Origin of the sequence: Pseudomonas wadenswilerensis (assembly GCF_900497695.1) — a bacterium.
GTDB classification, from domain to species: domain Bacteria; phylum Pseudomonadota; class Gammaproteobacteria; order Pseudomonadales; family Pseudomonadaceae; genus Aquipseudomonas; species Aquipseudomonas wadenswilerensis.
Map to the genome: position 1 here is coordinate 448,609 of NZ_UIDD01000001.1, position 56,816 is coordinate 505,424.

The 56,816-nt window shown below is 62.4% G+C and carries 52 protein-coding genes and 2 tRNA genes (1 of these 54 running past the window's edge); 22 read left to right on the forward strand and 32 right to left on the reverse strand.

Features of this window, described 5'->3' with window-relative positions; genetic code table 11:
- The 12 genes from CCOS864_RS02180 to tssA form a co-directional block, all read right to left on the reverse strand.
- On the reverse strand, positions 1-7 hold the 5' end (the start) of the coding sequence (locus CCOS864_RS02180; RefSeq protein ID WP_115084872.1) for a hypothetical protein. Its footprint begins 656 nt before the window's first position; only the first 7 of its 663 coding nucleotides appear in the window; its start codon is at positions 5-7; the stop codon falls past the left edge of the window.
- A gap of 2 nt (positions 8-9) precedes the next feature.
- A complete protein-coding gene (locus CCOS864_RS02185) occupies positions 10-4,380 on the reverse strand; it encodes an RHS repeat-associated core domain-containing protein (RefSeq protein WP_244211873.1) in 4,371 nt (1,456 codons plus the stop codon).
- 12 nt (positions 4,381-4,392) lie between these two features.
- Complete coding sequence (locus CCOS864_RS02190) at positions 4,393-4,827, reverse strand: DcrB-related protein (protein ID WP_115084873.1); 435 nt, start codon at positions 4,825-4,827, stop codon at positions 4,393-4,395.
- Between the two features lie 15 nt (positions 4,828-4,842).
- The gene (locus CCOS864_RS02195) at positions 4,843-6,786 is read right to left on the reverse strand and encodes a type VI secretion system Vgr family protein (protein WP_115084874.1); all 1,944 of its coding nucleotides are present in this window, start codon (positions 6,784-6,786) and stop codon (positions 4,843-4,845) included.
- A 23-nt stretch (positions 6,787-6,809) separates the two neighbouring features.
- On the reverse strand, positions 6,810-9,488 hold the full coding sequence (gene tssH / locus CCOS864_RS02200; protein ID WP_115084875.1) for a type VI secretion system ATPase TssH: 2,679 nt from the start codon (positions 9,486-9,488) through the stop codon (positions 6,810-6,812).
- Positions 9,481-10,533: a type VI secretion system baseplate subunit TssG gene (tssG, locus tag CCOS864_RS02205; RefSeq protein WP_115084876.1), complete on the reverse strand. Its 1,053-nt coding sequence runs from the start codon at positions 10,531-10,533 to the stop codon at positions 9,481-9,483. Before tssG ends, tssH begins: the two co-directional genes overlap by 8 nt.
- Positions 10,497-12,356 (reverse strand): type VI secretion system baseplate subunit TssF, encoded by a 1,860-nt coding sequence (gene tssF, locus CCOS864_RS02210; RefSeq protein ID WP_115084877.1) that lies wholly within the window; start codon positions 12,354-12,356, stop codon positions 10,497-10,499. Before tssF ends, tssG begins: the two co-directional genes overlap by 37 nt.
- The gene (gene tssE / locus CCOS864_RS02215) at positions 12,353-12,868 is read right to left on the reverse strand and encodes a type VI secretion system baseplate subunit TssE (RefSeq protein WP_115084878.1); all 516 of its coding nucleotides are present in this window, start codon (positions 12,866-12,868) and stop codon (positions 12,353-12,355) included. Before tssE ends, tssF begins: the two co-directional genes overlap by 4 nt.
- 106 nt (positions 12,869-12,974) lie before the next feature.
- A complete protein-coding gene (locus CCOS864_RS02220; protein ID WP_115084879.1) occupies positions 12,975-13,463 on the reverse strand; it encodes an Hcp family type VI secretion system effector in 489 nt (162 codons plus the stop codon).
- An 81-nt stretch (positions 13,464-13,544) separates the two neighbouring features.
- Positions 13,545-15,038 carry a type VI secretion system contractile sheath large subunit gene (tssC, locus tag CCOS864_RS02225; RefSeq protein ID WP_115084880.1) on the reverse strand — a complete coding sequence of 498 codons (1,494 nt, stop codon included), beginning with the start codon at positions 15,036-15,038 and terminating at the stop codon, positions 13,545-13,547.
- A 15-nt stretch (positions 15,039-15,053) separates the two neighbouring features.
- Positions 15,054-15,569 carry a type VI secretion system contractile sheath small subunit gene (gene tssB / locus CCOS864_RS02230; protein WP_115084881.1) on the reverse strand — a complete coding sequence of 172 codons (516 nt, stop codon included), beginning with the start codon at positions 15,567-15,569 and terminating at the stop codon, positions 15,054-15,056.
- A gap of 95 nt (positions 15,570-15,664) precedes the next feature.
- Positions 15,665-16,714 carry a type VI secretion system protein TssA gene (gene tssA, locus CCOS864_RS02235; RefSeq protein WP_115084882.1) on the reverse strand — a complete coding sequence of 350 codons (1,050 nt, stop codon included), beginning with the start codon at positions 16,712-16,714 and terminating at the stop codon, positions 15,665-15,667.
- Positions 16,715-17,105: 391 nt separating this feature from the next.
- On the opposite strand from tssA, the gene tagH reads away from it, so the two are divergent.
- From tagH to rfaD, 18 genes are all read left to right on the forward strand, one after another.
- Positions 17,106-18,467 (forward strand): type VI secretion system-associated FHA domain protein TagH, encoded by a 1,362-nt coding sequence (gene tagH, locus CCOS864_RS02240; RefSeq protein ID WP_115084883.1) that lies wholly within the window; start codon positions 17,106-17,108, stop codon positions 18,465-18,467.
- Positions 18,468-18,503: 36 nt separating this feature from the next.
- Entirely contained in the window at positions 18,504-19,001 is a 498-nt protein-coding gene (gene tssJ, locus CCOS864_RS02245) for a type VI secretion system lipoprotein TssJ (protein WP_115084884.1), read from the forward strand.
- A gap of 15 nt (positions 19,002-19,016) precedes the next feature.
- Entirely contained in the window at positions 19,017-20,351 is a 1,335-nt protein-coding gene (gene tssK / locus CCOS864_RS02250; protein WP_115084885.1) for a type VI secretion system baseplate subunit TssK, read from the forward strand.
- 6 nt (positions 20,352-20,357) lie between these two features.
- Positions 20,358-21,668: a DotU family type VI secretion system protein gene (locus tag CCOS864_RS02255; protein WP_115084886.1), complete on the forward strand. Its 1,311-nt coding sequence runs from the start codon at positions 20,358-20,360 to the stop codon at positions 21,666-21,668.
- On the forward strand, positions 21,665-25,168 hold the full coding sequence (tssM, locus tag CCOS864_RS02260; RefSeq protein WP_115084887.1) for a type VI secretion system membrane subunit TssM: 3,504 nt from the start codon (positions 21,665-21,667) through the stop codon (positions 25,166-25,168). Before CCOS864_RS02255 ends, tssM begins: the two co-directional genes overlap by 4 nt.
- Positions 25,168-25,818: a type VI secretion system-associated protein TagF gene (gene tagF / locus CCOS864_RS02265; protein WP_115084888.1), complete on the forward strand. Its 651-nt coding sequence runs from the start codon at positions 25,168-25,170 to the stop codon at positions 25,816-25,818. The genes tssM and tagF overlap by 1 nt, the downstream gene beginning before the upstream one ends.
- Entirely contained in the window at positions 25,819-26,538 is a 720-nt protein-coding gene (locus CCOS864_RS02270; RefSeq protein WP_115084889.1) for a PP2C family protein-serine/threonine phosphatase, read from the forward strand.
- A gap of 11 nt (positions 26,539-26,549) precedes the next feature.
- Positions 26,550-29,498: a serine/threonine-protein kinase gene (locus CCOS864_RS02275; protein WP_115084890.1), complete on the forward strand. Its 2,949-nt coding sequence runs from the start codon at positions 26,550-26,552 to the stop codon at positions 29,496-29,498.
- A complete protein-coding gene (locus tag CCOS864_RS02280; protein ID WP_115084891.1) occupies positions 29,498-30,214 on the forward strand; it encodes an ABC transporter ATP-binding protein in 717 nt (238 codons plus the stop codon). Before CCOS864_RS02275 ends, CCOS864_RS02280 begins: the two co-directional genes overlap by 1 nt.
- Complete coding sequence (locus tag CCOS864_RS02285) at positions 30,214-31,416, forward strand: FtsX-like permease family protein (RefSeq protein ID WP_115084892.1); 1,203 nt, start codon at positions 30,214-30,216, stop codon at positions 31,414-31,416. Before CCOS864_RS02280 ends, CCOS864_RS02285 begins: the two co-directional genes overlap by 1 nt.
- Complete coding sequence (locus CCOS864_RS02290) at positions 31,409-33,148, forward strand: formylglycine-generating enzyme family protein (RefSeq protein ID WP_115084893.1); 1,740 nt, start codon at positions 31,409-31,411, stop codon at positions 33,146-33,148. The genes CCOS864_RS02285 and CCOS864_RS02290 overlap by 8 nt, the downstream gene beginning before the upstream one ends.
- A gap of 81 nt (positions 33,149-33,229) precedes the next feature.
- Positions 33,230-34,183, forward strand: coding sequence for a type VI secretion system-associated lipoprotein TagQ (gene tagQ, locus CCOS864_RS02295; protein WP_115084894.1), 954 nt, complete (start codon positions 33,230-33,232; stop codon positions 34,181-34,183).
- 76 nt (positions 34,184-34,259) lie between these two features.
- On the forward strand, positions 34,260-35,165 hold the full coding sequence (locus tag CCOS864_RS02300; protein ID WP_115084895.1) for an Ssp4 family T6SS effector: 906 nt from the start codon (positions 34,260-34,262) through the stop codon (positions 35,163-35,165).
- Complete coding sequence (locus CCOS864_RS02305) at positions 35,162-35,617, forward strand: hypothetical protein (protein ID WP_115084896.1); 456 nt, start codon at positions 35,162-35,164, stop codon at positions 35,615-35,617. The genes CCOS864_RS02300 and CCOS864_RS02305 overlap by 4 nt, the downstream gene beginning before the upstream one ends.
- 16 nt (positions 35,618-35,633) lie before the next feature.
- A complete protein-coding gene (locus CCOS864_RS02310; protein WP_115084897.1) occupies positions 35,634-36,107 on the forward strand; it encodes a hypothetical protein in 474 nt (157 codons plus the stop codon).
- A gap of 164 nt (positions 36,108-36,271) precedes the next feature.
- A complete protein-coding gene (locus tag CCOS864_RS02315; RefSeq protein WP_115084898.1) occupies positions 36,272-37,180 on the forward strand; it encodes an Ssp4 family T6SS effector in 909 nt (302 codons plus the stop codon).
- Positions 37,177-37,611 carry a hypothetical protein gene (locus CCOS864_RS02320; RefSeq protein ID WP_115084899.1) on the forward strand — a complete coding sequence of 145 codons (435 nt, stop codon included), beginning with the start codon at positions 37,177-37,179 and terminating at the stop codon, positions 37,609-37,611. The genes CCOS864_RS02315 and CCOS864_RS02320 overlap by 4 nt, the downstream gene beginning before the upstream one ends.
- Positions 37,612-37,681: 70 nt before the next feature.
- Positions 37,682-38,674, forward strand: a complete 993-nt coding sequence (gene rfaD / locus CCOS864_RS02325) for an ADP-glyceromanno-heptose 6-epimerase (RefSeq protein ID WP_115084900.1) — start codon at positions 37,682-37,684, stop codon at positions 38,672-38,674.
- A 557-nt stretch (positions 38,675-39,231) separates the two neighbouring features.
- Here the strand turns inward: rfaD and CCOS864_RS02330 are convergent.
- The 7 genes from CCOS864_RS02330 to CCOS864_RS02360 all read right to left on the reverse strand — a co-directional run bounded on the left by CCOS864_RS02330 (position 39,232) and on the right by CCOS864_RS02360 (position 41,621).
- Positions 39,232-39,654, reverse strand: a complete 423-nt coding sequence (locus CCOS864_RS02330; RefSeq protein WP_244211874.1) for a hypothetical protein — start codon at positions 39,652-39,654, stop codon at positions 39,232-39,234.
- Between the two features lie 78 nt (positions 39,655-39,732).
- Positions 39,733-39,808 (reverse strand) — tRNA-Thr (locus tag CCOS864_RS02335).
- Between the two features lie 97 nt (positions 39,809-39,905).
- Entirely contained in the window at positions 39,906-40,172 is a 267-nt protein-coding gene (locus CCOS864_RS02340; RefSeq protein ID WP_115084901.1) for a hypothetical protein, read from the reverse strand.
- 24 nt (positions 40,173-40,196) lie between these two features.
- The gene (locus CCOS864_RS02345) at positions 40,197-40,403 is read right to left on the reverse strand and encodes a hypothetical protein (protein ID WP_115084902.1); all 207 of its coding nucleotides are present in this window, start codon (positions 40,401-40,403) and stop codon (positions 40,197-40,199) included.
- A gap of 24 nt (positions 40,404-40,427) precedes the next feature.
- On the reverse strand, positions 40,428-40,808 hold the full coding sequence (locus CCOS864_RS02350) for a hypothetical protein (RefSeq protein WP_115084903.1): 381 nt from the start codon (positions 40,806-40,808) through the stop codon (positions 40,428-40,430).
- 18 nt (positions 40,809-40,826) lie between these two features.
- The gene (locus CCOS864_RS02355; protein ID WP_010221299.1) at positions 40,827-41,033 is read right to left on the reverse strand and encodes a helix-turn-helix domain-containing protein; all 207 of its coding nucleotides are present in this window, start codon (positions 41,031-41,033) and stop codon (positions 40,827-40,829) included.
- Positions 41,034-41,042: 9 nt separating this feature from the next.
- Positions 41,043-41,621, reverse strand: coding sequence for a hypothetical protein (locus CCOS864_RS02360; protein ID WP_010221300.1), 579 nt, complete (start codon positions 41,619-41,621; stop codon positions 41,043-41,045).
- Between the two features lie 516 nt (positions 41,622-42,137).
- Here CCOS864_RS02360 and CCOS864_RS02365 point away from each other — a divergent pair.
- Together CCOS864_RS02365 and mdtI are read left to right on the forward strand one after the other, a co-directional pair.
- Positions 42,138-42,497 carry a multidrug/spermidine efflux SMR transporter subunit MdtJ gene (locus tag CCOS864_RS02365; protein WP_038998273.1) on the forward strand — a complete coding sequence of 120 codons (360 nt, stop codon included), beginning with the start codon at positions 42,138-42,140 and terminating at the stop codon, positions 42,495-42,497.
- Entirely contained in the window at positions 42,491-42,820 is a 330-nt protein-coding gene (mdtI, locus tag CCOS864_RS02370) for a multidrug/spermidine efflux SMR transporter subunit MdtI (protein WP_038998274.1), read from the forward strand. The genes CCOS864_RS02365 and mdtI overlap by 7 nt, the downstream gene beginning before the upstream one ends.
- A 230-nt stretch (positions 42,821-43,050) precedes the next feature.
- On the opposite strand, the gene CCOS864_RS02375 is transcribed toward mdtI, so the two are convergent.
- From CCOS864_RS02375 to CCOS864_RS02395, 5 genes are read right to left on the reverse strand one after another with little or no spacing between them, the layout of a single operon-like run.
- Positions 43,051-44,271 (reverse strand): methyltransferase, encoded by a 1,221-nt coding sequence (locus CCOS864_RS02375; RefSeq protein WP_115084904.1) that lies wholly within the window; start codon positions 44,269-44,271, stop codon positions 43,051-43,053.
- Between the two features lie 45 nt (positions 44,272-44,316).
- Positions 44,317-45,006, reverse strand: a complete 690-nt coding sequence (locus tag CCOS864_RS02380) for an ABC transporter permease (RefSeq protein WP_115084905.1) — start codon at positions 45,004-45,006, stop codon at positions 44,317-44,319.
- A complete protein-coding gene (locus tag CCOS864_RS02385) occupies positions 45,003-45,698 on the reverse strand; it encodes an ABC transporter permease (RefSeq protein ID WP_038998279.1) in 696 nt (231 codons plus the stop codon). Before CCOS864_RS02385 ends, CCOS864_RS02380 begins: the two co-directional genes overlap by 4 nt.
- Positions 45,699-45,755: 57 nt before the next feature.
- Positions 45,756-46,517 carry an ABC transporter substrate-binding protein gene (locus CCOS864_RS02390; RefSeq protein ID WP_038998280.1) on the reverse strand — a complete coding sequence of 254 codons (762 nt, stop codon included), beginning with the start codon at positions 46,515-46,517 and terminating at the stop codon, positions 45,756-45,758.
- Between the two features lie 13 nt (positions 46,518-46,530).
- The gene (locus CCOS864_RS02395; protein ID WP_038998282.1) at positions 46,531-47,304 is read right to left on the reverse strand and encodes an ABC transporter ATP-binding protein; all 774 of its coding nucleotides are present in this window, start codon (positions 47,302-47,304) and stop codon (positions 46,531-46,533) included.
- A gap of 609 nt (positions 47,305-47,913) precedes the next feature.
- Between CCOS864_RS02395 and gabP the strand changes: the two genes are divergently transcribed.
- A complete protein-coding gene (gabP, locus tag CCOS864_RS02400) occupies positions 47,914-49,308 on the forward strand; it encodes a GABA permease (protein WP_115084906.1) in 1,395 nt (464 codons plus the stop codon).
- A 211-nt stretch (positions 49,309-49,519) separates the two neighbouring features.
- Here the strand turns inward: gabP and CCOS864_RS02405 are convergent, their stop codons facing one another.
- From CCOS864_RS02405 to CCOS864_RS02415, 3 genes are all read right to left on the reverse strand, one after another.
- Positions 49,520-49,957 carry a hypothetical protein gene (locus CCOS864_RS02405; RefSeq protein WP_038998284.1) on the reverse strand — a complete coding sequence of 146 codons (438 nt, stop codon included), beginning with the start codon at positions 49,955-49,957 and terminating at the stop codon, positions 49,520-49,522.
- 91 nt (positions 49,958-50,048) lie between these two features.
- Positions 50,049-51,092 carry a polyphosphate kinase 2 gene (ppk2, locus tag CCOS864_RS02410; protein ID WP_038998286.1) on the reverse strand — a complete coding sequence of 348 codons (1,044 nt, stop codon included), beginning with the start codon at positions 51,090-51,092 and terminating at the stop codon, positions 50,049-50,051.
- Positions 51,093-51,190: 98 nt separating this feature from the next.
- A complete protein-coding gene (locus tag CCOS864_RS02415; RefSeq protein ID WP_038998287.1) occupies positions 51,191-51,679 on the reverse strand; it encodes an HPP family protein in 489 nt (162 codons plus the stop codon).
- A 108-nt stretch (positions 51,680-51,787) separates the two neighbouring features.
- On the opposite strand from CCOS864_RS02415, the gene CCOS864_RS02420 reads away from it, so the two are divergent.
- On the forward strand, positions 51,788-52,324 hold the full coding sequence (locus CCOS864_RS02420; protein WP_038998288.1) for a TetR/AcrR family transcriptional regulator: 537 nt from the start codon (positions 51,788-51,790) through the stop codon (positions 52,322-52,324).
- On the opposite strand, the gene CCOS864_RS02425 is transcribed toward CCOS864_RS02420, so the two are convergent.
- The 5 genes from CCOS864_RS02425 to CCOS864_RS02445 all read right to left on the reverse strand — a co-directional run bounded on the left by CCOS864_RS02425 (position 52,321) and on the right by CCOS864_RS02445 (position 56,590).
- Positions 52,321-52,725, reverse strand: coding sequence for a hypothetical protein (locus CCOS864_RS02425; protein ID WP_115084907.1), 405 nt, complete (start codon positions 52,723-52,725; stop codon positions 52,321-52,323). The two genes, CCOS864_RS02420 and CCOS864_RS02425, sit on opposite strands and share 4 nt — an antisense overlap.
- A gap of 118 nt (positions 52,726-52,843) precedes the next feature.
- Positions 52,844-52,919 (reverse strand) — tRNA-Phe (locus tag CCOS864_RS02430).
- A 91-nt stretch (positions 52,920-53,010) separates the two neighbouring features.
- Positions 53,011-53,283 (reverse strand): oxidative damage protection protein, encoded by a 273-nt coding sequence (locus CCOS864_RS02435; RefSeq protein ID WP_115084908.1) that lies wholly within the window; start codon positions 53,281-53,283, stop codon positions 53,011-53,013.
- Positions 53,280-54,347: an A/G-specific adenine glycosylase gene (mutY, locus tag CCOS864_RS02440; protein WP_115084909.1), complete on the reverse strand. Its 1,068-nt coding sequence runs from the start codon at positions 54,345-54,347 to the stop codon at positions 53,280-53,282. Before mutY ends, CCOS864_RS02435 begins: the two co-directional genes overlap by 4 nt.
- The gene (locus CCOS864_RS02445) at positions 54,344-56,590 is read right to left on the reverse strand and encodes an AsmA family protein (protein WP_115084910.1); all 2,247 of its coding nucleotides are present in this window, start codon (positions 56,588-56,590) and stop codon (positions 54,344-54,346) included. The genes mutY and CCOS864_RS02445 overlap by 4 nt, the downstream gene beginning before the upstream one ends.
- Positions 56,591-56,816 lie beyond the last annotated feature (226 nt).

Sequence of the window (56,816 nt, forward strand, 5' to 3'; positions counted from 1 at the left end):
AGTCCATGTTTAGTAACACCCCTTACGTTTGGCGAAGGATTCGGCATATCGCCGGGCGATGCGCAGTTGAGTCTGGGTGATTTTGCCTTTGCTGACCAACGAGTTGTGAATGGCTTGGGACATAAGGCGGATTTCCAGCTTGCCTCTTTTGAGCATCTGGTTGGGCTTGAGCCCCAATTGTCGCCGCAGGCGGTTTTCTTCAAGGTGAACGGCGTCGTGGTTCTTCGGCGAGAGCGCCATCGAAGGGTTGCCTTTGACCCGTTTGCCGGTGGCAATGCCCTTGTCTTCGAGGAACTTGTTGCGCATCAGTTCGTGGGCTTCGAGCTTGTCGCCGCGGTGTGCCTTGGCACCGTAGCCTGCGGTTTCACCCTCCTTGAGCAAGCCCCACGGGTCGATCCAGCCTAGTGGGTTTGGCGCGTACTGGTAGAGGTTGATTCCACCGGCCAGACCGATCGGGTCCGGCTGGGTGAAGCGGCCGATATCCGGGTCATAGAAACGGAACAGGTTGTAATGCAGGCCGGTTTCGCGGTCCAGGTACTGGCCCTGGAACCTGAGGTTCTGCTCCTCGATGAAATGCGCCTCACGCACTTCCTGCAGGGTATTGCCCCAGACCTGATAACGCGCCTGCCAGACAGTTTCGCCGCTGTCTTCGCTCAGTTGCCCAGGCATGCCGTTGAGATCGTTGTGGTAGTAGCGAACTTGCTGCTGCGCACCAGTGCCGTCAACCCGGGCCAGCGCTTCGTAGCTGTCCTCGACATACAGGTACAGGCTGGTCTGGCTGTGGCGGTGTTCCTGTAGCAGGCGCAGTCCGTCCCAGGCGAAGCAGGTCTGGTCGAGCAGGTTGCCCTGGTCATCGTACTCGCTCTTCTCGACACGCCGCCCCAGCGGGTCGTAGCGCATGTTCAGTACCCGCTCGCGACCGCCGTGCTGGCTGCGCACTTGCACCAGGCGGTGTTCGGCATCGTAGCTGAAGTGCTGGATGCCGCGCCGGCTGCTGCGTTTTTCAATCAGGCGGCCGAAGCCGTCGTAGCGGTAGCGTTTGTCCTGGTAGGTGAGCACGCGGTTGTGGCGCACCAGGCCCATGCCCGTCAGCGATCCGTCGAGCAGGTTGGCGGCGTCGTCGTAGGCGAAGGCTTCGCTCTGGCCCTGGCCGGCGTCCTGGCTGGCCATGATCCGCCCGCTGGCATCGTAATGCAGCAGTTGCTGGTGCTGGCTGCCGGGCTGCTGGTTGAAACGGCTGATTAGGTTGTCAGCCGGATCGAAGTCGAAGCGTTGCTGCACGGTGGCCGGCAGTTGCGGCGGCTGGAGGTTGGGGCGGCGCAGCCGTGAACGCAAACGACCGCTGCGGTCGTACTCGCTGCGGGTGTTGATACGTCCCTGGGTGCGCAGCACTTCGCGGTGCAGGCGGTCGCGCTCGAAATCGCTGATCACCTTGCCATCGAGGTTGAGCTGGTGCAGATGACCGCTGCCGTAGTACAGGCGGTTGAGCCAGCGGCCATCGGGCAGCTGGGTCTGGATCAGGTTGCCGAGTTCGTCGTAGTGATGCTGCAGCACTCCGCTGGCACTGTGTTCCTCCAGCAGTTGGCCAAGGGCGTCGTAAGCGAAGGCCAGTTGTTCGCTGTTGCCTGCCTTGTCGGTAAAACTGATTGCCGTCAGTTGATCGAGAGGATCGTAGCTGTACAGGGTTTCGCCGTCGTCGGTCTGCTTGCTGATCAAGCGTCCGACGGCATCCCGGCGTAACTGATGGATGATCGGTGCACTGCCGCCATGGGGAGCGGGGAGGTACTCCAGGCAACCGAGGTTATCCAGCGGGTCGTAGTGGTAGCGGCTGGCGCTGCCGTCCAGATCCTGCTGTTCAGTCAGGCGATCAAGCAGGTCCCAGCTGAACCTGTAGCTCTCGCCATTTTCGTTGCTCAGCGCTTGCAGGCGACCATAGGCATCGTAACTGAACTGTACCAGTCGACCATGCGGGTCGATACGCTGATGCACCTGGCCGCGACGGTTGTAGCGGTAGTGGGTGGAGTGCCCGGCGGGGTCGGTATAGCTGTTGAGCTGGCCGTTGCGATCAAGCTGATAGTGCTCACTGCGCCCATCGGGCAATTGCGAGCCGAGCAATCGGCCCTGGGCATCGTACTGGTACTCGGTACGTTCGCCGAGGGCATCGGTGACAGCCTGCAGATGCCCGCGCCGGTCATAGCTGAAGCGGGTCGGATACCCTGAGCAATCGACCTGCTCAATCAGCAGGCCCAATTCGTTCCAGCGCAGGTGCTTGTGCTTGCCCGCCGCATCGATGATCTCCACCACCTGGCCGCGTTCGTCATGGCGGTAGCGGGTGGTGTGGCCCAGCGGGTCGGTTTCGCTGCTGCAGTTGCCGCGTTGATCGTAGCGGTAGCTCCAGCGCTTGCCGGCCTTGTCGGTCTGTACCCGGGGCAGCGACCAGTGTTCCAGCCACAGGGTTGACTCGCTGCGGCCCAATGGGTCGATGCTTTCGCAGAGGTTGCCGGATTCATCGTACAGATACTGCCATTGCCCGCCCTGCGGGTCGGTGGCGGCCAGCAGCTGGCGTTCGTCGTTCCACTCGAAATGCCAGGTGTGGCCGAGGGCGTCGGTGTACTGGGTGATCTGGTACTGCGGGTTCCAGTGGCGGCTGCTGACCCGCTGCAGGCCGTCGGTGACCCGGGTGATGCCGGCTTCGAGGTCGTAGTCGAAGCGGTATTCGTCGCCGTCGTCGGTCCAGTGCCGGGCCACGCGCCAGTCGTCTGCAGCACGAGTCCATTCGTAGAAGCAGCGCAGGCCGCTGGGCAACTGGTGCTCGACCATGCGCCGGCCCTGGTCGTAGGCGAAGCGCCGTTGCAGCTGGCCAGCGGCATCGCGGACTTCGGCCAGGTCGCCGTTGCTGTCGTAGGCATAGCTGACCAGCAGCTCGCTTGAATTATCGCTGTACAGGCGCTCGATATGGCTGACCCGTGCCGGCCATTGCGCGCTGTAAACCAACTGCACCTGAACCACGTCGAAAGTGTCGCGCAGCCTGAGCAAGCGGCCACTGGCGTCATAGTCGAGGTAAAGGCGGTTGTCGTTGCGGTCACCCAGTTGCGCCAGGCGCAGGCGCTGCGGATTGTTCGGGGTCGGCTGGAACAAGCGATAGAGACCGTCGACGCTTTCGATCAGCAGCTCGCCATTGTGCGCGCGACGCACGCTGAGGCCTTCGCCGGCGCTGAACACGGCATCACCACGAGGGATATGGCCCATGTCGACGACCCGTGCCTGTTCGTCGGTGAACAGCAGGCGCTCGCCGCCTTCAGGATGCGCTTCGATGGCGACGAAGACTTCGTAGTCGACGCTCCAGCCAGCGCCAAACAGGCTGTCGCGGCGTTCATCCCGGCTGTTGTAGTAGCGCTGCCAGTCCAGCGGGATCAGTCCGGGCAGGCTGAAATCGAGTTCGGCTTCGCCGCTCAACAGTTTGGCGCCAGTGGGGCTGTGGACCGGGTTGGGTGAGCCGGCGATGGCGTTGGTGATCGCGCCGGTCACCTGGCTGGTGACGGCGCTGCTGATGCCGCCAATCGCCATGCAGCCGAACTTGCTGTAGAACTTGCCGCCGCGCCCGCGCAGCATCATCAAGGCGGTAATCGCCAGGCCGATGCCCGGGGTCTTGCCGCTGCGAATCTCGCGGACCACGATCGAGCCGCCGCCGATGCGCACGTTATCGGAGACCAGCCCGGCGTCGACGATCACCGCCTCGCAGGTGCTGCGATCGCCGCTGCGACAGGCCGGATGGCCGTTGATGGTGACCTTGCTCGAGCCTTCGGCCAGGTACTGCGGCGGCATCGGCGGATGCTTGCTGCAGAGGATCTTGTCGTCGTCGGCAGGCTCGGTGTTCGGCGCCGGGCTGGCGACCGTAGGCCGCCACATCAGCGAGAAAAAGCCCTTGGCCATGTCGAGGAAGCTTTCTTCCTCCTCCTCGGCCGGCGGCTGAGCCGCGTCGCTGCCGGCGGGCGCCGCGGCGGCAACGATGACACCTGCAGCGCGGGCGGCCGGTTTGCCATTGGTGTGGGTGTTCTTCGAGCCGGTGAGGATGTTGGCCTGCACCGAGGGCGGGAACAAAAAGTTGCCGATGCCCTCGCATAAACTGCTTAAGCCCTTGTCGGCCCCGGTCTTGCTCATGGCCACGCCGACCACAATGCCCACCACTGCGCCGAGCACGAAGCAGCCGAGGCCGCCGGTAGCCACGGTAAGGCCCAGCGCCGCGGTCACCGCCGCGGTGGCCAGCACGCCGATGGCGACGTTGGCGGCGACTTCCAGCACGCCGCTGACGATGTCGGCCATCATCGAGGTGTGCATCAGCGCGTCGCCCTGACGAGCGGCCCAAAGAGCGTCAGACATGCAGGGTGCTCATCAGGTCAGGGCGTCGAAGTTCAATGATTGCTTGATCGCCGCCCAGTGCGCCGCCTCGGCATCGCCCAGCGGTTGGGCCTTGACGTAGCTCAGGGCGAACATCTTGCGAGTGCCCGGTAGCACCAGGGCGAGCTGGTACTGATAGACCTTTTCGTTGCCCTTGCTGAACTGGCTGCGCAGCTCGATGCCGTCCACCGACTGCTCGGCGCCCAGGCGCACGGCCTGGCCAGGTTGAAAACGCAGGTCCTTGACCTGTTGTTGCAGACGTTCAAGCTGACCGTCGAAGTTGCTTTGCAGGGTTTCGCCGTCGGCCAGCAGGCTGCGGCTGACGATCAAAGATGTGCCGAGCTTGGCAAAGCGCAGGATATTGATGGTGGTGTCCTGCACCTCGACATCGGGCAGGGCAAACTGGAATTCGTTGAGACGATAAGTCATGACGCAGGAATCTCTTTATTGGCTGGCTTTGGGCTTGGGGAAGATCGCTTCCACGGCGCCATCGATGGTGCCTTTGACGCCTTGCCCGTCCGGAGTGGCGCCGGGGGCGCCGCCGATGTTCAGGTCCAGGGTGCCGCCGGTGTTGAACTGGGCATTGCCTTCGGCGTTGAGGTTGAACTGCACGCCGGTGAGGTTGATCTGGCCGCTGGCGTTGAGCTCGAGCACACTCTTGCCACACACCAGGCGCAGGTTCTCGCCGACCTCGATCAGGTAGCTGCGGCTGATGCTGTCGGTCTTGGTCGAGCCCACCAGCAGGATGTCGTCGCGCTTGACCGCGCGAATACGGTCTTCGCCGATGGTCGCCACTTCGCTGAAGTCCACCACCTTGTTACGGTTGTGGCCCACCCAGTGGCTCTCGTCGTTCTCGACCTCGATGTCCTGGTTGCGCTCGGCATGGATGTACAGCTGCTCGGCGCCCTTCTTGTCCTCCATGCGGATTTCGTTGAAGTTCGCTGGCGTGCCACCTTTGCTCGAACGGCTTTTCATCCCGCTCTGAGTGGCATTGGCCGGCAGGTCGTAGGGCACGGTCTGCTCGGCGTTGTACACCCGGCCAGTGATGATCGGCCGGTCCGGATCACCTTCAAGAAAGCTGACGATCACTTCCTGGCCGATCCGCGGGATCTGCATCGAGCCCCAGTTCTTGCCGGCCCAGGCCTGGGACACGCGGATCCAGCACGAGCTGTTCTCGTTGGACTGGTCATGGCGGTCCCAGTAGAAGTGCACCTTGACCCGGCCATACTGGTCGGTCCAGATCTCTTCACCGGCCGGACCGACCACGATGGCGGTCTGCGGTCCCTTGACCTGCGGGCGCAGGGTGCTGGCCAGGGGGCGGAAGCTCTGCTGCGCATCGATGCAGCTGAGGTTGCTTTCGAACTGTGCGTTGCCGCCACCGGCACCGGTTTCCAGGCGCTCCTGGACGACGTAGTAGCGGGCGCCGACGATCAGGTATTCGCGGTTCTGGTCCTGGCGGCTGAAGCCGCTCATGCTGAACAGGTTGCCGGCTGCCAGGCCCCGGGCGTTGCCGCGCAGCTCGATGCGCTCGTGCAGGCTTTGCAAGGCCTCGATGCGGGTACGGGCGTAATGCTCGCCGTCCTCGCTTTGCACGTAGGTGCCGGGGTAGTCGTATAGCGGGTAATCGCCAGCGGTGTGCGGACGCGGCATTTCCGAGCGCACGTCGATGCGTGCGCTGGGGCGCTGGAAGTCATAGTCGTTGAGCTCCAGCGAGCCGGATTGCACCTCCTGGGCCAGATGCCAGTCGTTGAGGTGGTCGCGCTCGCGATGCTGGCCATCAGGTGGAAAGTACGGCACCGATTCGTAGCCCGGCACTACCTGATGGGCGCCATAGGCATCGGCCAGCACCAGCACGTGACGGTCCTTTTCGTGGCGGAAGTAGTAGTAGATACCTTCCTGTTCCATCAACCGGCTGACAAAGTCGAAGCTGGTCTCACGGTACTGCACGCAGTATTCCCACTCACGGTAGGGGCGGCTGAGACTGTCTTCGAAGTCGGAAAAACCCAGGTCGCGAAACACCTGCTTGATGATCTGCGGGATGGTCTGGTTCTGGAAGATGCGGCAATCGGAGGTCTTGCTCAGCAGCCACAGCCACGGCCGCAGGGTCACCCGGTAACTGGCGAACTGGCCGCGGTCGATGCTCTGGCTGCAGCGCGACACGATGCCGTGAAAATACCGCGAGCGGCCCAGGTCCAGTTGCAGGCTCAAGCTCATGGGCTTGCCCAGCAACTGGTTGAGGTCGATGGACGAGTTGTCCGAGGTCAGCTGCAACTCGTAGTCGAACAGCCGCCCCAGCTCTTCGCCGCCACCCATTTCCGCCAGGATCAGGGCATCCGGGCCCAGCGGGCTGTTGATCTGCGCCAGTCGGGTGAATTGCTTGAATAGCATCGTTTATCTCGTCAAACGCGCCATCACGGCGCGTCGCTGAAGTGGTAGTGCAGCTCGTTGGCGTGGCAGCTGATGCGCACCCCGGCCAGGGCCTTGCCTTCGAGCATGCGCGTCAGGAACTCGCGGCTCATGTCCGGCAACAGGCTGTTGGTCAGGATCGCGTCGATCATCCGTCCGCCGCTTTCAGTCTCGCTGCAGCGCGAGACGATCAGGTCGACCACCTCGTCGTCGTAGTCGAAGGCGACCTTGTGGGTGCCTTGTACGCGCTTGCGGATGCGTTCGAGCTGCAGGCGGGTGATGGCCTTGAGCATCTCGTCGCTGAGCGGGTAGTAGGGGATGGTCACCAGACGCCCGAGCAGTGCTGGCGGGAAGATCTCCAGCAGCGGTTGGCGCAGTGCGGTGGCGATTGCTTCCGGTTCGGGGATGTTCTGCGGGTCCTTGCACACCTGGGAAATCAGCTCGGTACCGGCGTTGGTGGTGAGCAGGATCAGGGTGTTCTTGAAGTCGATCACCCGGCCTTCGCCGTCTTCCATCACGCCTTTGTCGAACACCTGGAAGAAGATCTCGTGCACGTCCGGGTGGGCCTTCTCCACCTCATCCAGCAATACCACGCTGTAGGGCTTGCGCCGCACCGCCTCGGTCAGCACACCACCTTCGCCGTAGCCGACATAGCCGGGCGGGGCGCCCTTGAGGGTCGAGACGGTATGGGCTTCCTGGAACTCGCTCATGTTGATGGTGATGACGTTCTGCTCACCGCCATACATGGCTTCGGCGAGGGCCAGGGCGGTTTCGGTCTTGCCCACCCCGGAGGTACCGGCGAGCATGAACACGCCAATCGGCTTGTTGGGGTTGTCGAGGCCGGCGCGGGAAGTCTGGATGCGCTTGGCGATCATCTGCAGGGCATGGTCCTGGCCGATGATGCGCTTGGCCAGGTGCTGATCGAGCTTGAGCACGGTTTCCAGCTCGTTGCGGGCCATGCGCCCGACCGGGATGCCGGTCCAGTCGGCAACCACCGAGGCCACGGCCTGGTAGTCGACGGTCGGTAGGATCAGCGGAGTTTCACCTTGCAGGTCGCTCAGGCGTTGTTGCAGGTCGATGAGTTTTTCGCGCAGCTCATGGCTCTGTTCGCTGCCCGTGTCGCGGTCGACCACGCCGACGTTTTCGCGCAGTTGCGCACGGGTGGCCAGCAGCTCGTCGACCAGGGTTTTCTCTTCGGCCCAGCGGCTTTCCAGTTCGGCCAGGCGCTCGCGCTCAGCAGCCAGCAAGGTTTCAGACTGTTGCTGGCGGTTGCCGATGGCGATACCGATCGCCTGTTCGCGGGCGATGATCTGCAGCTCGGTTTCCAGTGCCTCGATGCGCCGGCGGCTGTCATCCACTTCAGCCGGCACCGCGTGCAGGCTGATGGCGACGCGGGCGCAGGCGGTGTCGAGCAGGCTGACGGACTTGTCTGGCAACTGGCGCGCCGGGATGTAGCGGTGGGAGAGCTTGACCGAAGCTTCGAGGGCTTCATCGAGGATCTGCACCTGGTGGTGCTGCTCCATGGTCGAGGCCACGCCGCGCATCATCAGCAACGCCTTGTCTTCGCTCGGCTCGGCGACCTGCACCACCTGGAAGCGGCGGGTCAGGGCCGGGTCTTTCTCGATGTGCTTCTTGTACTCGGCCCAGGTGGTGGCGGCCACGGTGCGCAGGCTGCCGCGGGCCAGGGCTGGCTTGAGCAGGTTGGCGGCATCACCGGTACCGGCCGCGCCACCGGCACCGACCAGGGTGTGGGCTTCATCGATGAACAGAATGATCGGTTTCGGCGAGGCCTGAACATCCTCGATGACCTGGCGCAGGCGCTGCTCGAACTCGCCCTTCATGCTCGCCCCGGCCTGCAGCAGGCCGACATCCAGGCTGCGCAGTTCGACGTCTTTGAGCGAAGGCGGGACATCGCCGGCGACGATACGCAGGGCAAAGCCTTCGACCACTGCGGTCTTGCCCACACCGGCTTCACCGGTGAGGATCGGGTTGTTCTGCCGGCGACGCATGAGGATATCCACCAGTTGGCGGATCTCTTCATCACGGCCGACGATCGGGTCGAGCTTGCCGCTGCGCGCCTGCTCGGTGAGGTCAACGGTAAAGCGCTTGAGCGCTTCCTGTTTGCCCAGGGCGCTGGGGGCCATGGCACCGCTGGCTTCGCCCGGCACGGCGCCGGCATTGAAACCGTCGCTGGCGCTCAGGGCGTTTTCCGGCGAATCACCGACATACTCGTCAAAACGTTCGCTGAGGGCTTCGACCTTGATCTTGGCAAACTCCGACGACAGGCCGAGCAAGGCATTGCGCAGGCTCGGGGTCTTGAGGATACCGAGCACCAGGTAGCCGGTGCGCACCTGGCTTGCGCCGAACATCAGGCTGCCATACACCCAGCCACGCTCGACGGCTTCTTCGACGTGGGAAGACAGATCGGTGATCGAGGTCGAGCCGCGGGGCAAGCGGTCCAGGGCATCGGTCAGCTCACGGGCCAGGCGCGCGGGCTCAAGGTTGAACTGGCGGATGATGCGGTGCAGGTCCGAGTCCTGCAGTTGCAGCAGTTGATGAAACCAGTGGGCCAGTTCCACATAAGGGTTGCCCCGCAATTTGCAGAACACCGTGGCGGCCTCGATGGCCTTGTAAGCGACGCTGTTGAGTTTGCCGAACAGCGCGGCGCGGCTGATTTCACCCATGTTCCGGACTCCTTGTGGATTGCGATGCGGTCGCCTGCTCGGCGTAGTACCGAGCCAGTGTCAGATCCCTGGCATCGTGTTGCGGGCGGCCCAGCCAGGTATCGAAACCCAGGCGTCGACCGGTGTTGAGTTGCAGGGCGGGTATCTGCTCCTGCTGCAGGATCAGGTTCAGGTCCCAGTCCAGCTCGTGCCCCTGATGCTCGGCGACCCAGGCCACCAGCTCGCCAAAGGCACTGCCATCGGGCAACAGTGACAGGTACTGGTCCAGGCTCAGCGGCCCCAGGCAGATGCGAAACTTGTGCTGGCGGTCCCAGACGTGGCTGCCCAGGCACACATCCATGCCCAACTGGTTGGCGCTCGCACCCAGGCGGCTGCGCTCCGGCAGTTGTAGCCACTGACTGACATATTCCTCGATGCTCACCGGCACGCCGAAGTACGCCCCGAGAATGCCACGCAGGCCATCCGGGTAGCGGGTCTGGGCGGCGAGATGGCCGCTGTAGTGCAGCTTGGCGGTGTCCGGCAACGGGCCCTGGTCGCGCAGCGCCGGTGTGCCGCGGCCGCTCAGGGCGGCCAGGCGCGCGGCCCAGTAGTCGTCATCGGGGCGGTCATGGCTGACCGTCGGCCGCGCCTCGGCCCAGGCCCGGTAGAACAGGCTCAGCAGGCGGTGATGAAACACATCGAGAAAGCGCTTGCTGGTGCTGTCGGCGTTGTTGCGCTGGCGCTCGCGCATGTACTCGGTCAGGTGCAGGGGCAGGGGGCCGTTGGGGCCGCCGAGGCCAAAGAAGAACTGCTCCAGGCGCGCCGGGCCCTGCTCTGTGGCAGGCGTCAGCGATGCCAGGGTTGCCGGCGCAAAAGCGCAATCGAGCTGCTGGCCAAGGCGAACCGGCTCATCGGCCAGGCGCAGGGAATGGCCGAAGCGTGGCAACTGCGGCGACTCGCACTCAAGCCGGCGCAGGGCCTGGAAGAAATCGTAGTTCCAGGGTTCGGCCTGCATCTCGCTGAGGATATTCACAGGGTCGGACGGCGTCCGGGCTTGGCTTTCCATCGCATGATCTCGCCGCGTTCGGTGGTACGGAGCACCGTCTCGGTAAAGCTGTTGATCGACACGTAACGTGCCAGGAAACGCTCGAACACTGCACCGAGGAGGAACACCCCGGTGCCGCGGAAGGCGTTCTCATCGAACTCCAGGGTGATCTCCAGGCCACGGCCAAAGACGATCGGCCCGGGCATTGGCAGCCGTCGCGTGCAAGCCTTGCTGCTGACCTCACGCAGGCCGTCGATCTGCAGTTGCAGGGCGGCGTCATGGCTGTCGCCGTACAGGCGCAGCAGCTCGCGCAGAGCGGCTGCGCCCTGGCCCTGTTCGGTCAGCGACAGGTAGTTCAGCGACAGCTGGCTGATCAGGCGCCAGGCCTTGTTGTCATGGGCGTGGCTGGCACGCGGCCGGCTTGGCCCGACCAGGCAGCGAATGGCGGCCACTGGCGCGCTGTCGGCCAGCGTGAAATCGCTGCGGCCATCGCCAACGTTCATGAACAGCGGCAGATCGCGGTTGGTACACAGGGCGCTGACGCCCAGTTGGCGCAGGTCATGGCGGTAGGGCGCCTGCTGACCATCGACCAGGCTGATGAAGGTCTCGCTGCCCATGTAGGTCGAGCGGGTGCCGTTGCGCCGCTGTTCGCTGGAAAGCATGCGTGGTTCGCGGCGCACGATGTAGTACGCCTGGTCACGGCCATAGCGCGCTGGATCGCGCACGGCATAGAACGGCAGGAAACTCTGGTCGGGGCCGGTGCCGTGACCGGTCACACTGCTCAGCGAGTGGATCTCGAAATCCGTCGGCCGGGTGCGGTCAGCGATCACGTGGTGCTCGTTGACCCGGTCGCTCAGGTGGATCCGGTCGACACGGCGCGGGAACAGATTGATCGCCGGAGTACAGAAGGGCACGAACTGCTCGACGCCGACGCTGCCTTCCAGCGTCTGGTCGTAGCGCTCGAACAGCACGATCAGCTCCAGCTCCTGCCCGTCGCAACGTTTTACCGCGCGACTCAGCTCGGCGAACTCGACGAACAGGAAACGCTGCGGCAAAGCGAAGTATTCCTGCAGCAGGCGGTAACCCTGGAACGCCTGCGGGACCACCGGCAAGGCTGCCTCGCGGTCATCGAAGCCGCACGGGCGCAGGGCCGAGGCAGGAATGCGCTCGACCCAGTCGCTGCCGGGCTGGCGCGCGAACACCGCACAGGCGTTGCCCAGCAACTGCTCATAAAGGCGAAACGGCAGTTCATCGGCGCCGTTGAGGTACAGCGGCAGGCTGCTGAGGTCGAGCGCGTTGAACGGCAGCTCGGCGCCGGTACGCAAGGTAATGCGCAACCCGGCGCGGGCTTTCGGTTCACTGGCGGCAAGGCGCCCGAGGTTGGCTGCGGGATTGCCGAAGTATTCGGCCTGGGCCACCTGCAGCGGCCACAGCGTGACCGGGTGGGCACTGCGAAATTCACAGGGCGTCTGCGAATTGCGGCCAAGGGTGGCGCGCAGCACGCTGCCACGGGGCAGGGTGAAACCAGCACTGAGCGAACCTTCGTCAGGATCGGCCTGCATCTGCACCACGGCCATCGACGGCGTCGGTGCCAGGTAGTGCGGGTAGGCGATCTCCAGCAGGTTGTGGGTGAAGGTCGGGTACTCGGCATCGAGCTTGAGTTGTACCCGTGCGGTCAGGTAGGCAAAACCTTCGAGCAGACGCTCGACATAGGGGTCGGCGCAGTCAATGCCGGACAGGGTCAGACGCCCGGCGATCTTCGGGTATTCCCTGGCGAATTCTGCCGCGCTTTCACGGATGTGTTGCAGTTCCTGGTTGTACAGCTCGAGCAGGCGCGGGTTCATGGACGTCTCCGGCGCTCGGCGGGGGCAACCCGGACATGCCCGGATTCCAGGTCAAGGTCTGTGCGCAGCAGCAACGGCAGTGCCGCGGGCTGGGCCCACAGGTCGCCTTCGATCTCGAAACTCAGGGCGTTGTTGTTCATTTCCCCCGGTGCGACCTGGGCGCGAACCCGCAGGCTGCTGCGCAGGATGCGCGGTTCGAAGGTGGCGATGGCCTGGTAAATGATGCTCTCCAGAGCGCTGATATCAATGTTCGAGGCGCTGTTACCGGCCAGTGCCGGCAGGCCGTAGTTGACCACCGAGGTGCCGGCCGCAGTGTTGAGCGTGGCGCCAGCATCAAGCAGTGAGGTGGTATTGAGTAGCCAGGTGAGATCGCGCAGTACTGACGCCTTGAGCTGGTTCAGCGACAGCACGCGTTTGTCGTTGGCTTCTTGCAGGTTGCCGGGCTCGTCGTCGGTCAGACGATCGAGCAGCGAAGGCTGCAGGCGGTCACGTGCAGCGATTTCGGCTACCAAGGGGCGGCTCCGGTGGTGGGATTCAAGATTGCGTTGGCCTTATCGCGGGGCAAGCCCGCTCCTACCAGGTGGGAGCGGGCTTGCCCCGCGAAGAGGGCGAAACGCATCAGATCTTGACGTTCTGGCGCACGTTCCAGCCGTACTTGACCGGGCCGCCGTCTTTGGTGCCGTCAGCTTTCTGCGGCTGGTAATCGACCGTGACCTTGCCGAAGTTCAGGGTGACGTTTTCGGTCAGGCGGTCATCGCCGCCCGAGCCGCCGGTGCTCAGCGAGCTGATCAGCACTTCTTCGAGGTTGATGACCAGGTATTCAACCTGGCTTTCGCCACCGGCCTTGCGCACGGTCAGCTTGACCTTGTCGATGTGCTTGCCGCTGGAGCAATGCATCATCAGGTTAGGGCTGGACTTGTCGACGTACTTGGTCAGCGACAGGTCCTGGATGTTGACCTTGCCGGCGCCACCGCCACCGCCCATGTGCATGTTGCCGGACTGGGCCATGCCCCAGCTCCAGTTCAGCACATCGATCTCGTCCTTGTGGGCCTTGTCCATGGACTCGCCCTTGATGTCGCCGATCTTGATGAAAATATCAACTGCCATGTTGTCTCCAGAGTGTGGCTTCTACCACATTGTTTTTCAGTGCACGCCCCGCATTTGCGGGGCGCTTCAGCGAGCCAGGGCTCAGGCGCCCTTGGCCGATGGCAACTTCGATACCAGACGTAGCGACACGGTCAGCCCTTCGAGCTGGTAGTGCGGGCGCAGGTAGAAACGCGAGTTGTAGTAACCCGGGTTGCCTTCGACTTCTTCGACCACCACTTCGGCCGCCGCCAGCGGATGCTGGGCCTTGGTGGTTTCGGTGGAGTGGGCCGGGTCGCCATCGACGTAGTTGAGAATCCAGTCCTGCAGCCAGCGCTGCATCTCGTCCTTCTCTTTGAACGAGCCGATCTTGTCGCGCACGATGCACTTCAGGTAATGGGCGAAGCGACAGGTGGCGAACAGGTACGGCAGGCGCGCAGCCAGGTTGGCGTTGGCGGTAGCGTCCGGGTCGTCATACTCGGCAGGCTTTTGCAGCGACTGGGCGCCGATGAAAGCAGCGAAGTCGGTGTTCTTCTTGTGCAGCAGCGGCATGAAACCGTTCTTCGCCAGTTCCGCTTCACGGCGATCGGAGATGGCGATCTCGGTCGGGCACTTCATGTCCACGCCACCGTCATCGGTGGGGAAGGTGTGCGCGGGCAGGTTCTGCACTTCACCGCCGGACTCGACACCGCGAATCCGCGAGCACCAGCCGTAGTACTTGAACGAGCGGTTGATGTTCACCGCCATGGCGTAGGCGGCGTTGGCCCAGGTGTACTTGGTGCTGTCGGCACCGTCGGTGTCTTCTTCGAAGGCGAAGGCTTCCACCGGGTCGGTCTTGGCGCCATACGGCAGGCGCGCGAGGAAACGCGGCATGGTCAGGCCGATGTAGCGCGAGTCTTCCGATTCACGCAGCGAACGCCAGCCGGCGTACTCCGGGGTGGTGAAGATCTTGGTCAGGTCGCGCGGGTTCGACAGTTCCTGCCACGAGCCCATGCCCATCACGGTCGGCGAGGCCGCAGCAATGAACGGCGAGTGCATGGCGGCACAAACCTTGGACAGCTCGCCGAGCAGCTCGACGTCCGGTGGCGACTGGTCGAAGTAGTAATCGCCGACCAGGCAGCCATACGGCTCGCCGCCGAACTGGCCGTATTCCTCTTCGTACATCTTCTTGAACAGCGGGCTCTGGTCCCAGGCCGTGCCCTTGAATTTCTTCAGGGTCTTGTGCAGGTCGGGCTTGGAGATGTTGAGCACGCGGATTTTCAGCTGCTCGTCGCTCTCGGTGTTGTTGACCAGGTAGTGCAAGCCACGCCAGGCGCTTTCCAGCTTCTGGAACTCGGGGTGGTGGATGACCTGGTTGACCTGGGCAGTGAGCTTGGCGTCGATGGCGGCAATGATCGATTCGATCGACTTGATCGCGTCATTGGACACCAGGTCGGTTTGCGCCAGGGCCTGTTCGGCCAGGGTGCGTACCGCAGTTTCGACGGCTTCGCGAGCGCGCTCGGTCTTGGGTTTGAATTCTTGCAGCAACAGCGAGGCGAACTCGCTGGCTTGCTCGGTGGCCGCTGGCTGGGCCTGGGTATCACGCATCGGATCGGTCATGAGGCTATGTCCTGATTAAGCGTTCGGCTCGGGGTCCTGGGGCTTTGGCGCACTGGCCAAGGCCTGGAGCAGGGCCGGATCCTTGATGGCTTTCATGATGATTTCTTCGGCGCCGGTCTTGCCGTCCATGTAGGTCAGCAGGTTGGCCAGCTGGGTCCGCGCTTCGAGCAGCTGGTTCAGCGAATCGACCTTGCGCGCCACGGCGGCAGGGCTGAAGTCGTCCATGCTTTCGAAGGTGATATCCAGGCTCAGGTTGCCTTCGCCGGTCAGCTCGTTGGGTACATGGAAGGCTACCCGTGGTTGCATGGCCTTGAGGCGCGAGTCGAAGTTGTCGACGTCGACTTCCAGGAACTTGCGTTCGGCCACCGGCGCCAGCGGCTCGGCAGGCTTGCCCGCGAGGTCGGCCATGACGCCCATGACGAAAGGCAACTGGACCTTCTTTTCGGCGCCGTAGAGCTCGACGTCATACTCGATCTGCACCCGCGGCGCGCGATTGCGCGCAATGAATTTCTGAGAACTGGGGTTCGCCACGTTGTTCCTCCTGGTCGCAGGTGCGACGGTATTGGCGTCATCGATCGTTGCCGGTAACGGTGTTGCATATGTGCGTAGGGTCTGGCCCGCAGGCCTCAGTCGGTCTCAGGCCCGCGCAGGGTTTCGAATTGCGACAGCCCATCCGGGATCAGGTCGCGGACGATCGCGGCAAAATCGGCATTCACCAGATTTTTCGCGCGGTTCAACAGCACCGGCAGCGGGCTCGAGGGCTCGTGACGGGCGTAGTACTTGAGAATTCGGTCGAGGCTGCGCAGCACCTCGTCGCGGCTGGCGATATCGGCCGAGGCACGGGCAACGGGGGCTGCAGGAGTCGCGCTGGCAAGAGACGCCGGGCTGTCGGCTGCGGTGCTGACTTCGCTGACTTCGCTGACTTCGCTGGTGTCGTTGGCGGCTTGCTCGCTTGCTGGCGCATGTTCGGCGAGGATTTGCGCGGCCTGGCGCAGCGGCTGTTTCAGGGCGCTGAGATCAACCCCGCTGGCCGCCCCGACCTGCTCGTTGACGTACTGCTCGATTGCCTCGGTGGCTTCGCGGGCCTGCTGCAACGCCTCGTGGGTGGCCTGCAGTTGCTCGGCATCACTGTCGCGCAGGGCACCGCCGAGCTCGTCGGCATTGAGTGTCTCGCTGGCAAAGTGCTGCAGGCCGCTGGCGTGCAGGGCCGCGCGCAGGCTGACCGGGCCGAAAGCACGGGAGCGGGTCAGAAGGCTTTCGCGCAGCAGGGCGATGTTGGTCTCGCAGACCAGACCGGCGAGGGCGTTGATGCGCACCGTCGGGTCATTGTCGTCATCGGCGTCGAGTTGCGGGTGTACGTGCGGCCAATACTGGCGCAACAGGTCGTTGATCAGTTGCAGGGTGCTGGCAAGGCCGGCAATGCCATGCAAGGCCAGGGCACTTTGCAACAGGAAATGAGTGACGCGAAGGTCTTTGCTGCGTTGCAGCAGGGCGGTGCAGGACTGTTCGATCTGCCGCCATTGGGGCGGTTCGGCAGGCTGGATGGCATCGCCCATGACACGTTCGGGCTTGCCTTGGGCATCACGCTCCAATTGCAGGAAGTCCGGGTCGTATTCAAGGTCGTCGCCGCAAGGAAAGTTCTCCGAAACGGCAGCGAGCAAATGCGCTGAGTTCACCAGATATCGATCTCCGTATCGTCCCGTGGTGGGGGTAGCTAATGTGCGCTAATTGGATTTGTGACGTAGCGCACATATTTTGCTGAGTTGTCCTTAGTTGATATCAAAGTGATATCACGCTTGTTCAGCAAGTCGCGCATTTTTGGTTTATTTCCAATTGGCTGTCAAGGTAAGCTATCGGCCCACCGTAACCTGAGTTTTGGGCCAAACAGGTTTTCTGACCTATTGGTCAGGGTGCCGGTGGATGTCGTTTGAAACTGACAGAGTTCGGCTAAAGTTACCGAACATCGGACATTCAGTTGATTTTTCAGGGATTGGAAGCGAATCGCGTTATCTGCGCAAGGCCTGAAGCGGGTCCGCAGGCGATTCAGGATGTTGCTAAGGAGGCGTGATGTCGCTGAGTCTGACTATTACCAGTTATCACAAGATTACCCCTGGCCAATGTCCTGAAAAGTTCATCGAATCAGGTGCCATCAGCATTGGACGTGGCCCCGGTAATGATTGGGTATTGCCCGATCCGGAACGTCTGGTCTCTTCGCAACATTGTGTCATTCAATATAAAGATGGTCGCTACTACCTCACTGATAACAGTACGAATGGTGTCGAATTAATTCACGCCGGTATTCGTTTGCGTCGCGGTAACAGTGAGCCGCTGATGGATGGCGAAGTGATCCGCATTGGCGAGTACGAGATTCAGGCGCGCATCGATTCAAGCTTCAAAATGGAAGATGGCAATCCGTTAAGTCGCGATGCCTCCAACAGCTTCGAGGCGCTGATGGCCAATCAGGCTGGCGCCGCCCCTACTCCTTCAGTTCCTGCCGCGCCTGCGTTCATCCAGGGGGCCTCGAGCAACGATACCCTCCCTGACCTGTTCGATTTTCTTGCACCGGCAAGCATTGCACCGGTGACCCAGCCCGATCATGTGCCTGCCCAACAGCATGACTTTCGCCCACCAACGCCAGTGCCACCTGTTGTGCCAGCGCCGGCGAGCCCCGGGGTCATCCCCGAAGACTGGGACCTGTTCGCCGAACCTTCAGCTCCCACGCCCGCTCCTGTAGCCGCGCCGGCCGCGACCGCAATGCCCGCTCCGGCGCCCGTTGCCGAAGCCGTTGCGCAGCCCGCCCCGGCGCCCGTTGTCGAAGCCCTTGCGCAGCCTGCCGACTCAAGTGCGTTGGTCCAGGCATTCCTGCGCGGTGCAGGTCTTGAGCAGTTGCGAATCGACAGCGCCCAGGTAGAGGCGCAGATGGAAGCCCTCGGCCGTAGCTACCGGCTGATGGTCGAGGGTCTGATCGATGTACTGCGTGCGCGCAGCAGCCTCAAGGGTGAGTTCCGCATGCAGCAGACCATGATCCGCCCGGCGGAAAACAACCCGCTCAAGTTCGCTCCGAATGCCGACGAAGCGTTGTTGCTGCTGCTGCGGCACGGCAATCACGCGTTCATGGCGCCGGATCAGGCAGTACGCGACAGCTTCGACGACCTGCGCGCGCATCAGTTGGCTGTGATGGCGGGTGTTGAAGCGGCCATCAAGCACCTGCTCGCACGCTTCGAGCCGGCACAGCTGGAGTCGCGGTTAGGCGAGCCGGCCGGCCTGTCGAAACTGTTCGGCAGCTCGCGCCAGGCGCAGTACTGGCAGCAGTTCACCGAGCTGTACAGCAAGATCTCCGGGGAAGCCGAAGACGACTTCCAGGACCTGTTCGGGCGCGAGTTCAGCCGCGCCTATGAGGAGCACAGCGCGCGTCTGCAACGCTCCTGAAACAAACGGAAAGTGCCACGTCATTGAGGACGCAGGATGATTCGAACAATGCTGATGGCGGCGGTGACCACACTGCTGCTCAGTGGTTGTAGCAAGGATGAAGTCGCAGCACCGGTCCAGCCCGAGGTGGCAGGGCCTACCAGCGTGACCTTGTATTTCAGTGCCGCCGCCGGGCTCAACCCGGGCGCCAACGGCCAGGCCGCGCCTGTGCGCGTGCGCATTTTCGAACTGAAGAACAGCGCCAACTTCAACCGCGCCGATTATTTCGCCCTGGCCGAACGTGCTCCGGCGACCCTGGGCGCCGACCTGGTCGATCAGGACGAAGTGCTGGTGCAGCCTGGTGAGCAACTGCGTATCGAGCGCCCGCTGAGCCCGACCACCCGCCAGATCGGCCTGGTGGTCGGCTACCGCGAGGTCGATCAGGCGCAGTGGCGCAGCCTGCTGCCCGTGCCGCCGCTGGATTACCAGATCAGCCTCGATGTCCGCGCTGTGCGCAGCGCTGCCCATACCTCCCCAACCAGTACCGCCCAATAGGCGATCGGAGAAGCCATGTCCTGGAACAATCGTGTGGTCTGGTCGGAAGGCATGTTCCTCGGAACCCAGCACTTTCAACAGCATGACCGTTATCTCGAAAATCTGATCGATGCCCGCAGCCGGCCACTGTCGGCGGGCGCCTGGGGTTTTTCCGAGCTGCTGATCGACCAGGGCCTGCTGGCCCAGGGGAAACTGGCCATCGTTTCGGCTCGGGGCCTGCTGCCTGACGGCACACCTTTCAACATTCCCCAGGATGACTTGGCGCCAAGCCCGCTGAACATCGATGACAACCTGCGTGATGGCCTCGTGTACCTGGCCTTGCCGCTCAAGCGCGCCGGTGCCCGCGATACGGTCGACGAGGGCGAGACGCTGGGCGGTGCGCGCTATGTCAGCCGGGTGGCCGAAGTGCGCGACGACAACGCGCCGTTCGAGAATCGCTCGCCGGTCGCTCTCGGTTCCCGTGCCCTGCGCCTGATTACTGCCGAAGAGGGCCTGAGCGACTATGCCGCGCTGGGCCTGGTACGTATCAAGGAAAAGCGCGCCGACCGCGCCCTGGTCCTGGATGACAGCTATATCGCGCCAGTGCTGGATGTATCGGCGAGCAAGAGCCTGTCGGCATTTCGCAGCGAACTGCTGGGCCTGCTGCATCAACGCGGCGAAGCGCTGGCCGGGCGGGTGGTAGCCTCGGGTGCCGGCGGCGCTTCGGAAATCGCCGACTTCATGCTCCTGCAACTGGTCAACCGCGCCCAACCGCTGGTCGAACACCTGAGCCAGTTGAGCCCGTTGCACCCGGAGCGGCTTTACAGCGAGCTGGTCAGCCTGGCCGGTGAGTTCGCCACCTTCTGTGCCAGCAACCGTCGCCCGGGCGAGTTCCCGGTGTACCAGCATGATGACCTGGCAGCGAGCTTCGCCCCGGTCATGCAGGCGCTGCGCGAAGCCCTGTCGATGTTGATCGACAGCAAGGCCACGCCCATCCCGATCGTCGAGAAGGCCTACGGCATTCACGTGGCCATGCTGGCTGACCGCAGCCTGCTCGATAACGCCAGCTTCATCCTCGTGGTGCGCGCCGACGTGCCGAGCGAGACCCTGCGCGGGCGCTTTGCCCAGCAAAGCAAGATCGGTGCGGTCGAACACATTCGTGACCTGGTCAACCTGCAACTGCCGGGCATCGGCCTGCTGCCGTTGCCGGTGGCGCCACGGCAGATCCCGTTCCATGCCGGCTCCACCTACTACGAACTCGATCGCGGCAGCGAGCATTGGCAGCAACTGCAGAACGCCGGGGGCTTTGCTTTCTACGTCGCCGGCGAGTTCCCGGGGCTGAACCTGTCCTTCTGGGCCATCCGAGGATAAGCCGCGATGCAGCCTAACGACCCGTCGGCACCGCCGGCCAACGACCGCACCCAGTTCATGCCGCGCCCCGGTGGCCGTGGCCCACAGGCGGATATGCCTGAGCCGGCTGCGCCGCCGTCGATGCCGGCACAGCCGTTGCCCGGTGGCCAGGCACTTGGCCTGAACCCGCTGGAAAGCGCCGCCGGCCCGTTGTTGGCATTGCTGACCCGCTTGCGTAGCACCATCGCCCATCCGGCCCCGGCCAGCCTGCGTGCGCAGTTGCTGGCCTATCTGCGTCAGTTCGAAGAGCGCGCCGAAGCCGCCGGGGTGGCGCGTAACGAAGTGCTGCTGGCGCGTTACGCCCTGTGCACCGCTCTCGATGAAGCCGTACTCAGTACGCCTTGGGGCAGCAGCAGCGACTGGGGCAAGCAGAGCCTGCTGATTACCGTGCACAACGAAGCCTGGGGTGGCGAGAAGGTATTTCAGCTGCTTGAACACTGCCTGCAGAGCCCGCGCGAACGTCTGTACCTGCTGGAGTTGCTGTACCTGTGCATGTGCCTGGGCTTTGAAGGCCGCTATCGGGTCATGAACGGTGGCCGTGCTCAGCTCGAAGCCTTGCGCGAACGCACTGCCGCCGCCATTCGCAGTGCCCGGGGCGAGTTCGAGCGCGAACTGTCGCCGCACTGGCGCGGGGTCAGCGTCACCCGTGATCGACTGTCGCAGTTCATGCCGCCCTGGGTGGGCCTGGCCATTGCCCTGGCGCTGTTACTGGCATTGCTGTTTGCCCTGCGCTTCATGCTCGCCGCCGACGCCGAGCCGGTATTCAAGAACATTCATGCCCTGGGCGAGATCCCGGTGCAAGCCATCGATCGCCCGGTGACCCAGCCAAAACCAGTGGAACGGCCACGGCTGGCGGGCTTCCTGGCCAGCGATATCAAGGCCGGGCGGGTCAGCGTCGAAGACGCCGTCGACCGCTCGGTGGTGACCATCCGCGGCGACGAACTGTTCGCCTCGGCCAGCACCAGCATCAATGACAGCTTGCAGCCATTGATGCTGCGCATCGCCGATGCCATTGGCCAGGTCAAGGGCCAGGTGCGGATCACCGGCCACAGTGACAACCGGCCGATTGCGACCTTGCGCTTCCCGTCCAACTGGGCGCTGTCCCAGGCCCGCGCCGAGCAGGTCCAGCAGATTCTGGCAGCCAAGACCGGCCAGCCTGCGCGCTTCACCGCACAGGGCCTGAGCGATACCGAACCACTGGCACCGAACAACACGGCCGAAGGCCGGGCAAAGAACCGCCGGGTTGAAATCACTGTATTGGCGGAGGGGGTCGAGTGAAGGCGTTTTTCGGTTTTGTCATTCGCTGGGTCATCCCGGTGCTGGGTCTGATCGCCCTGAGCCTGATCATCTGGTTCGTCGGGCCGTTGTGGGATGTGCTGATTCCGGCGGGTCGCCGCTGGGCCCTGATTGCCCTGCTGTTTGCGTTGTGGCTCGGCTATCGCCTGTGGCGCATTGTCCAGGCCCGCCGCCAGGCGGAAGAGGTCATGCGCAGCCTGGCCGCAGAAACCGCCCCGGACCCTGCCAGCGTTGCTACCGCCGAGGAGCTGGCGACCTTGCGCCAGCGCATGGACGAAGCCCTGGCGCTGCTGAAAAAGGCCCGCCTCGGTGGTGACGAGCGGCGCAATCTGTACGAGCTGCCGTGGTACGTGATCATCGGTCCGCCGGGCTCGGGCAAGACCACGGCGCTGGTCAATTCCGGCCTGCATTTCCCTCTGGCGGCACAGCTTGGCGCCGGGGCAATTCGCGGTGTTGGCGGCACCCGCAACTGCGACTGGTGGTTTACCGACCAGGCTGTGCTGCTCGACACCGCAGGCCGCTACACCACTCAGGACAGCCACGCCCAGGTCGACAAGGCTGCCTGGCTGGGCTTTCTCGACCTGCTGAAGAAGCAGCGCTCGCGTCGGCCGATCGATGGCGCCTTCATTGCCATCAGCCTGTCCGACCTGCTGCTGGGCAGCGACGCGGAACGTGCCGCCCACGCGGCGGCCATCCGCTCGCGCATCCAGGAGCTGTATAGCCAGCTGGGCGTGCGCTTTCCAATCTACCTGATGCTGACCAAGCTCGACCTGGTGCCGGGCTTCATGGAGTTCTTCGACACCCTGAGCAAGGAAGAGCGCGCCCAGGTGTGGGGCATGACCTTTGCCCTGGACGACGACAAGTCGGCTGAAGGGCCGCTGGCGCAGTTCCAGAGTGAGTTCGCCGGCCTTGAGCAACGCCTCAACGAGCGGCTGGTCGAGCGCCTGCAGCAAGAGCGCGATCCGGCGCGGCGCGATCTGGTCTATGGCTTTGTTCAGCAGTTCGCTGCCTTGCGCTCGAACCTGCAGAGTTTCCTCGACGGCGTGTTCAAGCCCAATGCCTATGAAGAGCGCGCGTTGTTGCGTGGCGTGTACTTCACCAGCGGCACCCAGGAAGGCAGCCCGATCGACCGGCTGATCGGCGCCATGGCCCAGAGCATGGGCCTGGACCGTCAGCACCTGGCGCGCCAGACCGGCACCGGCCGCAGTTACTTCATCGAAAAACTGTTCAGCGCCGTGGCCTTTGCCGAGCGCGGGCTGGTCGGGGTCAACCCGAAGGTCGAGCGCCGGCGCAAATGGCTGGCCCGTGCTGCACTCGCGGCCAGCGTTGCCCTGGTAGTGCTGGTCGGCAGCGTGTGGGCGCTGAGCTATCGCGCCAACCAGGCTTACATCGCCCAGGTCGAGCGTAAGCTCGCGCCGCTGGGGCCAGTCCTGCAAACCCTGAGCCCGGCCCAGCGCGATGTACTGGCGGTACTGCCGCTTCTCAATGCCGTGCGCCATCTGGCCGATGATCCACCGAGCTGGGCAGAAGGCCTGGGGCTGTACCAGGGCGACATGCTCGAAGCCGAGTCGGCCAGCGTCTACCGCAAGCTGCTGATTGCCGTGTTTGCCCCACGCCTGGTTACCCGTATCGAAGAGCAGCTGCACAGTGGCGGTGGCTCCGACTTCCTCTACGAAGGCCTCAAGGCGTATCTGATGCTGGCGGACGGCGAGCACTATGACCCTGATTTCATCAAGGCCTGGGTAACCCTCGACTGGGAGCAGAGCCTGCCCCGTGACCTCTCTCCTGAGCAGCGTGCGGCGCTGGGTGAGCACCTGCAGGCGCTGTTTGAAAAGCGTCCGCCGAATGCGCGCCTGGATGCCAACCTGATCGAAGACCTGCGTCGCCAGCTGCAGCAGTTGCCGGTGGCCCAGCGCGTCTATGACCGGGTCAAACGGCAGAAACTGCCAGACGGCGTCAGCGATTTTCGCCTGAGCGAAGCCGCCGGCCGCGATGCTGCGCTGGTGTTCAGCCGCAAGAGCGGCAAGCCGTTGGGCGAGCCATTGAGCGGGCTGTTCACCGTCGAGGGTTATCGCAAGGCGTTCCTCGCCACCAGCCTGCAACACAGCAACACCCTGGCCGAAGAGCGCTGGGTGCTGGGCCGCGAGCAGGCCGATGAAGGTGATGTAAGCAGCCTGGCTGCCGACGTGCGCCGCCTGTATTTTGCCGACTACATCCGCCACTGGGACGCACTGCTGGCCGATATCGACTTCGTGCCGATCACCAGCGTGGCCCAGGCCGCCGATGTATTGCGGGTGATTTCCGGGCCGACTTCGCCGCTGAAAAAACTGCTGGCCGCCGTGGCCAAGGAAACCAACCTGCAACAGCAGGACCCGCTCGCCGCCGCCCAGGCTAAAGCCAGCGAGGCCGGTGTCGATCAGCTCAAGCAACGCCTGGGTAACCTGCTGGGCCAGGATGCACCGGCAGATATCCGTCAGGCGCAACACAACGAGGATCCGGTCACCGCGCACTTTGCCGAACTGGCCAGCCTGGTCAGCAAGGGCGAGGGGGAGCCTGCGGCCATCGATGGCCTGCTCACCGACATGAACGCCTTGTACGTGCAGGTCAGTGCCATGGTCGGTGCCAGTGGTGACGCCTTGCTCGGTGAGGCCAAGAACCAGGCCACTGCCGCCGCCAATCGTGTCAGCCTCACCGCACAACGCCAGCCGCCGATGGTCCAGGGCCTGGTCAAGTCGGTCGTCAGCTCGACCACCAACACCATGATGGGCGGCGTGCGCAATCAACTGAACGCCGCCTGGGTCAGTGAAGTGGTCAACGTTTATCGCCAGTCCCTGAGCGGCCGTTACCCGTTGGCACCGGGCAGCTCGCGGGATGCCACGCTGGACGACTTTGGCCAGTTTTTCGGCGTTGGCGGGGTGATGGACAGCTATTTCCGCAAGTACCTGCAGCCGTACGTCGATACCTCGGCCAACCCGTGGCGCTGGCAGCCGGGTGCGGCGCAGAAACTCGGCATCGGCCCTGGTGTGCTGCACACCTTCCAGCGCTCGGCGGCGATTCGCGATGCGTTCTTCCGCTCCGGCGGCATGCAGCCGACCGTGCGCTTCGAGCTCAAGCCGGTGGCCATGGACGCCTCGATCACCCAGTTTTTGCTCGACCTCGACGGCCAGCAGATCAGCTATGACCACGGCCCGAGCCGACCGGTAGCAATGCAGTGGCCGAACCCCAACAGTATCGGCGTGGTCCGCCTGTCGATCATGCCGCCGTCGGCCAACGGCCGTTCCGGCCTGACCCTGGAAGGGCCGTGGGCCTGGTTCCGCTTGCTCGATCAATCCGATCTGGTGGCCGGCAACGGCCCGGATCGCTTCAGCCTGCGCCTGCGCGTCGACGGTGCCAGCGTGTCTTACGAACTGCGCGCCAACAGCGCTTTCAACCCGTTCAAGAGCCGCGTGCTCAGCGGCTTCAGCCTGCCGGAGCGGTTGTGATGGGTGGCGTTGGCTTCTACGGCAAGCTGGCCAGCCGTGGCGACTTTGTCAGCCGCGGCTTGCCGCAGAGCTTCATCCAGCCCTGGGACCAGTGGCTGGCGGCGGGGCTTATGGCCAGCCAGCAGCAGTTGGCCGAGCACTGGTTGCCGGCCTATCTGGTCAGCCCCTTGTGGCGCTTTGCCTTGGCCCCGGGGGTCTGCGGGCCAGAGGCTGTAGTGGGCGTGCTGATGCCCAGCATCGACCGGGTAGGGCGCTATTTCCCTCTTACCCTGGCTCAGGTTCTGGCGTCGGATGAGTCGCTGGCGGCGGTGGTCAGTGGCCCGGATGACTGGTTCGAGCACGGCGAAGCGCAGCTGTTGGCCACCCTGGAACCCCTGGCTGGTTTCGAGGCGTTCGATGCGGCGGTCCAGGGCTTTTCCGCACCCCGCATCAGTGCCGTTTCGAGTCCGGCGGTTGCTGGCTTGCAGCGCTTTGCGGCAGTGACCCCCGAGGCCCGCCAGGCCGCTTTGGCCGAAAGTGCCTGCGCCGGCATGAGCCTGTGGTGGGGGCGGGGTTCGGAGCATATCGAGGCGGGATTGTTGCGTTGTGCCGGTCTGCCGCGCAGCGAGGATTTCGCCAGTTTTCTTTTGGGTAGTGAGGCGGCGCGCTAGATGACGGCTTTGCATTACACCGCAGCCAGCTACAGCCATGTCGGCATGGTGCGCAGCATCAACGAAGACGCCTGCCTGGACCTTGGCAGTGAAGGCCTGTGGGCGGTTGCCGATGGCATGGGCGGGCATGCGGCGGGCGATTACGTCAGTTGCCTGATCGTCGATACCTTGCGCCAGTTGCCGGCAACGCATTCCCTGGATGAATACGCCCAGGTGCTGCGCGAGCGGCTGTCGGCGGTCAATGCAGCGGTGCGCGAAGAAAGCGTCCGGCGTGGCGTGACGATGATGGGTAGCACCCTGGTGCTTTTGGCTGTGCGTGGTGACCAGGGTATCTGCCTGTGGGCCGGTGACAGCCGCCTGTACCGCTTGCGCGACGGGCGCCTGGAGGGCATCTCCCGCGATCACAGTTACGTGCAGGAACTGCAGGACAGCGGCCTGCTCAGCGAGGCCGAAGCGCGGGTGCACCCGCGGGCCAATATCGTCACCCGGGCGATTGGTGTCGAGCCCGAGCTTGAGCTTGAGGCCGTGTCACTGCAGATCTTCCCCGGCGATACCTACCTGTTGTGCAGCGACGGCCTCAACAAGACTGCCGAAGACCATGAAATCCGCGAAGTGCTGGGCCACAGCGACCCCTACCAGGTGGTCCGCAGCCTGGTGCACCTGGGCCTGACCCGGGGCGCCCCCGACAACATTACCGCCGTCGTCATCAAGGCCGGTTGAAGACCAAGCACATGGACAAAGTGATTCCCGGATACGACATCGACGGCGAGATTGGCGAAGGCGCCATGGCTACCGTCTACCTGGCCACCCAACGCTCGCTGGAGCGTAAGGTGGCCCTGAAGGTCATGGCTGCGGCCCTGGCTGCCGACCCGACCTTCTGCGAGCGCTTCTTGCGCGAAGGCCGCACCCTGGCGCGGCTGTCGCACCCGCACACGGTGACCATCCACGACATCGGCAATGTCGGCGAGCTGTACTACATGGCCATGGAGTACCTGCCCAATGGCACGCTCAAGGAGCGCATTGCCGCCGGGGTGACACCGGAGCAGGGCCTGCTGTATATCCGCCAGATCGCTTCAGCCCTGGGCTACGCCCATGCCCAGGGCCTGGTGCACCGTGATGTGAAACCGGCCAACATTCTCTTTCGCGCCGATGGCACTGCGGTGCTGTCGGACTTCGGCATCGCCAAGTCGCTGGATGACCGGACCCAGTTCACCCAGGCCGGTTTCGCTGTTGGCACCCCGAGCTACATGAGCCCGGAGCAGGCGCGTGGCCAGGACATCGACGGCCGCGCCGATCTCTATGCCCTGGGTGTGGTGTTTTACGAGATGCTGGTTGGCAAGCTGCCATACAGCGGCAACGACGCACTGTCGACGGCACTGGCGCATTTGACCGAGCCGTTGCCGGAGTTGCCGATCGAGCACGGCCGCTATCAGGAAATTCTTCGTGGCCTGCTGGCCAAGGACCCGGCCGAGCGCTTTGCCGATGCCGAGACCTTGCTGGCGGCGCTCGATCGGCTGCCAGCACAAGATACTCAAAGCACGTTGATCCAGCCGCTGCCAATTGCCAGCCCGGTGACGCCTGTAGCGGTGGCGCCGCCACAGGCGCCTCCAACGCCGAAATCAGAACCCATCGCCAAGGCATCGCCACCGGCAGCCCCGCGCAAGCGCCCGGCAGTGGCCTTGCTTGCCATTGCGATCGCTGCGGCGCTGGGCCTGAGTGGGGTTGGTTATTGGGTTATGAGTGGCGATGAACAGGTCGCTGATTCCCAGCCGGTGCAAACCAGCGAACCGGCACCACAGACGCCTCCGAGCGCAAGCAATGACGACAATCGCCCGCTGTTGATGGCCGGCAAGAAAACCCTGTTCCAGCGCGTGCTGAGCAAGCCCGGCGCCCAGGTCGTCAGCCAGCCGGGCGCCACGCCCAGCGATACCTTGCCGGCGTTTACCGTGCTCTACGTCTACCAGCGTCAGGACCTCAACGGCAGCCCCTGGCTTCAGGTCGGCACCGCCAGTGATGGTCGCCGCGACGGCTGGTTGCCGGCCTCCCAGGTTAGCGACTGGAAGCAGAGCCTGGTACTCAAGTTCACCGAACGCTCGGGGCGCGCACCGGTGATGTTCCTGCGCCAGTCCGATGAGCTGGAACGCTTGCTCGGCGATACCTCGGCGGCCCGCGCCGAACTGCTCAAGGCGCAAAACACTCCGGACGCAGTACCGCAAGTGATGGCCCTGGAACCCAGCGCCAGCGCCGTGCCTCAAGACCAGTTCTACCTGATGCCGATCTTCGAGGCGCGCGAGAGCTTCGACGAAAACGGCCAGCCGCTGCAGCTGCTCAATGTCGCCTCCATCGACCCTGGCAGCAGCGCGCGCAGCAGCCAACCCAAGGCCGCCGGTATGGCGTCCTCCAGCGACGCGTTCCGTACCGCCGTGGTGCTGGTGGTGGATACGTCGGTATCGATGCAGCCCTATATCGATCAGGTGCGCCAGGTGGTGCACGAGCTGCATGGGCAGATCTCGCGCCGTGGTGAGCTGGATAACGTCAGCTTCGGCCTGGTCGGCTTTCGCAACAACACCACGCGCACGCCGGCCCTGGAATACCTGACCAAGACCTTGGTAACCCTGGACCAGGGCCGCGATCCCGAGCGCTTCCTGAAGCTGGCCGAACAGGTCAAGGCCACCAATGTCTCCAGCCACTCGTTCAACGAAGACGCCTTTGCCGGGATCATGCAGGCGGTCGACGGCATGGACTGGTCCGGTTATGGCGGGCGCCTGATTCTGCTGGTCAGCGACGCCGGCTCCCTGCGCAAGAACGACCGCTACAGCAGCACCCAGATGAACGAAGCCGAAGTGCGCCAGGCGGCCCTGAGCAAGCAGATCAAGATCTACGCCCTGCACCTGCGCACCGAAGCGGGCAAGAAGAACCACGCCTACGCCGAGCAGCAGTACCGGGTGTTGACTGCCGATGCCAACCCGCAGATCGGCGACCTGTATGTGTCGGTGCCCGGTGGCGATGTGAACAAGTTTGGCGAGCGGGTGCGCGAGATCGGCTCGAGCTTCGCCGACCTGGTCCACCAGGTACGCAGCAACCCGGCACAACCGGCACCGCTGCTGGCTGCTTCGCCAAGCGTTGCGGATAAATCAGCCGCCATTGGCTATGCCATGCACATGGACTTTCTCGGCCGCAAGAGCGCCAGCCAGGCCCCGCAACTGGTCAGCGCCTGGACCTCCGACCGCGACCTGACCAACCCGGCGCTGCCGACCCTGCAGGTCTGCGTGATGCTCACCAAGCTGCAACTCAACGACCTGCAGCAATCGCTGAAGCTGATCGTCGATGCCGCGCGCAAGACCCGCACTTCGCCCAAGGATTTCTTCCAGGAAATCGCCAGCGCCAGTGCCTACATGAGCCGCGACCCGGCGGCCCTGCGCAAGGGCGCCAACCTCGCCGAAGGCGGTGTGCTGGGCGAATACCTGGAGGGCCTGCCGTACCGCAGCAAATCCCTGAGCATGACCCAGGACCTGTGGTTGTCGCTCAGCGTTGGCGAACAGGAGGACTTTATCGACGAGCTGGATTCGAAGATCCGCCTGTACGAAACCTTCCATAACGACATGGCCAACTGGGTGCGCTTCGGCAATGCCGAGCCCGGTGATGCCTTGTACCGTGTGCCGTTGTCGACGCTGCCGTGATGATCAGCCTGCAAGCGCTGCGCAAAACCCGCGGCCTCGGCAGCCAGCGCTACAGCCTGGAGATCGAGCGCCTGGAACTGCGCGCCGGTCAGCAGCTGGCCCTGGTCGGCCCTAGCGGCTGCGGCAAGAGCACCTTGCTCGACCTGCTGGCCTTGGTGCTGCAGCCGGATCAGGCCGAGCGCTTCGTGTTCAGCACCGACTCGCACACTTACGACATTCAGCAACTGTGGCGCGAGCAGCGCCAGGACCGGCTGGCGCACCTGCGCCGCCGGCATCTGGGCTATGTGCTGCAGGCGGGGGGCTTGCTGGGCTTTCTCGATGTACGCAGCAATATCGCCCTGCCGCGCCAGGTGCTTGGCCTGGGCGATGACGGCAGCGTGCAGCGCCTGGCCGAGCAACTGGAAATTGACGACCAGCTCGACAAGCAGCCGAACGCGCTGTCGGTCGGCCAGCGCCAGCGGGTCAGTTGTGCCCGTGCCCTGGCGCATAACCCCGACCTGTTGTTGGCCGATGAGCCGACCGCGGCCCTTGATCCACTCAATGCCGAGCGGGTGATGCAGCTGTTGCTGCGTCAGGCGCAAGCGCGGCAGGTGGCCTGCCTGATCGCTACCCACGACGAGGCGCTGGCCCGCGATGCCGGCTTGCAGGTGTTGCGCATGATCTGCCGCCGCGATGCCGACGGCGGTGTCACCGCCACGCTGGAGGGCCAGCCCTGATGCGCCCGATGCTGATCGCTGCCCTGGCCTGGCGGGACTACCGCAACGACGCGCGCCTGTCCGCTTGCAGCGTGCTGGCGCTGGTGGCGGTGATCGCGCCGTTGCTGGTGTTGTTCGGTTTGAAGTTCGGCCTGGTCAGCAGCCTGACCGAGCGCTTGGAGCGCGACCCGGCGGTGCGTGAAATCATCCCGTTGGGCGGTGGTCGTTTCAGCGCTGATTTCGTTGCCGAACTGGCTGAGCGTCACGATGTGGCATTCGCCTTGCCGCGGACCCGACAAATTGCCGCAACCGCTGATCTGGTGCTGTCTGCGCGCAAGGTGGTGGTCAATGTCGAGATGATCCCGACGGCGCTCCGCGACCCGCTTCTGCAGGGGCTGCAAATCCCCAACGGCATCGACCAGATCGTCCTCAGCCGCACGGCGGCGGAGAAGCTTGGCGCTCAGGCAGGCGACTCGCTTGAGGCGTCGTTCAGCCGCCAGCTGGCCGGGCAGATTCAGGCTCAACGCACCACCTTGAAGGTCTTGGCCGTATTGCCGCTGGAAGCCTTCGAGCGTGACGCCTTGTTCGCGCCTCTGGCGCTGCTGGAAGCTGCCGAAGACTACCGCGATGGCCGCGCCGTACCCGCCTTTGCCTGGGAAGGGGAGGCCAAGGCCGGCGAGGCGCAACGGGTCTATCCGGCCTTTCGCCTGTATGCGCGCAACCTCACCGATGTCGAGCCGTTGCGCCGCTTCTTTGCCGACCGCCAGTTGCTGGTCTCGACCCAGGCCCCGGCCATTGCCCAGGTGCAGTCGTTGAGCCGCAACCTGACCCTGGTGTTCTGGATCATCGCCGCGCTGGCAGTGGCTGGCGCGTTCGCGGCTATCTGCGCTGGCGCCCTGGCTGCGGTCGAGCGCAAGCGCCGCGAGCTATCGGTGATGCGCTTGCTCGGTTTCAGCACGACAGCCTTGCTGGCTTTTGTGGTGCTCCAGGCGCTGTACAGCGGTGTGTTCGCCGCGGTGCTGGGCGCCACGCTGTATGCCCTGGCCGAAAGCGGCCTCAACCAGTTGTTCATGCAGATGCCCGGCGAGTACGCCAGCCATCTGCTCCCGTCGCATTACCTCGTTGCCTTGCTCGCTGTGCTGTTGGCCAGCGCGGCCGCTGCCGCCCTGGGGGGCTGGCGCGTGGCACGAATAGACGCTTGTGAAGGAATTCGAGATGTTTGACCGCCGCTTCCCCGCCCTGGCGCTGATCGTCGCCGCCCTGAGCCTGGTGTCCTGCGCCCAGGCCGAGGACGACCCCAAGCCTGCCAGCAACAAGCTGGACAACCCCAAGCCGCTGGCCGACGACATCAGCCTGCCGCTGCCGTGCGACGGCGAGATGGTCTTCCGCCACGTCTACGTGCTGGCCCAGGGCAGCCTCGATGACCGTGAAGTGAACCTCGGCTATCCGTTCAGCGAAGGCGAGGCGGGCTACAAACAGTCGTTTATTTCCGGCTATCGCCGCGACTTCATCAACGGCCAGTTCAGCCTGCAGGACCTGTCCACTGACTGGAAAAAACGCATCAGCCCAAGCCTGCCGAAAACCGAGGCCGGCAGTCCGCTGAAACCGATGATGTACTTCATTGGCAAGTACGAAGTCACTGCCCGCCAGTACGCGCAGGTGATGGCGCAGGCCCAGTCGCTGGCCAGCGGCGAACCGGCGCCGGCCTGCGAGGCACCGACTGGCATGGCCGGGCGCCTGCCCAAGGTCAAACTGTCACGTTTTGAGGCTGAGCGTTTTTCTGCGGTCTACAGCGCCTGGCTGATGAAGAACCACCGCGATCTGCTGCCGGTCAGTGGCCGTGGCAAGAAGGCTGAGGATGGCGGTATCGGTTTTGTGCGCCTGCCGACCGAAGTGGAATGGGAATTTGCTGCCCGTGGTGGCTCTGCCGTCAGTCGCCAGGAGCTGGAAGGCCGGCTGTTCCCGCGACGCCTTGAGGGCAGTGAAAGCGACGGGCCGCTGGCTGATTGGGCAGTGTTCAATCAGGTTGCCGGCGGCACCGGCCAGGCCGCGCGCCTGACCCCGATCGGCACCAAACTGCCCAACCCGTTGGGGCTGTTCGACGTTGTCGGCAACGCTGCGGAAATGGTCCAGGAGTCGTTCCAGCTGGTGCATGCCGGGCGCCGCCAGGGTGCTTATGGCGGCTTCGTGGTCAAGGGCGGCAATTACCTGGAAGGCGAGGGCACGCTGTTCACCGGCATGCGTCGCGAGTACCCGCTGTTCGGCGCCGATGGCACTGAGCAAAGCAATGAAACTACAGGTTTCCGTGTAGCCATTGGCGCCCTGTCGGCCCCGCGTTCGCGTTATGAGGAACTGTTCGAGCAGTGGCAGAAAGAGGGCCGCATGGCCTCGCTGACCGACGCCATCGACGACGCCCAGGACCCGACCAAGCGCCTGGACAGCATCATCGCCGCCAGCGTCGACCCGCGCCTGCAAGCGGAGCTTGGCCTGGTCAACGAAGAGCTCAAGCGCAACGTTTCGTTGATCGCCCAACAGCGCGAAGAAGCTGCCGGCAACCTGATCCAGTCGGCGGCGCTGGTGGCCGAGACCATCAACAACTACAACATCCGCCTGACCAACCTGCAGAAGACCCAGCAGCAGGCCAAGGCCTCGGGTGACGAGACCAGCGCCAAACTGTTCGCCGCCGCCATCAACAACGGCCGCAGCGCGCTCGACGGCGCCGTGGCGATCTACATCGACAACCTTGCCACTGGCACGCGCTATACCGATGCGGTGATTCAGGCGCAGTTCCAGCGGGTCAAGGAAGAGCTCAATCGCAAGCCGGTGTTGGGCAAGAGCCTGCTCAGCCGCGCGACCTTGTTCGTCCGTCATGTCGGGGACTATCGCCAGCAACGGCGTGCGGACCCAGCGACGATCTTGAAAGAACTGCTCGCATCAGCTGCTCCGCAATCTTGAGCGGCTGTCGAGCGAGCATCGTAGTGACCGGGGCGACATGAGGTTGTCCCGGGCGTGTTTAAACAGAGAGAGAACCTGACCATGCTTTCAACTCGCAAGCCCTTCTTCACTGCTTCCAACGGCCGGGCCGCGCTGCTGCTGGCGGCCGGTTTCAGCACCGTCCTGCTGACTGGCTGCGCCAGCTCGCCGGCGTCCAAGGTCGGTGCGACGACCAAGGTCGAGTACTACCCGAGCTGCTACGAGCCGGTCCAGCACCTGCGCGCCACCGATTCGGACATGACCAAGTCGGTCGCAACCGGCGCCCTGATCGGTGCCGTCGGCGGCGCGCTGACCGGCGCCCTGACCGGCAACTCCGACACCCGTGGCCGTAACGCTGCCATCGGTGCTGCCGGTGGTGCCCTGGTCGGCGGTGCGGCCGGTTACTACACCGAGCGCCAGAAGCAGATCAGCGACGACAACCAGCGCATCGGCTCTTACGCCACCGACATCAACAAGAGCGCGGCCGACATGGACCGCAGCACCGCTTACGCCAAAGCCTCCCAGGCGTGCTACCAGCGTGAGTTCGCCAACCTGATGGATGGCCGCAAGAGCAACAAGATCAGCGATGGCGAAGGCCGCAAGCGCCTGGCGGAAATCATCGCCGGCCTGCAGGAGTCGAACAACCTGATCACTGCGGTCAACGGCCGTCTGGGTGAGAACCTCAACAACTACACTCAGGCTTACGAGCAAGACCTCAAGCAGGTCGGCGTACCGCGTAACGACGTGGTGATCGTCGCCGAGGCCCAGGCGCCGGTGCTGGCCACCGGCAACGCCAAGAAGACCAACACCGGCAAGACCAAGACTCCGCCACCGGCGAAGAAAAAGCTGCCAGAGGTACCGAAAGAAGCCGTCGCCACCGAGAAGACCCTGCAGGACGCCAATGCCAAGAAGGCTGAAAGCCAGAAGGTTGCCAGCGCCGGCCAGAGCCAGGTCAACAGCATGTGCAAGAACCCGGACATGGGTGACTGGGCACCGGTGCCTTGCCCTAACGTGTAAGGCCTGAACAGCAGCGTCGCCTGGCCTTGTGCTACAAGGCCGGGCGACCTGTGCGCCGTTTCAAGGAAGACCGTACATGAGTGAGTTACTCAACCGACTGGATAGCAATCCATCGCAGTTTTTCGCAAGGCAGCGCATCGAAAGCGGCATCAACCTGCCGAAACTCTTTGCCGCCATCGACGCCGATCCAGGCATCGTCGGTGCCGGCGTGGTGTATATCGATGCGGACTACAACGTGGTGACGCTGCGTGAGTTTCAACCCATTTGCAGTGTGTTGCCCAAGCGGGTGATTTTGCGTGAGGCGAAGAAGTATCTGGCGCCTGCGCAGTTCATCGAAGAGCTCAAGACCAGTCCGCGTGAGTCGCGAGTGGTTAAAGAAGCACTGAACGCAACGCTTTCCTGTACCGGGGCAGTTCTGGGATGGATCGTAGTGTTTAGCGGCACGGTTGCGGTGCCGTTCACTGCCGGCACCAGCCTGGTGCTCACTACAATGGGCGCCGCAGCTGCAGCGGCCAGTACCACCCAGTGCATTTTCGGCGGGTACAGAACTTTCAACGAAGTGGTGAACCCTGCGGATAACGACGAGCTGGACTCTTACGAGTGGTACCAGAACATGTCGTCAGCGCTGGATGCTGTGTCGTTGATGGGGGTAGGGGCCTCTGGGCTTACGACTTTCAAGTATCTTCAAGTGCGCAAAGCGGCTACCGGAAGCAGTTGGTCTGAGCTTTCCAGAAAACTGAGCCGTCAGCAGCGCAAAGCGCTGACCGATGAATTGCTTTCGCTCAAACATCCTTCGCTGACAGCCAAGCAACTACGGCTCAAACAGAGTACTGGTCAACTTCCCAAGCGCCACACACCGACCGAGTTCAAGCATGCAACCCAAACCCTGATCAAAGACTCCTTGGGTGCTGGTGCTGGGTTTGTGGGCAGCAGCAGAGTGCAAACGATCGCCGTAGGTTTGTATGAGGAGTTTGAGCAATGACGCAGCCGCTGAGTTTGAAAGTGTTTCTGGCACAGTACTTTCCAGCGTTCATCGTCGCCTTCTTTATGATGTGCTTCTCGGCTTCCTGCACCGTGGCGCTTGCCTCCAATACCTATTTCAAAGGTATTGAAGATCGAGTGTTCAAAACCTCCATGGTTCTGCTGGCGCTTTCTGTGGTGGGGTTTCTGAGCCATTTTCTGATGGTAAGGGGTCGCGCTTGGGCGGTTTGGGTCATTGTCGGCTTGTTCGTGGCTTGCCTGTTAACAGTGTTGCCCAGCTACGGATATCGGCCTCATATGTTTGTCTACAGCACCGGTCTGCTATTCCCTCTCATCGGGTTGTTGATTCTGAACAGCAAACGGCATAGGGAAATGCGTGCCTATCTGGTAGCGATGCGAAAGGAGCGTGTTAAGCAACGGGGCGAAGCTCGTGCAATCAAGGCACGTCGTTGAAGGGGGGAAGTCCCAAATGGTTCATCTTCATGACGTACCAGGGTTTCTTCGCCGTTACTTTCCGACCTTTATCTGCGCTTTTTTGTTGGCCTGCTTCTCCTGCGCGTTGACAGCGGTAGTAGTGGTCGATGGGCATTTTGCCAGTGTGACAGAGCAGGCCAACTACACCGTAGTACTCGTGATGATCGCTTCATTGGTGCTTTGTATAGGCAATATGCTTGTTGTCCGCGGGCGTCCTTGGGGTGTCTGGGTGGTTGTTGCGTTGTTGGTTGCTAATCTGCTGGCGTTGTTCGTTAGCTATGGGTCGCGCTCCAGCAATCTGCTGTTCCTGGTTATTACGGTTCTGTCGCTGGCAGGGCTTTATGTGCTCAACAGCCAACGCCAGCGAGAAATGCGCAGTCGTCTGGTGGCGATCCGCAAATCGCGTAACAAGTTGTTCAAGGCCATGCGTGCGGCCAAAGTTCGAGCTCGGAGTCGAGCCTGCCGTTGAGCAAGCGCTTGGTTAACCTATTGCTCTAGAGTCATGGATACATCAAGAAACCAAAGTGCACTGAGGTTGCTGGCTGGAGCTGCTATGAATAGGGCTTCTTTGCCCGGGTGACCCAATCTGCTTCGTCAGCTTTGGAGTACGGGTGTTAGGTTCAAGGAGACCCCATGACCGACTCAAGGATGAGTGGGCTGGGCGCCAGCCCCTCGAGGTACTTTGCGCGCCAACGTGTCGAAAGCCAAACTAATCTGCCCAAGCTGTTTGCCGCCATTGATGCCGACCCCGGTATTGTCGGGGCAGGAGTGGTCTATATCGATGCAGATTACAACATCATCATTCTGCGTGAATTTCAGCCACTGTGTAGTGTGTTGCCCAAACGGGTGATTCTTCGCGAAACCAAGAAATATCTGACACCTGCACAGTTCTTGGATCAGTTGCGGAATAATCCGCGTGAATCCCGCGTTATTGCAGAAGCATTGAGTGCTTCGGTTGCCTGTGTGAGTGCCTGGTTGGGCTGGAGTGTGGTGTTCAGCGGTACGGTAGCAGTCCCTTTTACTGCTGGCGTCAGCGCAGTGCTGGTACCAATAGGTGCGGCCGCTGCTGCTGCCAGCTCCGCCCAGTGCTTGATAGGTGTGCAGAGAGTTTTCAACGAGGTGCTGGATCCTGCCGAGAATGATCGCCTCGATTCCCTGGAATGGTACCGAAATATGTCATCGATGCTTGAGGCTGTTTCGCTACTCGGTGCAGGTGTTTCTGGAGCCACTACCATCAAGTATCTGCAACTTCGCAAAGCCACTACAGGGCGCAGCTGGAACGACTTGTCGCAACGTTTGAGTCGACAGCAACGTAAGGCGCTCACCGACGAGTTGTTGAAGCTTAAACATCCATCATTGACAGCCAAACAGCTACGGTTAAAGCAAAGCTTGGGCGAATTGCCGAAACGATACACACCTACCGAATTCAGGCATGGAACGATCAACCTGATCAAAGACTCGTTGGGTGCCACGCTCAGCGTTGCGGGCAGCAGCTACTCGAAAAGCATTGCAATTGGTTTGTATGAGGAGTTTTCGGAATGAATCCAAATCACAGCCCGGAAGGCTTCAAAGCGCGCTACTTCCCCTACTTCATGGCGGCGTTCTTCATGGTGTGCCTGTCAATTGGGTGTGCGGTGTCCTTGGCTTCGGCTACCTATTTTGCGGGCTACGCGGATCGGAGTGATTACAGTACCTTTTCCTTGCTGGTGCTTGCCGTATTGGTTTTTATTGGTCACTTCTTGATGGTCCGAGGGCGTCGCTGGGCAGTTTGGATTATTGCCTTTCTATACTGTGCGAGCTTGATTACGGTAGTATCTACTTACTCGTTTCAACCCCATCGCGGCGTGTATATGCTGGGGTTGCTGTTCCCCCTTATTGGTCTGCTCCTGCTGAACAGCACCGGCCATCGGCAAATGCGCGAGTCCCTCGCGAAGCTTCACCACGAACGCCGGCAAAAACGCCAACATCATTGACTCTGGTTAATATTTGCACAATCGCCACTCCCTAAACTGAGGCCTCTGCACCCTCAAAGGGGGACATGGCATGACCATTATCGTCACCGGCGCCGCCGGTTTTATCGGTAGCAATCTGGTTCAGGCCCTCAACCAGCGCGGAGAAACCGAGATCATCGCGGTCGATGACTTGAGCGATGGCGACAAGTTTCGCAACCTGGCTGACGGCGAAATCGCCGACTACCTGGACAAGGACGACTTTCTTCCGCGTTTCGGCCGTGGCCAGTTCGGCAAGGTACGCGCCGTGCTGCATCAGGGCGCTTGCTCCAGCACCGTCGAAGGCGACGGGCGCTTGATGATGGACAACAACTACCGCTTCAGCCGCGACCTGCTCGACGCCGCCCAGGCCCTGCAGGTGCCGCTGCTGTATGCCTCGTCGGCAGCGGTGTATGGCTCCGGACGCGACTTTCGCGAACAGCGTGAATGCGAGCGGCCATTGAATGTTTACGGCTACTCGAAATTCCTTTTCGACCAGCGCGTGCGCCGGCAACTGCCACAGGCGCGCAGCCAGATCGTCGGCCTGCGCTACTTCAACGTCTACGGCCCCCACGAACAGCACAAGGGCGCCATGGCCTCGGTCGCCTTGCACTGCTTCAACCAGTACCAGACCGACGGCAAGGTCAGCCTGTTCGGCAGCTATGGCGACTACCCGAGCGGCGGCCACCTGCGCGATTTCGTGGCGGTCGAGGATGTGGTCGAGGTCAACCTGTTCTTCCTCGACCGGCCACAGTTGAGTGGCCTGTTCAACGTCGGCAGCGGTCGTGCCCAGCCTTTCAACGATGTGGCACTGGCAGTGATCAACCACCTGCGCGAGCAGCAGGACCAGCCGCCGCTGTCGCTGGAGATGGCCCTGCTGGAAGGCATTCTTGAATACAGCGAATTCCCCGAGCACCTGCGCGGCAAGTACCAGTGCTACACCTGCGCCGACCTTGAGCGCTTGCGCAGCGTTGGCTATCAGCAGCCGACGCTGACGGTGGAGCAGGGTGTGGCGGGTTATTGCGAGTGGTTGCAGCGCCCGCATTAGCTTGCTGCTGGCGCAATGGCCTGCGAGTTACCGCCACTTCATTATGGACTCGTGTGTTTCCCGCCTTGCCATTTCGGCATGGTGAACGTTAGGCTTCCCCGGTCGCTGCAAAATCAGCGATCGGGTTTGGTCGCCCGTACAGCAAATTGCAAAAGCTCCCATCCACGAATGCTGACGGATTTTCGTCTGCACATCGTGCTATGGCGGCTGTGCGCAGGAGGCATTCGTGCCTGCCGGGTTTGCCTTTTGCCCCGGTCGACCAACCTGCGTACAGCTGTCCCCCAATTTGTTTGGTCGCAGACGGTGACAGCTCCATTGCAAAAGGAGCGTCATAATGACAAAAAAGATAGTTCCGGATCCTCCCGAATCCCTCCTTGGCAAGACTGCCGCACCCCCCTTCGGCTCCTGTGGTGCCGGACATCCACCGTTATTTGCTGTGCGTGATGGAATCGAGGCTGAAGACGCTTTGGTTCACGTTTCGCTCTTGCTGCAAGGCATCTATGACAGCGCTCAGCAGGCATGCGGCTCGGCAGCCCATCGTCCAGGAGCGTTGTTGATCATTTTTCTGGGAAATTCGGGCCATGCTTTGCCCGAGATCTCAGGTACCCAAGCAGTGTCAGCACGCTCGGCCAAAACAAAGTATTCAGCACATCATGAAGGCTCGCCTGCCAACGCCAGTAGCCCAGGCTATGCAGGTCATCCCACCCGTCGACTATCTCGCCCACGCAGGCCAGGGCTAATGCACAAGACCAGGCCAGATAGGGCCTTGGTTGCTTGCTGATGGCTGCAAGGGTGACGAACACCACCATACCGAAGTAGATATGCAGCGCGTCTTTCGAAAGCCCGGTGGCCGAGACGATAGACGGGATTATCCAGCAAGGTATGTGTGGGAGCGGGACTTGCCCGCGATCGAGCGCGCAGCGGTCGCAATTCAGACGCCACCTGAGGAGGCCGAATTCACCGGTCTCATCGCGGGGCAAGCCCGCTCCTACCGAGGCGGTGTAGGCTGTGCAAACAAAAAAGGCCCACCTTGCGGTGAGCCTCTTTTTTACTGCGTATGGTGCCGGCACCAGGAATCGAACCCGGGACCTACTGATTACAAGTCAGTTGCTCTACCATCTGAGCTATACCGGCACAGGGGCGTCATTATAGCGATCAGTTTGCGTCTGTAAACTACTTCTGCAACATTCCTCGCGATGCCCGGTTTCAGCGGCTATCGCGAGGTGTTTTGTTACCAGCCGCGGTGCATTGTGGTGGCGCTGGGTTCGGCTTTGGTGGGGTCGAATATCAGCGGTTTGTAGCGGCAATCGTGCTTTTTACAGTGCTCTCGGCAGCCGTGCTTTTTCTTGCAGCTGTAGGCCGGGCCCGTGTAGCCCTTGTCGCCGTATATCTGCATCTGCGGGATTTCCCAGCCAGACATCGGGGCGTAGTCGCCGGTGGTGCAGCCGCTCAAGTAAAACGCGCACGCCAGCAGGAGGAAGGATCTGATAATAGCCACAGGCAATTCCGTTTGGTCGAAGTGTCAGTGTTTGTGTGTGTCGAGGTAGCGCTGGATGGCGTGGTGGTCTCTGCTGAAGTCCGGCCCGGGGAAGCTCTGGGTGCCGTACATCTGCATGGGCGGCACTTGCCAGTCGGACCGGGGTGGCGGGACTTGCCAGTCGGACATGAAGGCGCAGCCGCTGAGGTAAAACGCGCACGCAAGCAGGGCGATGGATCTGATGATATCCACAGTCAATTCCGTTTATTCGAGGCGTCAGTCTTTGTTGAGGATGCGGTGGATGGTGCCGCCACAGGACTGGTAGCAGCTGTCGTAGTCGCTGCCGCACGAGTAGCTAGAGCCGCTGTTGAACGGGTAGCTGGGGTAGTAGCAGCTTTTGCGCGCTTCCTTTTTGCTCTTGCCGGCCTGGCAAAGCTGGTAGCTTCTGTAGTTGGCCTGGTACAGGGCCTGATCGCTGTTTTCCTGCAGGCGCGCCATCTGTTTGCAGTGGTTGCGCTCCATCGAGCAGGAGTTGATGCAGTTCATGCCCGCCATGCTTGGCGGTGGGGAGTATCTATAGGTGTAGCTGGGGCCGCAGCCGCCGAGCAGGCCGACGGCCAGCACTAGCGCAGCGCGCCATTTGAGTGAATTGCTCACGAGTTGCCAGTTCCTTGTTCATTCCTCGCTGAACTCCAGCAGGTCACCTGGCTGGCAGTTCAACGCGCGACAGAGCTTCTCGAGGGTTTCCATCTTGAAACCCTTGATCTTGCCGTTTTTCAGCAACGACAGGTTCGCCTCCGTAATACCGATAATCTCGGCCAGATCCTTGGAGCGGATCTTGTTCTTGGCCATGACTACATCGAGTCGAATAATTATCGGCATAGGGGCAAGCTAGACATAACAGTTGTGTTCATCGCTGATGGTTTTGGCGTCACGCATGAGGAGTGAGAAGGCGCACAGGAAGATGCCTTTCATGATCTCGTAAACCGCCTGGGATGATACACCGATCGATACGCTGAAGCTTCTCTCGCCTTTGGGCAGGTCGATGGAGAACGCCAGGCCCTGCAAGGTGCCGATCATCGGCCAGACCATCGGCAAGCCGATGCACAGCAAGCCCACCCACCAGAGCATCTTGATGTTTTGCGTCGTCCAGGTTTCGCCCCGCGACAGGCGCAGGAAGAACAAGCCGGTCAGGTACAAGGCAAAAGCCGAGAGGCTGGCGGGGATCAGTTCCAGGCCGATCACCAGGCCCAGGGCCAGGTGCGAAGGCTGGTAGTCCGGGGCCAGCAGCAGCGGCATGTTTTCACCAAAGCTTTGCAGGTAGGCGCCTTGCACCTGGGCTTTTTCGAACACCCACAATAGTACGTTGCCGCCGAACTCGACGATCCCTGTACCCCAGGCGAGTACCGCGGCGAATGCACCGATCACTCGCAGACGCGATCTCGCGTAAGCCACTGTCTTACTGTTCATGGTTTCCCTCCGTGCTAGTTGAGCGGGGTGCATTATTTGTGAAAAATTATCGTATTACAATAATTAATTGTAATTTTGGTAGGGGTGCGGCGTTTTGACACGAGGGCAGGAGAGGGGTGTCAGAGGCTGCGCGGTGGCTGAATCGCTGGCAAGCCAGCTCCCACAGAGCCGGCCTTGCCGGCGATGGGGTGCGCAGCAGCCCCAAAATGGCCGGGTAATATAATTTACGAACCTTTCTGTAACCTTTAAGGGCTTTCACCTAAATACGGACTGAAAGACGCGAAAATTAATTAGTCATTTTCTATCGATTTGACTTTAACGATGCCTTGAGCTAATTTGTTGTTCATTATGTTGAACACTAAAGCGTTTCCGCTCCTCACCTCCCGCCTGGTTTCCCGTGAACGTCACTGGACCGGCGACCTCTAGCGCCTCCCCCGACAAACAGCCTCGTTTCTCTTTTTGTCTGCAGCCGTCAGCGCGATTTCGCTCGGCTTGTGTCGCCCGTGGGAGGGCATCATGCGTTCCTGGATCTATCTGTTTATCGCCATCACCGCTGAGGTGATCGGTACCGCGTCGATGAAATTCGCCGCCAGTCATTTCCCGATTCTTGGTCACGGGTTGATGTACCTGATGATCGGCCTGTCGTACTTCTTCCTGGCACTGGCGGTAAAACGCGTGCCGGTGGGCGTGGCCTACGCCCTGTGGGAAGGCATCGGTATCGTGCTGATTACCCTGATCAGCGTCACCTGGCTGGGCGAGAGCCTGGGCCTGCTCAAGGCCGCCGGCCTGGGTGTGATGATCGCCGGTATCCTGCTGATCAAGTCGGGTACCCGCGCCGCACCTGCCCCGCGCAACATGGAGGCCCTGCCATGCTGAGCATGAACTGGATTCCCTTCGCCTGGCTGGGCCTGGCGATCGTGCTGGAAGTGATCGCCAACCTGCTGCTCAAGTATTCCGACGGTTTCAAAAAGCGCGGCCTGGGCATTGCCTCGATTCTCTGTGTGCTGGCCGCCTTTACCGCACTGGCTCAGGCTGTGCGAGATATCGAACTGTCGCTGGCTTATGCCATCTGGGGTGGCTTCGGCATCCTCGCCACCGTGGCCATGGGCTGGGCGTTGTTTGGTCAACGCCTGGTGGGCCGTGGCTGGTTGGGGCTGGCGCTGTTGCTGGTGGGCATGAGCCTGTTGAAACTGGCCTGATTCAGCCTGCTTAGCGCTATTCGCGCGAAGGCTTATGCACAAGCCGCATGCCAAGCAGGTGCGCATTGCATCGGACCAACGCCCGCCGTTGGTCTTTGCGCAAATGGCTGTTTTTGCTGGCGATTAATCGGTGAACAAAAAATGACCAGCCAGTGAAAGCGCTTGGATCCACGAATTTGCAGGGGTTCGACGCAAGGTTGCGCACAGACTTATCCACAGGCTGAGCACCTTTACTGACGTTCGGCCAACAGCATCAGGTTGCGTGGCGTGAGAGGCTGTTCACAAAACACCCCGAGCTGTACCTGATAGGACTGTTCCTGCAGGAACAGTGCGCGATCCAGCACCAGCCACAATTCCAGCGGGCGGCGGAACAGATTGCGCAGCAATTCCAGGTTGCGCACCTGGGCCAGGCGCTGCCAGCCGGCGGCTTCCAGCGCGGGCCAATCGGGCTCGGCACCTGCCTGCAACTCTTTGAGTTCAGCAAGGCCCCGGCAGTAGTCGGCGAACGGCTTGTGCAGCCAACTGACCGGTAGCGAAGGCGTTGGCAGGTACTCATCCACCCCACGCACCTGACGTTGCCACAGATCGAAACCCAGGCGCCTGGCCATGGATTGGTCACGCTGGCGGCGCACGCGCGCACCAGCGGTAACCGTTTCGCTCAGCGGCAAGCCAAGATCTTCGATCGACAACTGCAAGCCAGAAGCCTTGGCGGCTGTGGATAACGGCTGGTACTGCGGCGCCTGGATGCGGTTGTAGCAGCACGGTGCGATGGCCAGTTGGCGGCAGCCCTGCTGGCTGGCCAGTTGCATCAGGCGTACATGCAGGTCGCCACAGGCGTGCAGGGCGACTGCCGTGTGCTCGGCATTCAGTTGCAAGGCGGCGTCATTGGCCAGTACATCCTGCAGGCGGTGTTCGGCGGGCAGCTGATGATGCTGGCTGAGGGCGATACCGGCTTCGACCAGCGCCGGGTCGAATTCCAGGCAGGTCAGTTGCTGGCTGTGCGGCTGCAACAAGCGCCGGCCCAGATGGCCCTTGCCTGCGCACCAGTCCAGCCAGTGTCGCGGGTTGTGGATAAAGCCCAGATGGCTGGCGAAGGCTTCGATCTGCTGCCATTTGCGCCCCGGCACATCGACATTCAGGCGAGGGCCTGCCGCGGGCAGATCAACGCTGGATAACTCACCGATGGCAGACAGCTCTGCCGCCCGGCGCGCCAGTTGTGGAAAAGGGGCGGGGGCGTCTAGCTGCTCGGGGTGATTGTGCGCCGCCTCAGCCTCGCTCAACGAACGCTCGCGCAACCAGTGGGCAAGGGCGGGGTGCTCGGCTTCCCACGGCAGTTCCAGCTGGGTGAATGGCCGTGGCCGCCAGAGTGCCTGGTGCTCGCGTAGAAAACCATCCAGCGCCTGGAAGCGGCTGAGCAGTTGGTCACCGGAAAGAGGAAAGGCAGTGGTCATGAGCGGATACGAAAACGGGGCTGAGATCAGCCCCGTTATACAGGTTTATCGACCCTGGCAGGCGTCGACGCGCAGCCAGCGTTCCAGCTGCTTGAAGGCTTGCACCAGCAGGAAGGAAATCAGCAGGTAGAACAGGCCCGCAGCGAAGAAGATCTCTACCGGCAGGTAGGTGCGGGCGATGATGGTCCGCGCCATGCCGGTCAGCTCCAGCAGGGTGACGGTACTGGCCAGGGCGCTGGCCTTGAGCATCAGGATCACTTCGTTGCTGTAGGCCGGCAGGCCGATGCGCGCTGCGCGTGGCAGCATGATGTAGATCATCGCCTTGGCCCGGGACATGCCCAGGGCCCGCGCCGCTTCAATTTCGCCACGGGGGATGGCCTGCAGCGCGCCACGCAGGATTTCTGCGATGTAGGCGGCAGTGTGCAAGGTCATGGTCAGCACCGTGCACCAGAACGGATCGCGCAGGTACGGCCACAAGGCGCTGTTACGCACGGCATCGAACTGGGCCAGCCCGTAGTACACCAGGAACAGCTGAACCAGCAGCGGTGTGCCACGGAAGAAGAAAATGTAACCGTACGGCAGGGCGCGCACGTACCAGTGCCGCGAGGAGCGGGCGATGCCCAGTGGAATGGCAAGGATCAGGCCGGCAATGACCGCGATGGCTACCAGCTCCAGCGTCAGCGTGGCACCTTGGGCCAAGCGTGGCAGCCACTTGATGATGACTTCCCAGTTCATTGATTGGCCCTCACGAAGCCGCGAGCGGCGCGTTTTTCCATGAAGTGCATGCCGGTCATGGCAAGGACGGTCAGGCCCAGGTAGATGATGGCGGCGACCATGTAGAAGGTGAAGGGCTGCTTGCTCACGGTCACGGCGATTTGCGAGTGACGCATGATTTCTTCCAGGCCGATCACCGAGACCAGCGCGGTATCTTTCATCAGGATCATGAACAGGTTGCCCAGCCCCGGCAGCGCGATCCGCCACATTTGCGGCAGGATTAGCTTGGAGAAGATCCGCCCTTTGGACAGGCCGAGGGCCAGGCCGGCTTCACGGTGACCCTTGGGAATGGCCAGGATCGCACCACGGAACACTTCCGTGGCATAGGCGCCGAAGCACAGGCCCAGGGCAATGACACCTGCGGCGAAGGCATTGAGCTCCAGGCCAGGAATATTCAGAAGTTCGCCAAGCCGGTTCATCAGGCTGACGGTGCCGAAGTAAATCAACAACACCCAGAGCAGTTCGGGCACGCCGCGAACCAGCGTGGAGTAGAAGCCACCCAGCCATTGCAGGGGTTTGTACGGCGAGGTCTTGGCCAGGGCACCAAGCAGTCCCAGTACCAGCCCCAGAAACAGGGCCGACAACGCGAGTTTGACGGTCATCAGCGTCCCGGCCAACAAGGCCGGACCGAATCCGTAGAGATCAATATTCATGGGCAGGTTTGTTCAAGGGACCGGCATCGCCTCCAGGGCAATGCCGGTCGGGGCGAATCAATAGATGCTGAACGGGAAGTATTTGTTGTTGATCTTCTCGTAGGTGCCGTCGGCAACAATTTCCTTCAGAGCGGCGTTCAGCTTGTTGCGCAGTTCATTGTCACCTTTGCGCACGGCGATACCGACCTTGTCGCTTTCGTTCACCGGCTCGCCTTTGAACTCGTAGTTTTTACCGGCGTCGGACTTGAGCCAGTCGTAGTTGGCGTATTTGTCAGCCAGCAGGGCATCGACGCGGCCAGAAGTCAGGTCCAGGTAGGCGTTTTCCTGGGTGTCGTACAGGCTGACTTTGAACTTGCCGTCCATGCCGCCGTGATCGTCCAGCCAGATGGCGGCCTGGGTTGCGCGCTGGGTGCCCAGTGTCTTGCCTGCGAGCGAAGCATCATCGGTCTTGAAGTCGACGTTCTTCGGGGCAATGAACTGCTGCTTGTTCGAGTAGTACGGGTCGGTGAAGTCCACGGCCTGCTTGCGCTCGTCGGTAATCGACAGGGACGAGACGATGAAGTCGGACTTCTTCGCGTTCAGGGCTGGAATGATACCGTCCCAGTCGGAGACCACGACTTCACACTCGACCTTCATCTTGGCGCACAGGGCGTCGCCGATGTCTTTGTCGAAGCCGACCACCTGGCCGCTGGCATCCTTGTTGTTGAACGGCGGGTAGGCCGCCTCGATGCCCATTTTCAGTTTCTCGGCAGCCATGGCATTGGCCGAGAACACCAGCGTGGCGGCAGCGGCCAGGAGGAATTTCTTATAGGTCTGCATGCGTGTTGCTCCGTTAGCGGTTGCTGGACATGAATTGTTTACAACGCGCCGAGGTCGGGTTTTCGAAAACCTGCTGCGGCGTTCCTTGCTCTTCGACCAGCCCCTGGTGCAGGAAGACGACTTCGCTGGACACCTGGCGGGCAAAGCCCATTTCGTGGGTAACCAGTAGCATGGTACGGCCTTCTTCGGCGAGGGCACGGATAACGTTGAGCACTTCCTGGACCATTTCCGGGTCCAGGGCCGAAGTCGGCTCATCGAACAGAATGACTTTGGGCTTCATTGCCAGGGTGCGGGCGATGGCCGCACGCTGTTGCTGACCACCGGACAGTTCGGCCGGGTAGCTGTGACGCTTGTTGTGGATACCGACCTTGTTCAGCAGCGCTTCGGCATGCTCGATGGCCTCGGCCTTGCTCTGGCCCAGCACCCGGCGCGGCGCCTCGATGATGTTGTCGAGGATGCTCATGTGCGGCCACAGGTTGAAATTCTGGAAGACGAAGCCGATCTCGCTGCGCAGGCGATTGATCTGCTTGTTGTCGGCGGCGACCAGTTCGCCGTTTTTTGCCGCCTTGAGCCTGAGCTCTTCGCCAGCCACCAGAATCTGGCCCTGGTGCGGGTTTTCCAGCAGGTTGATGCAGCGCAGCAGAGTGGACTTGCCGGAGCCGGAGGATCCCAGGATCGAGATCACGTCGCCATCACGCGCGGTCAGCGAAATTCCCTTGAGGATTTCCTGGTCGCCGTAGCGTTTGTGCAGGTTGCGGATTTCCAGCGCGGGCGTGGCCTCAGCCATGTGCGGTCCTCATGTGTTCTGGTGCGCTCCTGCTGTTAGCGGCCTTCCTGGCGAGGCGCCAAGCTAGCATAGCGGTCCGAAGACAGCCAATAACGTCGGGAGAGGCAATCGGTTGGTGGGAGGGCGGGTGTCGCATCGCTGCAGTGGACTGTCGCGCAGATGTCCGCCTACCCTCGTTTCCAGGGCCGGAGCCTTGATGAAAAAAGGCGCGATGGTGCCAGTTTTGGCCGTTTCTGGGAAGTCGTTTCTGACCTTGTGCACAGGTTCGGGCCTTTATTTACGGCTTTGGTTGTACCTCGGGGTTGTACCTTTGTGTTCGTAGGAAGTGCATGAGGTGTTACCGGTGACGGATTGTGGTGCACCTAGGGTATTTGTAAGTGGGTATTTCAGTAATTGGCCAATTCCGCCGGTTTTTCAGGGGCTTTCGGTCAAGTCTTGGCCGAAAGACCTGTAAGCCTTGTTAAACGGGGCTGTGAGAATTTTCGAACGAACGGTCATCAGCCTGGCGCGGTAATTGCGTTATCGATCGGCAACAGGATGTAGCACTCTTTTTGAAGAGTGCGACTCGAGTAGCAGGATCAAAACGCCATTTCTCGCAAAGGTAGTTTTATGAGCGGTACGCACAATTCCAACGACCTCGCTCAGGGGCTCAAACAGCGGCATGTGACCATGCTGTCGATTGCCGGTGTCATCGGCGCCGGCCTGTTCGTCGGCTCCGGCCACGCCATCGCCGAAGCCGGCCCTGCGGTGTTGCTGGCCTACGCCGCGGCCGGAACCCTGGTGGTGCTGGTGATGCGCATGCTGGCCGAGATGGCCGTCGCCTCGCCGGATACCGGTTCGTTTTCGACGTACGCCGACAAAGCCATCGGCCACTGGGCCGGCTTTACCATCGGCTGGCTGTACTGGTGGTTCTGGGTGCTGGTGATTCCGCTTGAGGCCAACGCCGCGGCGACCATCCTGCATGCCTGGTTTCCCGATATCGGCATCTGGGTATTTACCCTGGTGATCACCTTGCTGCTGACTGCGACCAACCTGTTCAGTGTGAAGAACTACGGTGAATTCGAGTTCTGGTTCGCATTGCTCAAGGTGGTGGCGATCATCGGCTTCATCATCCTTGGTGTTGCCGCGATCTTCGGCCTGCTGCCCAACAGCCAGGTCAGCGGCGTCAGCCACCTGTTCGACACCCAGGGCTTCATGCCCAACGGCATGGGCGCGGTGCTGGCGGCAATGCTCACCACCATGTTCTCGTTCATGGGTACCGAGATCGTCACCATCGCTGCCGCCGAGTCGAAAGACCCGGGCAAGCAGATCACCAAGGCCACCAACTCGGTGATCTGGCGGATCTTCCTGTTCTACCTCGTGTCGATCTTCGTGGTCGTGGCCCTGGTGCCGTGGACCAACAGTGACCTGGCCGAAGTCGGCTCGTACCAGACCGTGCTCAACCTGATGGGCATCCCCAACGCCAAGCTGATCGTCGACATCGTCGTGCTGATCGCCGTGACCAGTTGCCTGAACTCGGCGCTGTACACCTCCTCGCGGATGCTCTTCTCCCTGAGCAAGCGTGGCGATGCGCCGGCCATGGCCCAGCGCACCACCTCCAGCGGGACCCCGTATGTGGCGGTGGTGCTGTCGACTGCGGCGGCGTTCCTCACCGTGATCGCCAACTACCTGGCGCCTGCCCAGGTGTTCGAGTTCCTGCTGGCCAGCTCCGGCGCCATCGCCTTGCTGGTGTACCTGGTGATTGCCGTGTCGCAACTGCGCATGCGCCGTCAGCGTATGCAGCGCGGTGAGAAGATCGCCTTCAAGATGTGGCTGTTCCCGGGGCTGACCTGGGCGACGATCGCTTTCATTGTCGGCATTCTGACGGTGATGCTGATCCGTCCGGATCATCGTATCGAGATCGTCGCGACCGGCTTGTTGTCGATTGCCGTGGTCGCCGCCGGGCTGCTGGTGGCGCGCAAGCGCAAGACCGAGGCGGCCGGGCGGGCGGTGCTGAACAACTGATGTGATGCGGGTGCAATGACAAAGGCCGCGATCTGTGAGGATCGCGGCCTTTTTTGTTCAAGCAGGAAGTGGTGTGGTGTTCTGGTTGGCCCCATCGCTGGCAAGCCAGCTCTCACAGGGACTGTGGTGGGAGCCGGTCTTGCCGGCGATGGGCTGCAGCGCAGCCCCATCCGGCTATCGCCATTGAGGGGATCAGGAGCCAGGCAAGCTGTCAGCCGAACTTCTTCTGCTGTTTGGACACCGCTTCGGAAGCTGCAATGTAGGCTTCCTGGAACTCGTCGCTCTCGAGCCAGGCCATGGAAGTGGCCTCGTCGGCGCCGTCCAGCCATTTGCGGTAGGCACTGAAGACCATGACGATGTAGTCGGTGGCGTGTTCTTCCTTGTGGCCCTTGAGCACCAGGGTCAGCAGCGGGTCGACCAGGAACACCGAGATCAGCGCGACCAGGCCGGTGTCCTGGGCTTGCTTCATTTTTTCGAACAAGGCGGTATAGCTGCCCGATTCCATCGCCTTGTTGAATACCTGCTCGACGCTGGCGCTGGAGCTTTCGCCCGAGCTCTTGACCGCCTGGCCGCTACGCACCATGCGGTTCTCGCGAGCCTTGCTGGCGGCGCGCTTGGCGCGTTTCTGTTGTTTGCTGCTGGAGGCCATCGGTGAACCCTTGTGCTGAGCCGGATAAATTCTGCGTATTGAATCGCAGTTGGCCGGGAAACCCAAGTGCCGCCGACGGCCTGGAGCACGCTCAGGCCGGTTGGGCCAGCTCGCCGCGGTCTTCCTCTTCCAGCACGCGCGCGGCGCGGTCTACCAGCAGCGGGTCAGGCTGGTGGGCGACGCTCAGGTCCTTGCCGGGGTAGTCCAGCGAGTGCAGGAAGTGGCGGATGCAGTTGATCCGCGCGCGCTTCTTGTCGTCGGACTTGATTACCGTCCACGGGGCATCGGCGGTGTCGGTGTGGAAGAACATCGCCTCCTTGGCGGCGGTATATTCGTCCCACTTGTCCAGCGACTTGATGTCGATCGGCGACAGCTTCCAGTGCTTGAGCGGGTCGTCGCGACGGGAGATGAAACGGCGCAACTGCTCTTCGCGGTTCACCGAGAACCAGTACTTGAACAGCAGGATGCCGCTGTTGCACAACATGCGCTCGAGCTCCGGCGCCTGGCGCATGAACTCCAGGTATTGCAGCGGCGAGCAGAAGTCCATGACCCGCTCGACCCCGGCGCGGTTGTACCAGGAGCGGTCGAAGAAGACCATTTCACCGGCCGTGGGCAGGTGCTGGACATAGCGCTGGAAGTACCACTGGCCTTTCTCCTGCTCGGAAGGCTTCTCCAGGGCGACGATTCGCGCGCCGCGCGGGTTCAGGTGCTCCATGAAGCGCTTGATGGTGCCGCCCTTGCCGGCGGCGTCACGGCCCTCGAACAGCACGACGATGCGCTGGCCGGTTTCCTTGACCCAGCTTTGCACCTTGAGCAACTCGATCTGCAGTTCATGCTTGGCCTTTTCGTACTCGGCGCGGCGCATGCGGTTGCGGTACGGATAGCTGGCCGGCAGCTTGGCCGAGGCGCTGTCTTCGTTGGAGCCACGTGGCGCCGAGGCGACTTTCAAAGCGGCTGGTTGTTGGCTGATGGCGCTGATTTCGGCTTCGGCAGCGGCGCTTGCTGCAGGCTTGCGTGGGGTACGTGGACGGCGTGGGCGGGTGCTGGCAACTTTGCGTGCCGGGCTTGGGCTGGTGCTCGCAGATGTTTCAGCGGTAGGTGAGGGCAGGGGCAGGGCAGTGGATTCTTCGCTCATGGGGAGGCCTGTTGGTTCCTTCTAATATCCTCAGAGCATTTTATCGGGGCAGGCCAGGGGCATATTGACGGTGGTCAACAGCCCTTGGCATAGCGCCATCAGTACCAGTATTTCGGGTAGCTGTTGGCCTGGCGCGCATTGTTCAGGCACCAGGCCACGGCGACGATCACCAGCGAGCCTGCAAGCACCGGGGTCACCACGAAGCTCAGTGGTGCATGGCTGGCGATCACTACCAGCGGGTTGGCCCCGGCTGGCGCGTGCAGGGTGCGGGTCTGCTGCATGGCGGCCAGCGCCAGGCCGACGGCCAGGGCTGCGCTCCACCAGCTGTCGCCGAGGGTATGCAGCACTGCCAGGCCCACCAGGGTGGCAATCACGTGCCCGCCGATGATGTTGCGCGGCTGCGCCAGCGGCGAGTCGGGCATGCCGAAGGCCAGCACGCAGCTGGCGCCAAACGGCGCCATCAACCACAAGGCACCGGACACCTGGCTGAGCCAGCCGGTGGCGCCGATCGCCAGGGCCGCGCCAATCAGTGACAACAGGCTGAAGTGCAGGGAGGGGGCGGCGGGCGCCTTGGATTTGAACGGCATGGGCACAGTCTCCAGGTGGGCAATTTGCGCCGAGGATACCGATCGGTTTACCTGCAAGTCAACCGATCGGTATACACTGCTCGTAATTGTCCTGATCGAAGGTGTGGCATGAGTACGTCCGAGAAAATCGCCGAGTCGGCGCTGCAACTGTTCTACCGCCAGGGTTACCACGGCACCGGGGTCGAGCAGTTGAGCCAGGAGGCCGGGGTAACCAAGAAGACCCTGTACCGGCATTTCCCCAGCAAGGAGCTGTTGATCGAGGCAGCACTGGAGCGGCGCGATCACGATTTCATGGCGCGCCTGGAAAGCGCTCTGGCGGCCGTTGAGGCAAAAGCGCGGCCGTTGGCCTATATCGACTTTATTGAGGCCTGGGCGCGCTCTGAAGACTTCCACGGTTGTGCCTTCATCAACGCGTCAGCCGAATACGCCGGGTCGGCCGAACCGCCCCATGTGCTGGCCAGGTTGCACAAGCACAAGGTCATGGCCGCACTTGAACAGGCCTGCCGGGAGGCTGGGTGCAAGCAGCCGGCTGCGGCGGGGCAGCTGTTTCTGATCGGCGAGGGGTTGATCGTGGCGTCGCAGGTCGGCGGGGTGCAGGTGCCGCTGTTCGAGGCGGCGCGGTCGATGGTGGCTGCGCTGGCCTAGCGCAGCATCCCGCAGATCTGATTGCCTTCGTAACCATGGATGATCGGCGCGAGGATCATCATCGGGCCGCAGGCGTACATGGGCGAGCTGATGGTCTGCCTGGCGTTGAACAGCACGACCTGGTCGCCATCGATGTCCGGGCCGTAGGCCACTTCGCTGTAGGTCCTGCACACCGGCAGTAGCAAAGGCACCGGCACGACCACTGCCCAGAGGGTGACGCCGCACCATTCGCGGGTGACGTCGGATTTCTCCGATTTGCTGACCTTGGGGGTGATGTTCTTCAGGCGCAGGATGCGATGGGCCGAGGTGGGATAGGTCTGTTTTTCCGGCAGCACGACGGTGGCGCCGACACAGCCGGTCAGGCTCAGAAGTATGGCGACGATAACGGCAATCGATTTCATCCCTGGCTCCGATGTGCTCGCGGCATTTCCGTGCGCGAGAAAGCCTGCGTTCGCTGATAAATCGCAGGCATGAAAAAAGCCCCAAGGAATCACTTCGCTTGGGGCTTTTCGGTATTAGTGGTGCCCAGAGACGGAATCGAACCGCCGACACGGGGATTTTCAATCCCCTGCTCTACCGACTGAGCTATCTGGGCAACGGGGCGCATTAAAAGGGTTTTTCGGATTTACGTCAACGACTTTTTGAAAATTTTTTAAATTAATTCCGTCGCTTACGATTTTCCGGGGTTATTCGCTAGGTGGAACGTAGCCTTCGGCCTTCTCGTAATCCTGACCGGAGAAGAACTTGTCCATCTCGCCCTGGAGGAATTTGCGGTCCTCGGCGTTCATCATGTTCAGGCGCTTCTCGTTGATCAGCATGGTCTGCTCTTTCTGCCAGTCGGCCCAGGCTTGCTGCGAGATGTTCTCGAAGATGTCCTGGCCCTTGGCGCCCGGGTAGGGGGCACGATCCAGGCCTGGCATTTCTTTATGGTACTTGCGGCACATTACGGTGCGGGTCATCGCGACTCTCCTGTAAGCAATACGTCGGCCGCGCGTTTAAGCAGTTTTTTCACCGGGGCGGCAAGGCCCAGGCGCGGCGGGGTGGCGAGGTTATACCAGAGCCAGTCGGCCTCGGCCACGTGGTCGGTGGCGGTATCGACGCGCACCAGCCAGGGTTCGATGGTCAGCTGGAAATGGCTGAAGGTGTGGGTCAGGCCGTCCAGCGCCTGGCTGCCGGCCAGGCTCAGGCCGTGCTGGTCGGCCAGGTCGTCGATCTGTTCGAGGTTGTCCAGCTCCGGCAGGCTCCACAGCCCGCCCCAGAGGCCGCTGGAAGGCCGCCGGTAAAGCAGGATGGCGCCTTCGTGGTTGGCCAGCAGCGGCATCAGCGTGCGCTTTTGTGGCAGCTCCTTGCGCGGCTTGGGCACCGGGTAGCGGATCTCCTGGCCGAGCAGGTGCGCCTCGCAACCGACCTTGAGCGGGCACAGCAGGCAACTGGGCTTGCTGCGGGTGCACAGGGTGGCGCCCAGGTCCATCATCGCCTGGGTGTAGTGATTTACCCGGCTGTGCGGGGTATAGCGCTCGGCGTTGGCCCATAGCATCTTGGCCACTTTCGGCTCGCCGGGGTAACCCTCTTGCGCGGTATAGCGGGCCAGCACGCGCTTGACGTTGCCGTCGAGGATCGGCGCACGCAGGCCCATGCTGATGCTGGCAATGGCGCCGGCGGTGGACAGGCCAATGCCCGGCAGGTCGGTGAGCTTCTCGACATCGCGGGGGAACTCGCCACCGTATTGCTCGACGACGATCTTCGCGGTCTTTTGCAGGTTGCGCGCCCGGGTGTAGTAACCCAGGCCCGTCCACAGGTGCAGCACTTCGTCCTCGGGGGCTTCGGCCAGGGCCTGGACCGTCGGCAGCGCCTGCATGAAACGGTCGAAGTAGTTGAGCACGGTGCTCACCTGGGTCTGCTGCAGCATGATCTCCGAAACCCACACCCGATACGGGGTGATGCCCTGTTGCCAGGGCAGGTCGTGGCGGCCGTTACGGTCGTACCACTCCAGCACGGCGCTGGAAAACTGCTCGGGGCTCATCGCTTGAACAACCCCTTGAGCGCGTCCTTGAGCTCCGGGCTGACCTTGTCACCGAGCTTCTCGTCGATCTTCTCGCTGAGTTTTTCGCTGACCTTGTCGCCGGCAAGCTTGGCCGCGACCTTGCCCAGGCCGTCTTTATCCAGGCGGCAGGCCTTGGCACCCAGCTCCAGCGGGCCACGGCAGCGCAGCGGCAGTTCGAGGCCGACATAGCGCTCGCCCACCTGGCAGGCCGGGTCGGGCATATCGCGCTTGTCGCCTTCGACGATCACGCCAATGCGGTAGTCCATGCCCAGCACGCGCAGGTCGAGGTCGCCCTGGCCGTTGACGGTCAGGCCGGGAATCCGTGCCTTGAGGTCAGGGTTGCTGGCTACGCCGTTACGCATTACCAGGCTGCCCTTGAGCTCCTGGAACGGGGTGTCCTTGCCGCGTGGTTCGCCGCTCAGCGTCTTGCGGTTGAGGGTGGCGATGGCCTGGCACAGCTGCTGCTCGAGGTTGGCGTTGACCAGGATGCCGTCGTTGATGACGAAGCTGGCGTTGCCGTTGAGCGTGTCGACCAGGGCCTTCTGGCTGTTGCCGGTGGCGGTCAGGTCGCTGTTCAGGGTCAGCAGGCCCTTGACCGGTGCAGTGCTGGTTTCGCTCTTAATGAAGTGCTCGACCGGTACCCGGTTGATGCGGGTGTTGAGGCCGATCTGCGGCACTGCCGGACGCACGTCGAGGGTGCCCTTGCTTTCGAAGTCGCCGTTGTACAGGCCACCGCGCAGGGTTTCCAGAGTGATCAGGCCACCCTGGCCCTGGGCCTTGAGGTGGGCGTTTGCGATCGGTAGCTTGTCCAGGGTCAACTGAGCAAAAGTCAGATCGGCTTGCAGGTCGACTTTGCGCAGGCGATCAACCGGCAGCAGCTTGTCGTTGCTCCAGGCCACCTGGGTTGGCGCGTCGGGCAGCGGCGTGGTGCCGGCACCGGCCAGGGCGCCAGCTTCTTTGCTCTGCACTTCGGCCTGGCGCGCGGCCTTGGCGCCTTTGGCCGCATCGCTCTTGGCCAGCAGGTAGCGGTCGGCGTCGAACTTGTCGGCCTTGAGCTGCACGCGCAGGGCTTGCTTGGCGAAGTCTTCGACGGCCAGGCGACCGCTGAAGGTGCTGTCGTCGAGTTTAATCGCCAGGTCTTCCAGGGCCAGGCTGTTCGGTGTGCCTTGCAAACGGGTGACCAGCTCGACTTTGCTCAGGGTGCTGGGGTCGGCCGAAACCGGCAGCGGGTGGCCGATGCTGTCGAGGAAGTTGCGCAGGTCGAACTGGGCAATCGACAGGCCGCCGCTCAGCTGTGGCGTTTTGTCGAGGTCGCGCAGGTTCAGCTCGCCAAGGGCGCGCAACTGGTTGGCCGAGAGCTTGAGGCCGTTCCATTCGGCGACGTTGGCTGCCAGATCAACCAGCAACTGGCCCTGGGCGGCGAAGGTCATGGTCTTGCCTTGCAGCGGTTCGCCCGAGGCTTCGCCGCTGAGCTTCATGTCTTCGAACTGGTAGCGCTTGAGCCGCCGATCGAAGCGCAGTTCGCCGTTAAGCTCGGTGCGCGCCTTGATCACCGGCTGGCCGGAGCTGAGGAAGGCGGTCATCTTCAGCGGGATGTTCACCCCTTCATGCACCGCGCCGGTGCTCAGCTGGATGCTTTCGGCGCCGAAGCTCTGGCCGCTGCGGGCATCGTTGTACTGCACGCGGGCGTTATTGACGGTCAGGCTGTCGATGTCGAGCTTGATCGGGCGCTCGCTGGCGCTGTCGGTGCTGGCTTGTGCGGCGGCGTCGGCAGGCGTGGTGCCGGCGCCTTCGGCCGGGGCCGGGGTAGCGGCAGGCAGGGGCTTGCCGATGTCTTCCCAGTTGCCGTGGCCTTTTTCGTCGCGGCTCAGGGTCAGGTTCAGGCCCTCGACGCGCACGTCGCTCATCTGCACTTCACGGCGCAGCAAGGGCAGCACGCGTACCGACAGGCCGAGCATCTGCAGGTCGGCAAACGGCACTTTCGGGTTGTTCAGGGTGGCGATGCTGGCTTCATGCAGCTCAAGGCCCAGCCACGGGAACAGGCTCCAGCCGATGTCGCCATTGAGCGTCAGCTCGACGTGGGCCTTGTCGCGTGCCAGCTGGCGAATCTCGTCTTTGTAGTCGTTGGGATCGAAGAGGTGGGTCAGGGCGAAGCCCAGAGCCACAATGATCAGCAACAACCCGAGAAGCACCAGCCCCAGGATTTTGCCGAACGCTTTCATGGGCGAGTCCTTGTAGTCCGATTTCTAAATTCAGCCGCAGAGTATAGCGCTGCGGTTATCACCGCTGGGTGATATGGGGCGAAGGTTTAGTCCTGCAAAGGTGTCGGATTCGACAGCAGAGGGCCTGACAGTTCCTTGCCGGGGAGATCAGTTGTTGAACAAACGACGGTATCAGTTTGCGCTCAGTGGCCACGGCAAATGCTACTCTCTCGCCGCTCTCAGGCCC

Coding starts and splice junctions, on each gene's coding strand:
- CCOS864_RS02185 (WP_244211873.1), bottom strand. CDS start 4,380: ATGTCTGACGCTCTTTGGGCCGCTCGTCAGGGCGACGCGCTGATGCAC.
- CCOS864_RS02190 (WP_115084873.1), bottom strand. CDS start 4,827: ATGACTTATCGTCTCAACGAATTCCAGTTTGCCCTGCCCGATGTCGAG.
- CCOS864_RS02195 (WP_115084874.1), bottom strand. CDS start 6,786: ATGCTATTCAAGCAATTCACCCGACTGGCGCAGATCAACAGCCCGCTG.
- tssH (WP_115084875.1), bottom strand. CDS start 9,488: ATGGGTGAAATCAGCCGCGCCGCGCTGTTCGGCAAACTCAACAGCGTC.
- tssG (WP_115084876.1), bottom strand. CDS start 10,533: ATGGAAAGCCAAGCCCGGACGCCGTCCGACCCTGTGAATATCCTCAGC.
- tssF (WP_115084877.1), bottom strand. CDS start 12,356: ATGAACCCGCGCCTGCTCGAGCTGTACAACCAGGAACTGCAACACATC.
- CCOS864_RS02220 (WP_115084879.1), bottom strand. CDS start 13,463: ATGGCAGTTGATATTTTCATCAAGATCGGCGACATCAAGGGCGAGTCC.
- tssC (WP_115084880.1), bottom strand. CDS start 15,038: ATGACCGATCCGATGCGTGATACCCAGGCCCAGCCAGCGGCCACCGAG.
- tagH (WP_115084883.1), top strand. CDS start 17,106: ATGTCGCTGAGTCTGACTATTACCAGTTATCACAAGATTACCCCTGGC.
- tssJ (WP_115084884.1), top strand. CDS start 18,504: ATGATTCGAACAATGCTGATGGCGGCGGTGACCACACTGCTGCTCAGT.
- tssK (WP_115084885.1), top strand. CDS start 19,017: ATGTCCTGGAACAATCGTGTGGTCTGGTCGGAAGGCATGTTCCTCGGA.
- CCOS864_RS02255 (WP_115084886.1), top strand. CDS start 20,358: ATGCAGCCTAACGACCCGTCGGCACCGCCGGCCAACGACCGCACCCAG.
- tagF (WP_115084888.1), top strand. CDS start 25,168: ATGGGTGGCGTTGGCTTCTACGGCAAGCTGGCCAGCCGTGGCGACTTT.
- CCOS864_RS02270 (WP_115084889.1), top strand. CDS start 25,819: ATGACGGCTTTGCATTACACCGCAGCCAGCTACAGCCATGTCGGCATG.
- CCOS864_RS02275 (WP_115084890.1), top strand. CDS start 26,550: ATGGACAAAGTGATTCCCGGATACGACATCGACGGCGAGATTGGCGAA.
- CCOS864_RS02280 (WP_115084891.1), top strand. CDS start 29,498: ATGATCAGCCTGCAAGCGCTGCGCAAAACCCGCGGCCTCGGCAGCCAG.
- CCOS864_RS02285 (WP_115084892.1), top strand. CDS start 30,214: ATGCGCCCGATGCTGATCGCTGCCCTGGCCTGGCGGGACTACCGCAAC.
- CCOS864_RS02290 (WP_115084893.1), top strand. CDS start 31,409: ATGTTTGACCGCCGCTTCCCCGCCCTGGCGCTGATCGTCGCCGCCCTG.
- tagQ (WP_115084894.1), top strand. CDS start 33,230: ATGCTTTCAACTCGCAAGCCCTTCTTCACTGCTTCCAACGGCCGGGCC.
- CCOS864_RS02300 (WP_115084895.1), top strand. CDS start 34,260: ATGAGTGAGTTACTCAACCGACTGGATAGCAATCCATCGCAGTTTTTC.
- CCOS864_RS02305 (WP_115084896.1), top strand. CDS start 35,162: ATGACGCAGCCGCTGAGTTTGAAAGTGTTTCTGGCACAGTACTTTCCA.
- CCOS864_RS02310 (WP_115084897.1), top strand. CDS start 35,634: ATGGTTCATCTTCATGACGTACCAGGGTTTCTTCGCCGTTACTTTCCG.
- CCOS864_RS02315 (WP_115084898.1), top strand. CDS start 36,272: ATGACCGACTCAAGGATGAGTGGGCTGGGCGCCAGCCCCTCGAGGTAC.
- CCOS864_RS02320 (WP_115084899.1), top strand. CDS start 37,177: ATGAATCCAAATCACAGCCCGGAAGGCTTCAAAGCGCGCTACTTCCCC.
- rfaD (WP_115084900.1), top strand. CDS start 37,682: ATGACCATTATCGTCACCGGCGCCGCCGGTTTTATCGGTAGCAATCTG.
- CCOS864_RS02355 (WP_010221299.1), bottom strand. CDS start 41,033: ATGCCGATAATTATTCGACTCGATGTAGTCATGGCCAAGAACAAGATC.
- CCOS864_RS02360 (WP_010221300.1), bottom strand. CDS start 41,621: ATGAACAGTAAGACAGTGGCTTACGCGAGATCGCGTCTGCGAGTGATC.
- CCOS864_RS02365 (WP_038998273.1), top strand. CDS start 42,138: ATGCGTTCCTGGATCTATCTGTTTATCGCCATCACCGCTGAGGTGATC.
- mdtI (WP_038998274.1), top strand. CDS start 42,491: ATGCTGAGCATGAACTGGATTCCCTTCGCCTGGCTGGGCCTGGCGATC.
- CCOS864_RS02375 (WP_115084904.1), bottom strand. CDS start 44,271: ATGACCACTGCCTTTCCTCTTTCCGGTGACCAACTGCTCAGCCGCTTC.
- CCOS864_RS02380 (WP_115084905.1), bottom strand. CDS start 45,006: ATGAACTGGGAAGTCATCATCAAGTGGCTGCCACGCTTGGCCCAAGGT.
- CCOS864_RS02385 (WP_038998279.1), bottom strand. CDS start 45,698: ATGAATATTGATCTCTACGGATTCGGTCCGGCCTTGTTGGCCGGGACG.
- CCOS864_RS02390 (WP_038998280.1), bottom strand. CDS start 46,517: ATGCAGACCTATAAGAAATTCCTCCTGGCCGCTGCCGCCACGCTGGTG.
- CCOS864_RS02395 (WP_038998282.1), bottom strand. CDS start 47,304: ATGGCTGAGGCCACGCCCGCGCTGGAAATCCGCAACCTGCACAAACGC.
- gabP (WP_115084906.1), top strand. CDS start 47,914: ATGAGCGGTACGCACAATTCCAACGACCTCGCTCAGGGGCTCAAACAG.
- CCOS864_RS02405 (WP_038998284.1), bottom strand. CDS start 49,957: ATGGCCTCCAGCAGCAAACAACAGAAACGCGCCAAGCGCGCCGCCAGC.
- ppk2 (WP_038998286.1), bottom strand. CDS start 51,092: ATGAGCGAAGAATCCACTGCCCTGCCCCTGCCCTCACCTACCGCTGAA.
- CCOS864_RS02415 (WP_038998287.1), bottom strand. CDS start 51,679: ATGCCGTTCAAATCCAAGGCGCCCGCCGCCCCCTCCCTGCACTTCAGC.
- CCOS864_RS02420 (WP_038998288.1), top strand. CDS start 51,788: ATGAGTACGTCCGAGAAAATCGCCGAGTCGGCGCTGCAACTGTTCTAC.
- CCOS864_RS02425 (WP_115084907.1), bottom strand. CDS start 52,725: ATGAAATCGATTGCCGTTATCGTCGCCATACTTCTGAGCCTGACCGGC.
- CCOS864_RS02435 (WP_115084908.1), bottom strand. CDS start 53,283: ATGACCCGCACCGTAATGTGCCGCAAGTACCATAAAGAAATGCCAGGC.
- mutY (WP_115084909.1), bottom strand. CDS start 54,347: ATGAGCCCCGAGCAGTTTTCCAGCGCCGTGCTGGAGTGGTACGACCGT.
- CCOS864_RS02445 (WP_115084910.1), bottom strand. CDS start 56,590: ATGAAAGCGTTCGGCAAAATCCTGGGGCTGGTGCTTCTCGGGTTGTTG.